The 57,671-nt window shown below is 38.3% G+C and carries 53 protein-coding genes, 1 tRNA gene, 1 riboswitch and 1 other annotated feature (2 of these 56 only partly in view); of the genes, 9 read left to right on the forward strand and 45 right to left on the reverse strand.

The annotated features are described in order from the left end of the window. From smpB to IGJ18_RS10190, 6 genes are all read right to left on the reverse strand, one after another. Positions 1–402 carry the 5' portion of an SsrA-binding protein SmpB gene (gene smpB / locus IGJ18_RS10165; RefSeq protein WP_010718601.1) on the reverse strand. It extends 63 nt beyond the left edge of the window, so 402 of the gene's 465 nt are visible here — the first part of the coding sequence; the start codon lies at positions 400–402; the stop codon falls past the left edge of the window. Between the two features lie 39 nt (positions 403–441). After that, positions 442–2,808 (reverse strand): ribonuclease R, encoded by a 2,367-nt coding sequence (gene rnr / locus IGJ18_RS10170; protein ID WP_178305785.1) that lies wholly within the window; start codon positions 2,806–2,808, stop codon positions 442–444. Positions 2,809–2,810: 2 nt separating this feature from the next. Further along, a complete protein-coding gene (locus tag IGJ18_RS10175) occupies positions 2,811–3,560 on the reverse strand; it encodes an alpha/beta hydrolase (protein ID WP_034867368.1) in 750 nt (249 codons plus the stop codon). Between the two features lie 220 nt (positions 3,561–3,780). Continuing rightward, the gene (gene secG, locus IGJ18_RS10180) at positions 3,781–4,017 is read right to left on the reverse strand and encodes a preprotein translocase subunit SecG (protein WP_010718604.1); all 237 of its coding nucleotides are present in this window, start codon (positions 4,015–4,017) and stop codon (positions 3,781–3,783) included. Between the two features lie 279 nt (positions 4,018–4,296). Beyond that, complete coding sequence (locus IGJ18_RS10185; RefSeq protein ID WP_010718605.1) at positions 4,297–4,572, reverse strand: GNAT family N-acetyltransferase; 276 nt, start codon at positions 4,570–4,572, stop codon at positions 4,297–4,299. A gap of 71 nt (positions 4,573–4,643) precedes the next feature. Further along, a complete protein-coding gene (locus IGJ18_RS10190; protein WP_192924302.1) occupies positions 4,644–5,630 on the reverse strand; it encodes an alpha/beta hydrolase in 987 nt (328 codons plus the stop codon). Positions 5,631–5,852: 222 nt separating this feature from the next. Beyond that, a riboswitch (PreQ1 riboswitch) is annotated at positions 5,853–5,897 on the forward strand. A 23-nt stretch (positions 5,898–5,920) separates the two neighbouring features. Here IGJ18_RS10190 and IGJ18_RS10195 point away from each other — a divergent pair. Then, entirely contained in the window at positions 5,921–6,895 is a 975-nt protein-coding gene (locus IGJ18_RS10195) for a nucleoside hydrolase (RefSeq protein WP_010718607.1), read from the forward strand. Between the two features lie 5 nt (positions 6,896–6,900). Further along, entirely contained in the window at positions 6,901–7,467 is a 567-nt protein-coding gene (locus IGJ18_RS10200; protein WP_010737992.1) for an ECF transporter S component, read from the forward strand. Between the two features lie 167 nt (positions 7,468–7,634). Here the strand turns inward: IGJ18_RS10200 and IGJ18_RS10205 are convergent, their stop codons facing one another. From IGJ18_RS10205 to rpoN, 8 genes are all read right to left on the reverse strand, one after another. Then, positions 7,635–8,771 (reverse strand): ArgE/DapE family deacylase, encoded by a 1,137-nt coding sequence (locus tag IGJ18_RS10205; RefSeq protein WP_096708848.1) that lies wholly within the window; start codon positions 8,769–8,771, stop codon positions 7,635–7,637. Positions 8,772–8,943: 172 nt separating this feature from the next. Next, positions 8,944–9,969 carry an alpha/beta hydrolase gene (locus IGJ18_RS10210; protein ID WP_096708847.1) on the reverse strand — a complete coding sequence of 342 codons (1,026 nt, stop codon included), beginning with the start codon at positions 9,967–9,969 and terminating at the stop codon, positions 8,944–8,946. Between the two features lie 258 nt (positions 9,970–10,227). Continuing rightward, complete coding sequence (gene eno / locus IGJ18_RS10215; protein WP_010718611.1) at positions 10,228–11,526, reverse strand: phosphopyruvate hydratase; 1,299 nt, start codon at positions 11,524–11,526, stop codon at positions 10,228–10,230. Between the two features lie 115 nt (positions 11,527–11,641). After that, positions 11,642–12,397, reverse strand: a complete 756-nt coding sequence (gene tpiA, locus IGJ18_RS10220; RefSeq protein ID WP_010718612.1) for a triose-phosphate isomerase — start codon at positions 12,395–12,397, stop codon at positions 11,642–11,644. A gap of 155 nt (positions 12,398–12,552) precedes the next feature. After that, a complete protein-coding gene (locus IGJ18_RS10225) occupies positions 12,553–13,743 on the reverse strand; it encodes a phosphoglycerate kinase (protein ID WP_010718613.1) in 1,191 nt (396 codons plus the stop codon). A gap of 110 nt (positions 13,744–13,853) precedes the next feature. Beyond that, positions 13,854–14,855 carry a type I glyceraldehyde-3-phosphate dehydrogenase gene (gene gap / locus IGJ18_RS10230; protein WP_010718614.1) on the reverse strand — a complete coding sequence of 334 codons (1,002 nt, stop codon included), beginning with the start codon at positions 14,853–14,855 and terminating at the stop codon, positions 13,854–13,856. A 40-nt stretch (positions 14,856–14,895) separates the two neighbouring features. After that, the gene (locus IGJ18_RS10235) at positions 14,896–15,987 is read right to left on the reverse strand and encodes a sugar-binding transcriptional regulator (protein ID WP_172595671.1); all 1,092 of its coding nucleotides are present in this window, start codon (positions 15,985–15,987) and stop codon (positions 14,896–14,898) included. Between the two features lie 152 nt (positions 15,988–16,139). Continuing rightward, positions 16,140–17,471 (reverse strand): RNA polymerase factor sigma-54, encoded by a 1,332-nt coding sequence (gene rpoN, locus IGJ18_RS10240; RefSeq protein WP_034699130.1) that lies wholly within the window; start codon positions 17,469–17,471, stop codon positions 16,140–16,142. Positions 17,472–17,530: 59 nt separating this feature from the next. On the opposite strand from rpoN, the gene IGJ18_RS10245 reads away from it, so the two are divergent. Continuing rightward, positions 17,531–17,602: transfer RNA gene (locus IGJ18_RS10245), tRNA-Arg, on the forward strand. A 214-nt stretch (positions 17,603–17,816) separates the two neighbouring features. Here the strand turns inward: IGJ18_RS10245 and IGJ18_RS10250 are convergent. From IGJ18_RS10250 to IGJ18_RS10300, 11 genes are all read right to left on the reverse strand, one after another. Next, positions 17,817–18,428 (reverse strand): hypothetical protein, encoded by a 612-nt coding sequence (locus IGJ18_RS10250; RefSeq protein ID WP_368020231.1) that lies wholly within the window; start codon positions 18,426–18,428, stop codon positions 17,817–17,819. A 381-nt stretch (positions 18,429–18,809) separates the two neighbouring features. Further along, on the reverse strand, positions 18,810–19,328 hold the full coding sequence (locus IGJ18_RS10255) for a GrdB-related putative oxidoreductase (RefSeq protein ID WP_438843293.1): 519 nt from the start codon (positions 19,326–19,328) through the stop codon (positions 18,810–18,812). Positions 19,329–19,342: 14 nt separating this feature from the next. Then, complete coding sequence (celB, locus tag IGJ18_RS10260; protein ID WP_010738000.1) at positions 19,343–20,698, reverse strand: PTS cellobiose transporter subunit IIC; 1,356 nt, start codon at positions 20,696–20,698, stop codon at positions 19,343–19,345. A 52-nt stretch (positions 20,699–20,750) separates the two neighbouring features. After that, a complete protein-coding gene (locus IGJ18_RS10265) occupies positions 20,751–21,080 on the reverse strand; it encodes a PTS sugar transporter subunit IIB (RefSeq protein WP_010718620.1) in 330 nt (109 codons plus the stop codon). Positions 21,081–21,141: 61 nt separating this feature from the next. Beyond that, complete coding sequence (locus tag IGJ18_RS10270) at positions 21,142–22,089, reverse strand: N(4)-(beta-N-acetylglucosaminyl)-L-asparaginase (RefSeq protein WP_034699124.1); 948 nt, start codon at positions 22,087–22,089, stop codon at positions 21,142–21,144. Positions 22,090–22,234: 145 nt separating this feature from the next. Next, a complete protein-coding gene (locus IGJ18_RS10275; RefSeq protein WP_438843461.1) occupies positions 22,235–23,518 on the reverse strand; it encodes a Sapep family Mn(2+)-dependent dipeptidase in 1,284 nt (427 codons plus the stop codon). Positions 23,519–23,537: 19 nt separating this feature from the next. After that, entirely contained in the window at positions 23,538–24,263 is a 726-nt protein-coding gene (locus tag IGJ18_RS10280; RefSeq protein WP_010738003.1) for a GntR family transcriptional regulator, LSA1692 subfamily, read from the reverse strand. A 585-nt stretch (positions 24,264–24,848) separates the two neighbouring features. Further along, a complete protein-coding gene (locus tag IGJ18_RS10285) occupies positions 24,849–25,742 on the reverse strand; it encodes an RsiV family protein (protein WP_178305778.1) in 894 nt (297 codons plus the stop codon). Between the two features lie 26 nt (positions 25,743–25,768). Further along, complete coding sequence (locus tag IGJ18_RS10290) at positions 25,769–26,281, reverse strand: RNA polymerase sigma factor (RefSeq protein WP_034699109.1); 513 nt, start codon at positions 26,279–26,281, stop codon at positions 25,769–25,771. 134 nt (positions 26,282–26,415) lie between these two features. Next, complete coding sequence (gene rpoE / locus IGJ18_RS10295) at positions 26,416–27,027, reverse strand: DNA-directed RNA polymerase subunit delta (RefSeq protein WP_010718626.1); 612 nt, start codon at positions 27,025–27,027, stop codon at positions 26,416–26,418. Positions 27,028–27,102: 75 nt separating this feature from the next. Next, positions 27,103–27,540 (reverse strand): DUF1934 domain-containing protein, encoded by a 438-nt coding sequence (locus IGJ18_RS10300; protein ID WP_010718627.1) that lies wholly within the window; start codon positions 27,538–27,540, stop codon positions 27,103–27,105. A gap of 370 nt (positions 27,541–27,910) precedes the next feature. On the opposite strand from IGJ18_RS10300, the gene IGJ18_RS10305 reads away from it, so the two are divergent. From IGJ18_RS10305 to yidA, 3 genes are read left to right on the forward strand one after another with little or no spacing between them, the layout of a single operon-like run. Next, entirely contained in the window at positions 27,911–28,741 is an 831-nt protein-coding gene (locus IGJ18_RS10305) for a lipoate--protein ligase family protein (protein WP_096708843.1), read from the forward strand. Next, positions 28,725–30,095, forward strand: a complete 1,371-nt coding sequence (locus IGJ18_RS10310; RefSeq protein ID WP_438843294.1) for an HD domain-containing protein — start codon at positions 28,725–28,727, stop codon at positions 30,093–30,095. The genes IGJ18_RS10305 and IGJ18_RS10310 overlap by 17 nt, the downstream gene beginning before the upstream one ends. A 24-nt stretch (positions 30,096–30,119) precedes the next feature. Then, positions 30,120–30,932 carry a sugar-phosphatase gene (gene yidA, locus IGJ18_RS10315; protein WP_010718630.1) on the forward strand — a complete coding sequence of 271 codons (813 nt, stop codon included), beginning with the start codon at positions 30,120–30,122 and terminating at the stop codon, positions 30,930–30,932. An 89-nt stretch (positions 30,933–31,021) separates the two neighbouring features. Here the strand turns inward: yidA and IGJ18_RS10320 are convergent, their stop codons facing one another. Further along, a complete protein-coding gene (locus IGJ18_RS10320) occupies positions 31,022–31,459 on the reverse strand; it encodes an NUDIX hydrolase (RefSeq protein ID WP_178305776.1) in 438 nt (145 codons plus the stop codon). A gap of 128 nt (positions 31,460–31,587) precedes the next feature. Here IGJ18_RS10320 and gloA point away from each other — a divergent pair, with 128 nt between their 5' ends. Next, a complete protein-coding gene (gene gloA, locus IGJ18_RS10325; protein ID WP_010718633.1) occupies positions 31,588–31,959 on the forward strand; it encodes a lactoylglutathione lyase in 372 nt (123 codons plus the stop codon). 86 nt (positions 31,960–32,045) lie between these two features. On the opposite strand, the gene IGJ18_RS10330 is transcribed toward gloA, so the two are convergent. The 10 genes from IGJ18_RS10330 to IGJ18_RS10375 form a co-directional block, all read right to left on the reverse strand. Next, positions 32,046–33,392, reverse strand: a complete 1,347-nt coding sequence (locus IGJ18_RS10330) for a TrkH family potassium uptake protein (RefSeq protein WP_053765709.1) — start codon at positions 33,390–33,392, stop codon at positions 32,046–32,048. Between the two features lie 435 nt (positions 33,393–33,827). Then, positions 33,828–34,460 carry a V-type ATP synthase subunit D gene (locus tag IGJ18_RS10335; RefSeq protein WP_080292479.1) on the reverse strand — a complete coding sequence of 211 codons (633 nt, stop codon included), beginning with the start codon at positions 34,458–34,460 and terminating at the stop codon, positions 33,828–33,830. Between the two features lie 7 nt (positions 34,461–34,467). Next, a complete protein-coding gene (locus tag IGJ18_RS10340) occupies positions 34,468–35,844 on the reverse strand; it encodes a V-type ATP synthase subunit B (protein ID WP_010718636.1) in 1,377 nt (458 codons plus the stop codon). Then, positions 35,837–37,618: a V-type ATP synthase subunit A gene (locus IGJ18_RS10345; RefSeq protein ID WP_010718637.1), complete on the reverse strand. Its 1,782-nt coding sequence runs from the start codon at positions 37,616–37,618 to the stop codon at positions 35,837–35,839. The genes IGJ18_RS10340 and IGJ18_RS10345 overlap by 8 nt, the downstream gene beginning before the upstream one ends. A gap of 20 nt (positions 37,619–37,638) precedes the next feature. Continuing rightward, positions 37,639–37,950 (reverse strand): V-type ATP synthase subunit F, encoded by a 312-nt coding sequence (locus IGJ18_RS10350; protein WP_178305775.1) that lies wholly within the window; start codon positions 37,948–37,950, stop codon positions 37,639–37,641. Further along, positions 37,940–38,926, reverse strand: a complete 987-nt coding sequence (locus IGJ18_RS10355; protein ID WP_178305774.1) for a V-type ATPase subunit — start codon at positions 38,924–38,926, stop codon at positions 37,940–37,942. Before IGJ18_RS10355 ends, IGJ18_RS10350 begins: the two co-directional genes overlap by 11 nt. Before the next feature lie 14 nt (positions 38,927–38,940). Further along, positions 38,941–39,525 carry a V-type sodium ATPase subunit E gene (gene ntpE, locus IGJ18_RS10360; RefSeq protein ID WP_063627423.1) on the reverse strand — a complete coding sequence of 195 codons (585 nt, stop codon included), beginning with the start codon at positions 39,523–39,525 and terminating at the stop codon, positions 38,941–38,943. 27 nt (positions 39,526–39,552) lie between these two features. Further along, positions 39,553–40,023, reverse strand: coding sequence for a V-type ATP synthase subunit K (locus IGJ18_RS10365; protein ID WP_010738015.1), 471 nt, complete (start codon positions 40,021–40,023; stop codon positions 39,553–39,555). Between the two features lie 23 nt (positions 40,024–40,046). Beyond that, positions 40,047–42,041, reverse strand: coding sequence for a V-type ATP synthase subunit I (locus tag IGJ18_RS10370; protein WP_034699091.1), 1,995 nt, complete (start codon positions 42,039–42,041; stop codon positions 40,047–40,049). Continuing rightward, a complete protein-coding gene (locus tag IGJ18_RS10375) occupies positions 42,028–42,381 on the reverse strand; it encodes an ATPase V (protein ID WP_192924300.1) in 354 nt (117 codons plus the stop codon). The genes IGJ18_RS10370 and IGJ18_RS10375 overlap by 14 nt, the downstream gene beginning before the upstream one ends. 107 nt (positions 42,382–42,488) lie before the next feature. Continuing rightward, positions 42,489–42,537, reverse strand: a sequence feature (sodium ion sensor (DUF1646 type); this cis-regulatory element may regulate processes involved in with the transportation of sodium ions). A gap of 215 nt (positions 42,538–42,752) precedes the next feature. On the opposite strand from IGJ18_RS10375, the gene IGJ18_RS10380 reads away from it, so the two are divergent. Next, on the forward strand, positions 42,753–43,472 hold the full coding sequence (locus IGJ18_RS10380; protein WP_010718644.1) for a gamma-glutamyl-gamma-aminobutyrate hydrolase family protein: 720 nt from the start codon (positions 42,753–42,755) through the stop codon (positions 43,470–43,472). 147 nt (positions 43,473–43,619) lie between these two features. On the opposite strand, the gene IGJ18_RS10385 is transcribed toward IGJ18_RS10380, so the two are convergent. The 7 genes from IGJ18_RS10385 to zapA all read right to left on the reverse strand — a co-directional run bounded on the left by IGJ18_RS10385 (position 43,620) and on the right by zapA (position 51,982). Then, the gene (locus IGJ18_RS10385) at positions 43,620–44,882 is read right to left on the reverse strand and encodes an ABC transporter permease (RefSeq protein WP_010738019.1); all 1,263 of its coding nucleotides are present in this window, start codon (positions 44,880–44,882) and stop codon (positions 43,620–43,622) included. Further along, positions 44,875–45,774 (reverse strand): ABC transporter ATP-binding protein, encoded by a 900-nt coding sequence (locus tag IGJ18_RS10390; RefSeq protein ID WP_010718646.1) that lies wholly within the window; start codon positions 45,772–45,774, stop codon positions 44,875–44,877. The genes IGJ18_RS10385 and IGJ18_RS10390 overlap by 8 nt, the downstream gene beginning before the upstream one ends. 336 nt (positions 45,775–46,110) lie before the next feature. Continuing rightward, positions 46,111–47,889, reverse strand: coding sequence for an excinuclease ABC subunit UvrC (gene uvrC, locus IGJ18_RS10395; RefSeq protein WP_126343429.1), 1,779 nt, complete (start codon positions 47,887–47,889; stop codon positions 46,111–46,113). A 195-nt stretch (positions 47,890–48,084) separates the two neighbouring features. Beyond that, positions 48,085–48,399, reverse strand: a complete 315-nt coding sequence (gene trxA, locus IGJ18_RS10400) for a thioredoxin (protein WP_010718648.1) — start codon at positions 48,397–48,399, stop codon at positions 48,085–48,087. 85 nt (positions 48,400–48,484) lie between these two features. Beyond that, a complete protein-coding gene (locus tag IGJ18_RS10405) occupies positions 48,485–50,845 on the reverse strand; it encodes an endonuclease MutS2 (RefSeq protein WP_010718649.1) in 2,361 nt (786 codons plus the stop codon). 129 nt (positions 50,846–50,974) lie between these two features. Beyond that, positions 50,975–51,523 carry a CvpA family protein gene (locus IGJ18_RS10410; RefSeq protein ID WP_010718650.1) on the reverse strand — a complete coding sequence of 183 codons (549 nt, stop codon included), beginning with the start codon at positions 51,521–51,523 and terminating at the stop codon, positions 50,975–50,977. Between the two features lie 21 nt (positions 51,524–51,544). Further along, complete coding sequence (gene zapA, locus IGJ18_RS10415; protein WP_010718651.1) at positions 51,545–51,982, reverse strand: cell division protein ZapA; 438 nt, start codon at positions 51,980–51,982, stop codon at positions 51,545–51,547. 221 nt (positions 51,983–52,203) lie between these two features. Between zapA and rnhC the strand changes: the two genes are divergently transcribed. Continuing rightward, positions 52,204–53,118, forward strand: a complete 915-nt coding sequence (gene rnhC, locus IGJ18_RS10420; protein ID WP_178305772.1) for a ribonuclease HIII — start codon at positions 52,204–52,206, stop codon at positions 53,116–53,118. 258 nt (positions 53,119–53,376) lie between these two features. On the opposite strand, the gene IGJ18_RS10425 is transcribed toward rnhC, so the two are convergent. Together IGJ18_RS10425 and IGJ18_RS10430 are read right to left on the reverse strand one after the other, a co-directional pair. Next, positions 53,377–55,689 (reverse strand): glycosyl hydrolase family 18 protein, encoded by a 2,313-nt coding sequence (locus IGJ18_RS10425; protein ID WP_178305771.1) that lies wholly within the window; start codon positions 55,687–55,689, stop codon positions 53,377–53,379. A gap of 455 nt (positions 55,690–56,144) precedes the next feature. Beyond that, positions 56,145–57,671, reverse strand: partial view of a hypothetical protein gene (locus IGJ18_RS10430; protein ID WP_438843295.1) — the 3' portion only. The gene runs 1,119 nt beyond the window's last position; the window shows 1,527 of its 2,646 coding nt (coding positions 1,120–2,646); the start codon falls outside the window, past its right edge; its stop codon occupies positions 56,145–56,147.

The raw sequence follows: 57,671 nt of genomic DNA on the forward strand, positions 1-57,671 counted from the left end.
TTCTCGCTTGTCATAAGATTTCTTCCCTTTCGCAAGACCAATCAAAACTTTGGCATACCCATCACGAATATATACTTTTAAGGGTACGATCGTGACCCCGGTATTTTTTGTTTCAGTCTCTAGCCGTGAAATCTGTTTTTTGTGTAATAGTAACTTTCTTGTTCGTAACGGATCATGGTTAAAAATATTGCCTTGTTCATAGGGACTGATATGAACATTATGCAAAAATGCTTCACCGTTTCGAATACGGACAAATCCATCTTTCAAATTGATTCGGCTGTTTCGGATCGATTTGATTTCTGTTCCTTGCAGCACCATTCCTGCTTCCATCGTATCGATAATCGAATAATCATGGCGAGCCTTTTTATTTTGGGCGATTAACTTTCCGTCGCCTTTTGGCATATGACATTCCTCCAAACTGGTATTCATAGTGGTTATTGGTTATTTTTTCTTTTTCTTCTTAATTCCCTTATAAAAAGGTTTTTTCCCTTTTTTATTAGATGGTCCTTTTCCTTTTTTCCGCTCATTTGAATAGGAATTTTTCTTTCCATTCCGTTCAGTATGAGATTTTGATGAACGTTTTTGATGACGATTAGAAGGACGATTTTTGTTTGACGTTTTTGGACGTTCTAATGGAACGATTTCTTCTGCATCAATCAATTCAAAGTCGATTGCACGTTCTTCCGGGTCTGCTTTGATGACTTTTACCCGCACTTTTTGACCGATTTTAAAAGTTAACCCTGTTCGTTCGCCTACTAATGCTAAATGATTCTCAATAAAGTGGAAATAGTCTTGTTTCAACTCATTGATATGGATCAACCCTTCAATCGTATTGGGTAATTCGATAAACAACCCAAATTTAACAACTGAACTGATGATCCCTTCAAATTCCTCTCCTACTTTATCCATCATGTATTCAGCTTTCTTCATTGCATCTACTTCACGCTCTGCCTCGACCGCACGACGTTCCATCTTCGAACTATGCTCCGCAATTTCGGGTAGCTCATTTTCCCAATAAGTTTGATTTGCTTCACTTGGGTCTTGTCCATACGAGCGAATTAAGCGATGAACGATCAAATCTGGATAACGTCTGATAGGCGAAGTGAAATGCGTATAATATTCCGCAGCTAATCCATAGTGTCCAAAATTATCTTCTGAATAACGTGCTTGTTGCATACTTCTCAACAGCATCGTATTGATAACAGCTGATTCCGGCTTGTCTTCAACGTTTTCAATGACTTTTTGAAGATCTTTAGGTGTGATCGTTCCTTTTGTTCCACGAACGACGATTCCTAGTGCGGAAGCAAAATCAAAGAAACGTTGCATCTTTTCTTCTTTAGGTTGCTCGTGAATCCGATAAATGAATGGAAAGTTGCGTTTATTAAAATGTTCCGCCACCGTTTCATTTGCTGCCAACATGAAAGATTCGATCAACCGTTCGCCTACGCCACGGCTTCGCAATAAGATATCAGTTGGTTGTCCATCTGGTTCTACGAGTATTTTTGCTTCACGGTCTTCAAAAGAAATCGCTCCTCGACGAATCCGCATTTCTTCTAAAATTTGATGTAGCTCTTGCATCTCTTGAAACATCGGCACTAATTGCTGATAACGTTCCATTACCTGCTCATCTTGTTCTTCTAAAATCTGATTGACCGCTGTATAGGTCATTCGTTCCGTCGTTTGGATGACACTTGGGAAAATATCATGAGATACCACCTGACCATTTGGATCAATCTCCATCTCACAACTCATTGTTAGTCTTGGTACGTGAGGATTCAATGAACAAATCCCGTTTGATAATCTTTGTGGGATCATTGGAATGACACGGTCGGTTAAATACACACTCGTTCCTCGTTCGTAAGCTTCACGATCTAACTGGCTTCCTTCGGTCACATAATTGGAAACATCTGCAATGTGTACACCTAAGAAATAATTACCGTTGGCTAATTTTTTCACAGTAACGGCATCATCCAAATCTTTGGCATCTTCTCCGTCAATCGTCACGATCAGTTGTTCACGTAAGTCTCTCCGGCCAACTAGGTCTTTTTCATTGATCGTATCTGGCACTTGATTAGCTTCTGCCAAGACATCATCTGGAAATTTTGTCGGAATCCCGTTTGAGACAACAATCGATAGGATATCCATTCCAGGATCATTTTTATGGCCGATGACTTGTTTGACAATACCTTCTAAACTGGTCGCATAGTTTTTCTCAGGATAATGGGTCAGCTCAACCATTACGATACTCCCATCAACTGGTCGAATCCCTTCAGCTGCTGCATAAACTTTAAACTGATTCAATTTTTTGTCTTTTGGGATAACCACCCCATAAAGATCCGTTTCATTTATCTCGTCGTCTGTGTAAGCCACGAATTCTCCAGCTAACTGCGTAGTTGCTCGTTTGCGGATCTCAACTACTTTACCTTCTGCTCCACGATCCATCGCAGTATCGGCCGTTTTTATGATATCGATCGCTACCGTATCGCCATCCATGGCATACCCAGTTGCTTCTTTAGGAATATAGATATCATCTTCTTCTGGATCAATCGTCACAAAGCCGAATCCTCTTTCATTGGCCCGAAACGTTCCTTCGATCAATACTGGTTTTAATGGTAGCTTCACTTTTCCTTTTTTGGTAAAGACCACACTTTGTTCTCGTTCCATTTGAGCGATTGTCTGAACGAGTAGTTTGAAATCTTCACTTTTTTGCAAGCCCAATCCTTGGGCGATTTCTTCCATTGAAAAGCTTTTTTTGCGCTCGCTCTCAATAAAAAAAATAATTTTTTCTTTCAATGTTTCTTTTGTCATTTTCATTCCTCATTCCAAGGTAAATTCTCTAGAAACTCCAACACATCTTTTTCCAGTAATTTTCTAGACTCTCCAACGGTGATCACATGTTTGCTGTTGGGATACCATTGAAGGGTCACTCTTTTATCGGCTAATTTTTTTGCTGTTTCGTAGACTCCAGCTGGATCAATCATTTCATCTTGACCGGCTTGGGCTAAAAAAACAGGTGCTTGGATGTCACTAAGTTTTCCTTCTGTAATTGCTGCTTGATTTTGTATCTCTGCTAATTGCTGATAAACATTTGGTCGAAGCGCAGCGACAGTTTCTTCGATTTCCTGTTCAGATTCCCCTGCAAGTTTTAGCACATAACGTTCATATCGCTCAAAATTTTCTGGTACATGATTTTCAACTGGTGAAATCGGTGAGCAGAAACATCCGCCGCCAATGATCTCTGACTGTTCTGCTAATGCTCGAACAGCGAAGATTCCTCCCATTGATAATCCAAAAACGGCAACTTGGGAAAAACCTTCTGCTTTTAAAAAGTGGATGGCTTGTTTCGTATCTTCCCACCATGTTTCCGTTTTTTGCGCTAAAATGTCTTGTGGAGCTAGCGTTCCATGTCCAGTAAATAATGGAGCATAGACAGTATATTCTGACTTTTCCAAATATCGAGCCAGCATGCGCACATCATTCGGACTTCCAGAATAGGCATGTAAGAGTAGCACAGCTCTCTTACTATGTTTTGCATAAAGGGGTTTTGGTAGACTTTTCATTAGGTTCACCTCGTTCTTCTCATTTTAACATAGATTGGCGATCCCTTAGGACAAAACCGCTCTTTTGGCAAATAAAAAAGAGCCGCGACGTCAATCACTGCTCTGCATGAAAGGAATTCTTTTTTCGCTCATTCAAATCAACTACTTAAAAAATTAAGCCGAAATTTTTTGAACGAAAAAACGATTCATAATTATTTCGACTAATCGTTAAATCAACTTTTTATTTAGAAGATAAAAAGGCTAGTACAAATAATAAAATCATCCAAATGGCACCCATTACCGCTGTCGAACGTTGCATGACTGCTTCAAAACCACGTGCTTTTTGTTTACCGAATAATTGATCCGCTCCGCCAGTAAATGCACTTGCTGCACTGTTTTGTTTACTTGGTTGCATCATGATTGCAATGACCATTACAATCGATAACACGATCACGATTCCTAAAATTACATTATACATTAAGCAGCCTCCTTTCCGTAAAATATCATCTATTTTACTTTATCATATAAAAAAAACTCTGACAACCTTCTCTTGCGAATGGGGCTCCAATTTTAGATAACATTTAGTATTAGTACTTATTCATGGGCAAAGACTGAAAAGACGAAAAAACCGAAAGAATAACACCGCTGATAGCCGGTTGCTACAATTTCGGTTTCTCTAATTTAAAAAAAGTTCATTTAGCGGATAGATCCACTTTTTGTCATTTCATTCATTGACGATCGTACGAAAACGAGTCGATTATTTACGAAGCACATCTTGATATTCAGGTTTTCTTTCAAATTCTTTCTTCGCATATGGACACAATGGAATAATTTTTTTACCTTCTCTTCGAGCTAGTTCTACGCCATTAAGCACTAATTTTTCTGCTAATTTTTGTCCACGATACTCTGGTTCTACAAATGTATGATCAATGATCATGATGTCTGGTCCTGCATCAGACCAAGTCATTTCCCCGATTTCTTTTGCTTCATCATTCAATAATACGAAACGATTTTTTTCTTCTTTGATTTCCATTTTCGCCACTCCCCGTATTGACCAAATAATTTGTTCTCCTTGATTCTAACAGTCTAGTTCTCAGCAAACAATTATTTATACTCGGAATAACCTGATTCTCTCCAATCGATTCGCTGTTCGATAAATGAGAAAACAACCGTCCAATATTTGGTGGGATCTTTCACGGCTGCTTCTAAATGTTGAGCTTCTGGGATCAGAAAAAGATCATTTTCACCAGCTGTTGCATTTTGGATCGTATAAGCGGCACTGACTGGAACGAACTGATCCTCTTCCCCATGAATGATCAATACTGGCAGATGGTTACTGCCCAACTGACGAGTTGCTGACGCCTGTTTCAAAGAATAACCAGCATATTTCTTTGCATAGCGATTTGCATGGCGCATGATCATTTTTTTAGGAAGAAAGGTTAGTTTGCTCAACATGTAGCGAAACTCCGCATAGACGGAAACAAACCCGCTATCCAGGATAAACCCTCGAACTGCAGGAGGTAGTTTTTCCCCACTAGCCATCATGATAGCAGAGGCACCCATTGAACTCCCATGTAAAATAATGTTAGCATCTGGCTGCATCTGTAAAATATAGTTGATCCAGATAATCAAGTCTAAACGATCCAACCACCCCATTCCGATGATTTCTCCTTCACTCTTGCCGTGAGCACGCAAATCAGGAATCAAGACGTTAAACCCTGCTTCTGCATATTTCTTTCCAATATAAGACATATCTGTTTTCCCATCACTTCGATAGTCATGGACACAAACAACCCATTTTTTGTTGGGAGAGGAACTTTGAAAGATTCGTCCTAACAGTTTTAACCCATCATGACTTTTGACTTCGATTTCTTTGCCTTTATTCCAAAAGCCTTCAGCTTCTGTTTCCGCAAGTTGCCGTTGCTTTTCTACAATCGTAAAAGCCGATGGGTCCATCAACTGATGACCTGTTTTCTCATACCAATCATACCCTCTTTGTAAACCCGATTGAATTAATTTTTGCGCATAGTAAGAAGAAAGTCCACGATAAATGACTGCGCCTAAAATGAGAACTATAAGAATAAGATACATGACAATCACTTATCTTCCCCGCTTTCCATAAATATTTTTTCTATTATCAATCCGTATAGCCTTCTATTCCATTGTACCATTTTCTAAAAAAACTGCTCAAGTTTTCACCCTAGGCTTCATTGAAATTTAAAACCAATCAAATAGGAATAAAAAATAAGATAACATTTACATTTTATTTAAAAGCCAGTATACTGATTCCGTGCATTTTAATCAAGGAGTATCCTTGGACTGGTTCGGAAACTTCCCAGAATAAAAAACTAAGTATCTCTACAGAAAGGAGATTGGAAATAATGCGAAAAGTAATTATTGACTGCGATCCTGGAATCGATGACACTTTAGCATTGATGTTAGCCATCAAGTCCCCCGAAATCGAGGTAGTTGCGATCACGACGGTCTGCGGCAATGTACCTGTGACGATCGGTAGCCAAAATGTTTTCAAATGTTTGAAACGATGCGGACGCTTAGACATCCCCGTCTATCAAGGGCAAACACAACCGTTGAAACAGCCGTTTATTAGCGCACAAGACACTCATGGGATGGACGGATTAGGCGAGACAAACTTTGCTCAAGTACAAGAAAAACAAATAGAAGAAAAATCAGCAGTCGATTTTTTGGCGGAATACTTTTCTAAAGAAACAAACACCTCGATCATTGCACTTGGCCCTTTGACCAATATTGCTCGTGCTTTGATGAAAAATCCACATTTAGGGAAACATTTCGAGCGATTTATTTCAATGGGTGGCACCTACAAAAGCCACGGAAACTGTTCACCAGTTGCTGAGTACAATTATTGGTGCGATCCTGATGCAGCTGCCTTTGTGTTTGAAAATTTAGGGAACACGATTGAAATGGTCGGGTTAGATGTTACGAGAGAAATCGTTTTGACACCTACCTTATTAGAATATTGTTGTCAGCTCAATCCTGAGGAAGGAGAATTTCTAAAAGCGATCACTCGTTTTTATTTTGATTTTCACTGGCAACAAGAAAGAATCCTAGGGTGCGTCATCAATGATCCTCTGGCCGTTGCCTACTTTATCGACGAAAGCATTTGTCAGGGATTTACTAGTTATACCGCTGTTGAAACGCAAGGAATCAGCCGCGGGCAAACACTAGTCGATCGCTTTGATTTTTGGCAAAAAGCACCAAACAGCACCATTATGACAGAAGTTGATACTCATCTATTTTTTCGGAAGTTTTTGACCGTTCTTTTAAATGCACAAGAAGAAACGATTAAAAAAGATCTGGAAAGATTAAAGATGGGATGAAAAACATGCGCAAAAAAAGAATCACCACACAGACGATTACGATCGTCGCTTTATGTATCGGAATCAATTATATCGGCGGAACCATTGCATTATGGCTACGATTACCGATCTATCTTGATTCGATAGGTACCATATTCGCTGGGACTTTGTTAGGTCCGGTATTTGGGTTACTCACTGGCTTGGCCAGCGGGGTATTAAGTGGTGTTACCACCGATATCTTCTCGTTGTATTATTCACCTGTTCAAATGGTAACAGGTTTACTTGCTGGAGTGATTTTCCATCAACGATTCACTCGAAGTAAGAACCGCTGGACCTTAGTTTTCTGGGCACTTGTCTTATCACTGCCTGGAACCATCCTTTCTTCCCTAATCACTGTAAAACTCTTTGGGGGAGTCACTTCTTCTGGTTCAAGCATGATCGTTCAGTTCCTCCATGGAATTGGGTTCAATCAAACAATGAGCGTGATTCTCGTTCAAGCGGGTACCGATTACCTCGACCGCCTGCTCTCAGTAGTCGTCGTCACCCTTGTCGTCTTGGCATTGCCGAAAAGGGTTGTGAACAGAGCGATTTGAGCTGCGTAGTTGTGATGAGCTGGAGTAAATACACGTGCGAATAGAAGTCGGTTACTTCAATTAGTAAATCAAAAAAAACGCAAAACATGAAAATTTGTTTTGCGTTTTTTTGATTTAATTGAAGGATCTACTTTGTACTTTTTTGTACTTTGAACCAAAATAGGCTGTTATGCTAAATAAGACAAGATGATTGCTTGATATGTGTCAATCATATCCAAGTAATTATCGATTTCTACATACTCGTCTATTTGATGAGGCAAGTTTACGACTCCAGGACCGAATACCACAAAATCGAAGGAGTGAGAGGATTTAGTAAATTCAGCTGCATCTGTCGTTGCTGCTGCACCTACTAGGGGCAATGGTTGCTTGAACTGTTTTTGAATATGGTGGATCAACGAAGAATCAGGATTTGCTTTCACAGGAATCTTATTGTAGTCGATCGTCAATTCTAAGTGATAGTTCGTTCCTTCATTCAATTCATCCACGATCTTTTGCAATAAATCAATGATTTGATCGTTTGGAAATTCAGGGATTGAGCGGATATTTCCTTGTAATTGCGCCTGACTTGGAATACTGTTGACTTGATTTCCTCCGTTGATCACTGTAACGTTATGGATCGTTTTTCCTAACGCTGAATTTTGGAAATCATTCGCTAAAGCATCCATTTGCTCGTTTGCACGCGTAATAAATTCATTTAAATGGTTGATCGCATTGTAGCCTTCTTGAGGCATTGAGCTGTGGGCTTCTTTACCATGAGAAACAACGGTGTAGTTTATTGAACCCATGTGAGTATACATCAAATTGTAATTGGTTGGTTCACCAATGATCAATCCGTCTAAATCGTCGACATAACCTGCTTTTGTCAGTTGTTCACTACCTAATTCTCCGACTTCTTCCCCTACTGTCGCTAATAATTTGATTGTCCCGTTAAACGGTTTCCCAGACTCTTTCAATTCAATCATCGCAATCACCATAGCGGCTAGCCCACTTTTCATATCGGTAGTACCACGTCCATACAAGCGATTACCTTTTATTTCTGCTGCAAAAGGCGGGTAGGTCCAATTCGATTCGTCTCCTGCAGACACAACATCCATGTGACCAGACAAACCTAATACTCTTCCTTGACCATTGTGATACGTCGCCACCAAGTTATCACGCCCCTCAGTGTGAGAAATGATTTCTCCTTGGATTCCATGTTGATTCAATAATTGATTTAAGTAGGCGGCTACTTCCCCTTCGTTCCCATTCACTGACTTGATTCGGATCATTTCTTGTAAAATAGCTATTTTTTCTTCATTTCCCATCCTGTCCCACACTCCTGCTGTTTCTTTCTATTTTACTGAAACAGTGTATCATTTTCAATCATTCATCCATTCTCAGTCGATTAGTTAGCAGCAGCCATTGACACTCCTATGTCTAAAGACACCGAAGCACCCCAAAATAGAAGGAGCTATTTCGGGATGCTTCGGCAATTCGTTATTGAGCTGTTGTAGATCGAAAACAGTTTTCAATGAACCGCTCCGTCTGCTCATAACAAGTTTTTGATTCTGGCAATGTATAATTAAATTGATATTCATGACTGATTTCTTTTTTCTGGTCTTTATAAAATAGTTCGTCTACAGGAACGTCTAACTCTTTTAATTTATTTGCGAAAGCAATCCCTTGATCTTGGAAAGAATACGCATTTCCATCTGTGATATACGTAGGCGGGAAGTCTTTTGACACTTGATCAACTAAACTAGCTTGATATAAGCGTTCGTCTGTTTGCCAATCTTTCGTTCCAATCAAAGACCAAGCTACCGTTTTAACGAAGAAATGCATCAATCGATCACTCGATTGCTGTTTTGCTGTTTGTTGCAAGTCAACTGGCCCACAGTAAGAAATGGCTCCTTTGATCGCTGTTGGATCAATCATTTGTTTCATCTTCATTTCTTTTGCATACTGTTGATTTGTTTGGATAGTGACATACTGTAAGGCAATCTGAGCGCCTGCACTATCGCCACCAAAAATCAGCTTTGAAAGATCCAACTTCTGATTGTTCTCTTTTTTTAATTGTTGGACTAATTCATTGACTTGGACTACTTGATTGGGATACTGAGAGCTAGGTGCCGGTTCATAGTTCATAGCAACAACTGCAAGGTGCGTATCTGAAGCTAATCTTGTTGCAAATTCTTTTACACCTGCTTTATCCCCGCTCACATAGCCTCCACCGTGAACCCAGATCAACGTGGGTAAAGGTCCCTCACTGCCTTTAGGATAATAGATATCGTAGTTGTTTTTTTTGAATTGTGATTGATAAGAACGATCAGTGAGCGAACTGGTGGAATCTTTTGCTTGTTCATACGTCTCTTTATCTGTGATCGTTACAGCATCGCTAAACAGATGTCGGATCACATAAGCACCCGGTCTCGGTGAAACTTGAAAAGCAATCACGACCAATAAAATGGTACTGAGAAGCAAAATACCGAACCATTTGAACCCCTTTAAAATTTTTGCTTTCATACACTTTCCCCATTATTCTTTTTTTCCTTTTATCATAATATCTTAGCAATAATTAAATCGTTTGTAAACGTGACAAAAAACGATTATGTAATTCAGTTTTTGTTAGGATAATCTCTAAATTTTTTCTGCAAAAAAAGACCTTTCTCCTATCTTCAAGATAAGAGAAAGGTACTTTTTAATAACTTTAGAATGAAGTAGACCAGCACAGCTATATAATCGACGCTCTGCTATCGTCGTACTTATTTGATCGTCCTAAAATTATTTGTTTTTTAAGTTGTAGAAAGATTTCAAACCTTTGTATTCAGCAACTTCGCCTAATTGGTCTTCGATACGTAGTAATTGGTTGTATTTAGCAATACGGTCAGTACGTGATAGAGAACCAGTTTTGATTTGACCAGCGTTTGTTGCAACAGCAATATCAGAGATTGTTGAATCTTCTGTTTCACCTGAACGGTGAGAAACAACTGCTGTGTAGCCAGCTTCTTTAGCCATTTCGATTGCTTCAAAAGTTTCTGTCAAAGTACCGATTTGGTTAACTTTGATTAGGATTGAGTTAGCGATTCCTTTTTCAATACCTTCAGATAATTTTTGAGTGTTTGTTACGAACAAGTCGTCACCAACTAATTGAACTTTGTCGCCTAATACGTCAGTTAATTTCTTGAATCCGTCCCAGTCGTTTTCGTCTAATCCGTCTTCGATTGAGATGATTGGATATTTAGAAACTAATTCTTCGTAGAATTTGATCATTTCGTCAGTTGTTTTTTCGCCTTCGCCTGAATCAGCTAATACGTAAACACCTTTTTCTTTGTCGTAGAATTCTGAAGAAGCAGCATCCATAGCAAGAACAACGTCTTTACCAGGTACATAGCCAGCTTTTTCGATTGCTTCGATGATTACTTCAAAACCTTCTTCGTTTGAACCAAGGTTAGGAGCGAATCCACCTTCGTCACCAACAGAAGTAGCTAATCCACGAGATTTCAAGATTGCTGCTAATGCGTGGAATACTTCAGCACCCATACGTAGAGCTTCTTTGAATGTTGGAGCGCCAACAGGCATGATCATGAATTCTTGGAAGTCGATTGAGTTATCCGCATGTGATCCACCGTTGATGATGTTCATCATTGGAGTTGGTAAAACTTTTGTATTGAATCCGCCTAGGTAGTGGTATAAAGGTACTTCTAGGTAGTCAGCAGCTGCACGAGCAACAGCGATAGATACACCTAAAATTGCGTTCGCACCTAATTTACCTTTGTTAGGAGTTCCGTCTAAAGCGATCATAGCTTTATCGATTGCCATTTGGTCACGTACATCGTAGCCAATGATTGCTTCAGCAATGATGTTGTTTACGTTGTCAACAGCTTTAGTTACACCTTTACCGCCATAACGAGCTTTGTCTCCATCACGTAATTCAACGGCTTCGTATTCACCAGTTGAAGCACCTGAAGGAACCATTCCACGGCCAAAAGCTCCGCTTTCTGTGTATACTTCTACTTCGATTGTTGGGTTACCGCGTGAGTCTAAGATCTCGCGAGCGTAAACATCAGTAATAATTGACATGTTTTGTCTCTCCTTTGAGTTTGTTTTTTCCTAAGGGATTTCCCTCATATACGATTTTAGTTAATTTTAGGCGTTAGTGCAAACATTTCTTGCATTTTTCGCAAATTTTCACTAATTATTTTACAGCGTCTAATAATGCTAAGAATGAATCAGCTTGTAAGCTTGCGCCACCAACTAATGCTCCGTCAACATTTTCTTTCGCCATATATTCAGCAATGTTTTCTGGTTTTACAGAACCACCGTATTGGATACGTACTGCATCAGATACTTCTTTGCCGTATAATTTTTCAACTGTTTGACGTACAACGCCACAGATTTCGTCAGCAATTTGTGCATCAGCTGATTTACCAGTACCGATTGCCCAGATTGGTTCATAAGCAATAACCATGTTGCTTACTTGGCCATCTGTTAATCCTTCAAGACCAGCAGTGATTTGTCCTTCGATCCATTCAGCTGTTTTTCCAGCTTCGTAAGTTTCTAAAGATTCACCACAGCAAAGAATTGGGATCATGCCGTTTGCAAAGATAGCTTTCGCTTTTTTGTTGATGTCTTCATCTGTTTCATGGAAGTATTCACGACGTTCTGAATGTCCGATGATCACATAGTCCACACCTAAGTCTGCTAAAGCAGCTGGTGAAGTTTCACCTGTGAATGCACCTGAGTTTTCCCAGTAGCAGTTTTGTGCTGAGATTTTTAATTCTGTTCCTTCAGCTGAAGCCATTAGTTCTTGTAAGAACAAAGCAGGTGATCCGATAACAGAATCAACTTTTTCATTTGAAGGGATGTTGTTTTTTACTGCTTCAGCAAATTCTTTTGCTTCAGATGCAGTTTTGTTCATTTTCCAGTTACCAGCGATAATTGGTTTACGCATGACAGTATGCACTCCTTTAAAATTATGAGTCGTGGAACTCTCCTCCACGTATAAAAAGAAAAAGCTGCTTTTTGGTTAAATTTATTTGAGTTTGAATCAATTCACCGTTGCAAAAAGCAGCTGTCTTCATCTAAATCAGATACAACGAACGATGCTTATTTATCGTTGATTGCAGCTAAACCAGGTAGTTCTTTACCTTCTAGTAATTCTAAGCTTGCGCCGCCACCTGTTGAGATATGTGTGAATTTGTCAGCAAAACCTAATTGTTCTGCAGCTGCTGCTGAGTCACCACCACCGATGATTGTTGTTGCATCTTCAAGGTTAGCGATTGCTTCACAAACACCGATTGTACCTTTAGCAAAGTTACTCATTTCGAACACACCCATTGGTCCGTTCCAAACAACTGTTTTTGCACCTTGTAATGTATCAGCAAATAATTTCACTGATGCAGGGCCGATGTCTAAAGCCATCAATCCTTCAGGGATATCGCCTTCGATTACTTGTGTTTCAACATCGTTTGAGAACTCTGGAGCACAAACGTTATCGATTGGCAAGACTAATTTGTCGCCAGCTTTTTCGATCAATTCTTTTGCTAATTCAACTTTATCAGCTTCTACTAAAGAGTTACCGATTTTGATTCCTTTAGCTTCGTAGAATGTGTAAGTCATTCCGCCACCGATCAAGATTTTGTCTGCTTTAGGAATCAAGTTTTCGATTACACCGATTTTATCAGAAACTTTTGCGCCACCTAAGATTGCGATCATAGGGCGTTTTGGTTCTTCAACGGCTTCACCGATAAATTTGATTTCTTTTTCCATCAAGAATCCAGCAACTGTTGGGATACCAGTTGAAGCAATTCCGACGTTTGAAGCATGCGCACGGTGAGCTGTACCGAAAGCATCATTGACAAATACATCACCTAATGAAGCCCAGTATTTACCTAGGTCTGCATCATTTTTGCTTTCTTTTTTGCCATCAATGTCTTCAAAACGAGTGTTTTCAAAAACAACCACGTCGCCATCTTTCATGCCATTGATTGCTGCTTCTAATTCTGCACCACGAGTTTCAGGAACGAAAGTTACTTCTTTTCCTAATAGTTCGCCTAAACGTTTTGCAACGGGAGCTAAAGATTTACCTTCTTTATCTTCTTCCGTTTTTACACGTCCTAAGTGAGAGAAAAGAATTGCTTTTCCACCTTGTTCTAATACGTAGTTGATTGTTGGTAATGCTGCTTTGATACGTGTGTCATCTGTGATCACGCCATCTTTCAAAGGAACATTAAAGTCAACACGGACAAGAACTTTTTTATCTTTTAAATCAATATCTTTCACTGTTTTCTTAGCCATTTTATTTCCTCCTAAATAAACTTACTATCAAAAAAAGCGGAAGAAGCGCGATTGCTTCCCCGCTTTTAAGTGTACATGCTTATAAATTACACTTGTACGTTTGGTCTATCTTATAAGTTAGCGAAGTATTCTAAAGTACGTACTAATTGTGCAGTGTAAGACATTTCGTTGTCATACCAAGCAACAGTTTTAACTAATTGTTTGTCGCCAACAGTCATTACTTTAGTTTGTGTAGCGTCAAATAATGAACCGAAAGTCATACCAACGATATCAGAAGAAACGATTTCGTCTGTGTTGTATCCGTAAGATTCGTTTGAAGCTTCTTTCATTGCTGCGTTGATTTCGTCAACAGTTACTTCTTTTTCAAGAACTGTAACTAATTCAGTTAATGAACCTGTTGGTACAGGAACACGTTGAGCAGCTCCGTCTAATTTACCGTTCAATTCAGGGATTACTAAACCGATAGCTTTAGCAGCACCTGTTGAGTTAGGAACGATGTTTGCAGCAGCAGCGCGTGCACGGCGGAAGTCACCTTTAGGATGAGGTCCGTCTAGAGTCATTTGGTCACCTGTGTAAGCGTGGATAGTTGTCATTAATCCTTCAACAACACCAAATTTGTCGTTTAATGTTTTAGCCATAGGAGCTAAACAGTTAGTAGTACATGAAGCACCTGAGATAACTGTTTCTTTACCAGTTAATGTTTCGTGGTTTGTGTTATAAACGATTGTTGGAACGTCATTTCCACCAGGAGCTGAGATAACAACACGTTTAGCACCAGCTGTTAAATGTTTTTCAGCAGCTGCTTTTGAAGTGAAGAAACCAGTACATTCTAGAACGATGTCAACACCTAGTTCGCCCCAAGGTAATTCTTCAGGGTTACGGTTAGCTAATACTTTAACTTCTTTTCCGTTAACGTTGAATGAACCTTCGTGAACTTCAACTGTTCCGTTGAAACGTCCTTGAGTTGTGTCATATTTTAACAAGTGTGCTAACATTTTAGCATCTGTTAAGTCGTTGATTGCTACTACTTCGATTCCATCTACATCTTGGATACGACGGAATGCTAGACGTCCGATACGTCCAAAACCATTAATACCTACTTTAACTGTCATTTAAGATTTCCTCCTTATGAAAATCAAAAAAATATTTATTTTAAAGGGATACCCCTTTTAAAATCTCTTTTGCTGCAGCTTCATCAGTGATGAGCCACGTTTGTTTTGGTGCATTTTTCATATAGGCGCGAATCGCTTTTGCTTTTGACTTTCCCCCAGCAATCGCAAGAATGATGGGTACATTTGCCAAATCTTTCAATTCGATTCCGATGCGAGGAACTTTATATACGACTTCGCCATTTTCATTGAAAAAATAGCCGAAAGATTCCGCCACCGCATTCGCCTGTTTCAGCATGACTAATTCCTTTTCAGTCATTTTTCGACGTGCTGCCATATGGAGTGCGCGTCCAATACTATGAATAACACAATTTGCCTGACTAATCAAGTTTAACACTTCTTGAATAGAGGGTTCATTGAGCAAGGAATTGTACGTTGCTAAACTTAATTGTTCTGGAACATACAATGCACGATGATTTCCACTTGCTTTTGTAGCCATTCTAGCACTTACGGAATTTGCTTGTACAGTCACAGCCTCTCCGATACCACCACGAGCTGGCACAAATAGATTATGTCGCTGATTGTTTTCCAAATTTGTCAGTTGTTCAGCTACTACAGCCATCGTTGTTCCGCCCATTACAGCAATGATATTATTGCCCTCCGGTAGTAACAAATCTAAAGCTTCATTTAATGCTTCACCAAAAGCATCCGCCACTTTAGGCTGTTCTTCACTGTTTCCTGATACCACGATACAACGTTGATTCCCAAAATACTCAGCCAGTTTTTTTTCTGTCTGATGCATTCCTAAAAGTTGATCCATGAAGTTCTCAAGGCTTTGATAAACTTCTTCTCCTTTTTTGGTCAAAGTCATACCGCTTTTAGAGGTGTTGATCAAATCTAACTGTTTTAGTAGATCTGTTTCTGTTCGTAATACGCGTTCTGTGATGCCCATACTCTCTGATAAACTACGACGACCTATTGGCTGCATCCAATAAATATTACGTAAAATTTTATATCTTTCCTGTAAAACCTCGATAATATCCGGTGCAACAGATTCAATCATTTTCAATTCATCAAGCATAGCGATCTCCTTAGTTGGACGATATTTGTCCAATGTAGACTCAAAACGACCCATGTACGATAAAAAAAGAAAAGCGACTTTCCTACTACTAAGTATTTAAAAGGAAAATCTCAACCTCACGAATGTAAGTCTAACAGTTTTACCCGTTTTTTTCAATAAAAAAAGACTAGAAAAAACTTTTCATTTTTTTCTAGTCGAGATTCACATTATCTATCATAACGTTTTCTTTTCGATGAACTTGGGATTCCCAGCAGGTCACGATATTTTGCAACCGTCCTTCTTGAAATCAATATTTCATCTTTTTTTAATAATTCTACGATCTTTTGATCAGAAAGTGGTTTGATTTTGTCTTCTTGATCTACAAGTTCTTGGATTTTCTTTTGTGCAGTATCAGCTGAGAGATCGGTCTCAGTATCTGTCCCACTTTGCTGTAGTCTAGTTGTAAAGAATTTCTTAAGCTCGAAAACCCCAAATTCAGTTTCCAGGTATTTTCCATTGACGGCACGGCTGACAGTGGATTCATGTACTTCCAACTCTTTTGCCACTTCTTTTAATGTCAGCGGTTTAATTGGTCGTTCTTTATTTGTGAAAAAGGCTTGTTGATGGGAAACAATGATTTGAGCCACCCGTAAAATCGTATCCCCACGTTGTAGAATCGTTTTTTTCAACCAGTCAAACTCTTGTTTCCGTTCTTTCAAATACGCTTGCGTTTCTTTGTCTGCTTTTTTAAGCATCTGATTAAAATAATGTTCTTGGAAACGAACATCTGGTTGATTTCCTCGTCTAGAAAGGACAGACACTTTTTGGTCCTTATCAACCATCACTTTGACATCAGGAATGATATATAATTCACTGCTTCGATCAAAAATCCGTCCAGGGCTTGGGCTAAGTGTTTGGATGTAATCAAAGATTCGTTGTACTTCACTAAGTTCGATTGAAAAGCGTTGAGCGATCTCTTTCCATTTGCGATCAACCAGCAACTCAAAACACTCTTCCAAAACGATATACGCTAACTCTGGTGCAAAGTCATCTCTTTCCGTTTGTAACATCAAACACTCTTGTAAACTTCGTGCCCCCACACCTGCTGGTTCAAGTTGTTGGACCAGCGTCAGTGCATCAAGGATCTCAATCGAAGTTGCATTTGTTTGTTCTTGTGCCTCTTTTAAATCAATCGTCAAAAATCCATTTAAATCAATGTACTCGACTAAATAAAGAACTAACTGACGTAAGAAGGTCTGCCGATAGTTCAAATGGATCTGTTCGATCAATGATTCAAATAAGGAAACACTGGTATCGGGAATTTGATTTAAGTAGTTGGTTTCTTCATTATCATTGGCTGATCTGATCTTCTGATAGTCAGATTGCCATTCTGGTTCCACTACTTCTATCAATGGATTTTCTAATGCTTGATTTTCAACAAATGCCAAGAGCTCTTCACTGTTATATTGCAATACCTGGATGGACTGTTGCAGATGTTGTGTCATGGCTAATTTTTGTGTTTGCTGTTGTTTTTGTGAAAAGTTTTGTTGAAATTTCATTTTTTTGTCCATTCCCCTTGTAATTTTTTTTTAGTTTCGTTACAATTGTGTCTGTACTTGCGTCCTTAGTGTAGTGGATATCACGTAAGATTCCGGTTCTTGAGACGGGGGTTCGATTCCCTCAGGACGCGTCTATTGCTATCTTAGCATATTTGGGAATGTTTTGCTTTCTAAATTTAAAAGATAAAAAGCTGATCCGCATGTATGGATCAGCTTTTTTCGTTATTTTTTGTGTAAACTAAGTTTTACGAGCCATCCATATCTCTCCCAACACTTTTCTTTAACCATTCACTATTATTCAGCAATGGTTAGCGATCGCTGTCCACTTCCTTACCCGCCTGCAAATCAAAAAGTGATTCGGTGTTCACTATAACTGTATTGGTAATGGCTCCCGGCATCCTTTGTAGTAAACCTTAGATCTAGCGCACTGTCTACACCACTCGTTGATCCGATTTGCCATGAAGTCGTACCTTGATTAAAGAAGTCACCATTCACGATATAATAGATACGATTGGCTTCTTCTAAGTTGACATAGACAGTTCCGGAAAAGGCTTTTGCCACTTCCTGGTCTTCTCTAACCAAATTTATTGCTATTATTCGTTTAATCGCTCTAAAATGACCACTTTCACTCGTTTCACAATAAAACCGCATCGTTGGCTTGTATGTCTTATTCACCGTCACAGTATGCGACAGTACTCGAAAGGTTGCTCTATTTCGAGTAACTGTGTGAACAATTTTGTCCGAAGATTCGAGTTTTTGCCTTGCTTTTGTTGATGAAAGCTGAAGATCGTTTGTGAGTTGCTCAATCATTTGATCATAAGTCATTACTTTGGAAAATGTTGCATGTGTTTCTACATTAGACTTGCTTGTAGTTGCCGCTATTTCTTGGGGATGAGAAATCAAAAATAGGAGTATAGAGCTAACAAACAAGGTCATGAGTATCTTTACTTTGTTCATACATCACCACTTTTCTTCAATCAAGAATAAATCGCTTACAATAAATAGTTTATTGGACGATCCATTGAGATTCAAGTCTATTTTTCACTCTACTTTTTAATAAAGAGAAGGAATAAATCAATAAAGAGAAGGAGCAAGTTGGCAAACGATGAAATTCAGTTAGCTAATTGATCGAATCTTTCTACCCAAACATTGACATTGATCAAAGCCTTACGTGTTCCTCATCTCCCCTGATCCTGCTTGTGGCAAACTATTCTTTGCAACCTTCTTCACACAAAAAGCCAATCAAAACATACGTAATGATTGGCTTTTTTCCGTCATCTATCGAAACAGCTTTTCAACTTAAGAAAAGACATTATGCTCCGTTTATTCACTTTTGATTCAAAAGATCATTTCTTGTTCTGAGGAAGTTCGTTCTTCCCCTTTCGCTAACTGTGTCACGATTGTTGCCATATTTTTATAGGATTGATTTAGTCCGATCCCACCTTTTTTTGGCATTTTAACGATGGGGATCACTTGCTGATATTTTGCTACAGCAGGATTTTCAACAGACATTGCAGCGGCAGCAGGAATGCCTTCTTTGTTAAAAGCTTCGACTAACCCGCCTGCCATCTCTCCAAAATTAGGATAATGCATAGCTGGTCCACATAATATCGCATCTGCTTCAAACTTTTTGGCGAATCCGATAAATTTTTGTTTGACTTCTTCTGGATGACTTGAATAATAACGATCACCGCAGTATAAAGTAGCAATAATCTCTGCCTTTTTTTCTTTAAACAATGGCGCTAATGTTTCTCCCGGTCCTAGAGCAGTTTTTTTTCCACTTGGAGGTAATTGTGCTTGTTCGTCACTTCCCATACCTGCGGTCACATGGTTGAGGATCAAAATGATTTTTTTCATGCTCCTACTCCTTTTTATAAGGTATCAAAATCAAAGTCATCAAAATTGATTTCTTCTGCTGTTGATTCTTCTGCCTCAAGCTCTTCTTTCAGATATTGATTGTCTAACACTTTGATGAATGGATAATAAACTGCCATTCCTAATAAAATAAGTAATCCCTGAAGGACAGAAGCTTGCCAACCACTGACTAAAAAGCCTGAAATGATCGGTGGCGTTGTCCATGGAAGTTGAATCCCATTGGTGTAAGCAACTAGCCCTAGGTCCATACAAAAATAAGCAATAATGATATTGATTGTCGGTACTAAAGCAAATGGGATCAAAATGATTGGATTTAATACGATCGGTAAACCAAAGATGATCGGTTCATTGATCCCGAAAATTCCTGGTACAAGCGATAATTGTGAAAGTTTTTTCACTCGCTGACTTTTACATACAAGAATCATAATCAAAATCAATGATAAGGTAGAACCGCCCCCACCAAATGTTGCAAACATATCTTGAAATTGACCTGTAATGATATTAGGAATTTCATGTCCGTCTTTGAACGCATTTAGATTTTCAATCGATAAAGCACGAAGAACTGGATTGAAGACTGCACCTACGACACTTGAACCGTTGATTCCGAAAAACCAGAAAAAATGTAAAAATAAGTACGCAATGATCATAGCACCTAAAGTATTCCCTAAACTTAACAATGGTGTTTGTAAGAATTTAAACAGGATTTCTTGTAAATTCCCATATGTGGTTAAACTCGCTACCCAATTCGCCACCATAAAGAACGTTAAGATGACGAAGCTTGGAATCAACGCTTCAAACGATTTAACAACAGTAGGCGGCACGCCATCTGGCATTTTGATTGTCCACCCTGTGCGAATCAAAGCAACGAACATACGAGTCGCTACTAAAGCAACTACCATCCCTAAAAATAAACCACTTGATCCCATCCAACGTAAAGGAAGACTTCCGACTTCAAATACTTCAGTCGAACCTTCTGGCGTAAATAATGTGGTAAAAGGCGTTACGATAAAGAATGAAACTAAAGAAATAATTGCTGCTTGCATCGCATCCACTTTAAATTGCTTTGCTAAACTATAACCGATGCCCCCAACTGCTAAAATCGTCATGATATCAAAACTGGCGGTAGCAGGCTTATTCAACATGACTGCCCAATTTTCCCCTAAAAATCCAGCCATCCATTCATTCCAATTTGGTATTGGAAAGTTGGTCAATACTAGAAACAATGACCCCACGATCAATAACGGTGTAGAAAGTAAAAAGCCATCTCGTATAGCAATCAAATATTTATTTTCTCCAACCGTTTTTGCCATTGGTGTCAAAACTTTTTCTAACCAATTCAAAAATTTTTGCATCTTTTTTCCCCCGATCTTTTTGTTGACTCCAACTGTTTCCGTTTACAAAAACTCATTTTCTACTTTCTTTGATCATTTTCAGGACATCTTTCATCGCACGTTCGCCATCCATCATGCCATATGCTTCTGTGGCAATTGTGCCTACAGGAATGCCTAACGGCTCAAACGTTTTTTTCATTTTGTCACTTAAATGACGAACTTGTGGTCCTAATAAGATAGCTACCGGTTTCTCTTGTTCAACTTTTTCCTCTGCATGGATTGCTGGGAACGCATGGATTTCTAGTGGCATCTGATGTTTTGTGACTACTTCCATCATTTTATTGACCATAATACTCGTTGACATCCCTGCTTCACAGAATAAATAGATTTTTTTTGTTGCCATTTTTTTCTCCTCCTTATATATACATATGCTGATTATCAGCTAAATGACTTCGATACTGGGATCAAACTGGGGCTTTGATGCGTTTTTCATAAGCATCCAGCCATTCTTTGGTGATTGGTTCAATGATCGTTGTCTGATCAACTCCTGGATTAGCTAAGTAGATAGCTGGTTGCTCCTTTTCAGTTGCAACAGTAAACGTAAATTCTACATTAGTCGCAACTCCCCATTCACCTGCTTTATTCATAGCAACTAATGAAAAAGCACCTGCTTTGCCATACCGTTCTTTTAATAAATCAGTAAAAGAATACACAGCTTGATCACAGGCTTTTTGTGGAGTGACTCCTTCTCCCATCAAGCGAACAATTTCATAAGCTAGACAGCCTTTCATTAGATCTTCTCCTAGACCAGTTGCTGTCGCACCACCGATTTGACTGTCGACGTAAAAACCAGAACCTGATAAAGGGGAATCTCCCACACGACCTTGCTTTTTCATAAATAATCCAGAACTAGACGTTCCTGCAGCCATGCCAGTGTGTTGATCCAAAGAAACCACGCCCACCGTATCATGTCCGTCATAGGGGCTTAGATTCGTTTTCGCCACTTCTGCCACTCGTTTTTGCCAAATTTTTTTAGCTCTTGGCGTTAGCATGTTTTTCCGTTCGAATCCTGCTAGCATTGCATATTCAGTGGCTCCTTGTCCTACGCGAAAACTATTGAATTTTTCATTACTTAATTTTCTGGCAACTGATATTGGATTCGCAATATCTACGATCCCAGCCACTGCCCCAATTTTGAACGTATCCCCATCCATAAAAGCCGCATCCATTTCTACAATGCCTCGTTCGTTTGGCAAGCCACCATAGCCAACTGATTTATAAAATGGATAGTCTTCTACACATTTGATTGACGTTTCCACAGCATCTCCGCATGTTCCTTCCTGTTCTAATAATTCTTTAGCAGCTAACACACCATCATGTGCCATACGCCACGTTGCGATAATTCCCCACATGTTTACTCCTCCTATATATAGCGCTTACATCTATTTTATTTAGTATATACTATTATGTCTATACTAAAAAGAGACTTTTCTTAAAATCTAATTGATTTATAAGAGAAGTCTCTGATAATCTTTTTTTTAAAAAATATATAACTGTTTATTCGATCAATGCTTGAATGCTTCGCAGGTATATCTCTAAATTCATGCGCAGATCTGTTACTTCCATATACTCATTTTTGTTATGTGCAATCCCTTTCTGTCCAGGAAAAGAGGGACCAAACGCTAATACATTAGGAATCTTTCTGGCATAAGTAGCACCCGTTGTCGTCACTGGTGTAGGGTCGTTCCCAGTAATCTCGCCATAAATTTGAGATAGTTTTTTGATTTCGGGCGAATCTTTTTTCTGACAGATCCCTGGAATACTGCGATTGATTGTAAAAGTCGCTTTCTTGGGCAACTGTTTAGCCAACCCACTCACGACTTCCTCTTCTGTGACTGAAACAGGGTAACGAAAAGCAACTTCTAAATCTAACCCGTTAGTGTTTTTTTGCAAATTCACAGGTGTAAGAATCAACCTGCCTGAATCTTCATCAGACAAAGCAAGCTCGATTCCTTCTCCATAATGTTTATTGTGGAAAGCTTGCCAGATCCAATCAAAATAAGCTCGTATTTGTTCTGGAACAGCTGAATCTGCTTTGATTTTTTCGGCAAGCAGCGTAATCGCATTCTCTCCTAATTCTGGGGCATTACTTGGAGAACGTTTTCCTTCCACATCAAATTTTTTCTCATTAATCGAAACACTCAGCTGGTCTGGCACATGATCTCGATATTGATCCCCTGCAAAATCACTGATTTGAATAACTTCTTCTTTAACTAATGGGAAATGAATCGTTAGGTTGACTACTCCTCTTTCTCCGTAAACAACTGGATATTTACAATCTGGCGTAAAACCAAATGATGGCGGAACTTCAGCCTGTAAATAATGAGCCACATCAGACATCCCACTTTCTTCGTCAGTCCCAAAAATAATGCGGATCGTTTTTTTAGGAACCGCTCCCATTTTTTTCAACAGGATCAGAGCATAAAAACAACTAATGATCGGCCCTTTATTATCTAAAATCCCTCGTCCATAAAAGCGTCCATCTTTTTCGCTTAAATCAAAGGGTGGAAAATCCCATCCCGATCCTGCTGGAACCACATCTAAATGACCAATGATCCCAATATAGTCCTCATCATCTTCTCCCCATTGGACGTACCCGATCGCATCATCAATCACTTTGGTCTTAAACCCTACTTCTTTTCCTTTTTTAAGTACAAGGTCCAACACTTCTCGAGGTGCTTTCCCAAACGGAGCATGATCTTCCGGCTCCCCTTTCACACTTGGTACTTTCATAACTGTTTGAAGAAATTCAAGAAATTCCTCCCAATGTTCATCGATCATCGACTTGCTTTTTTTCAATTTATTCACTCCTTTTTTGACGAATCAACGTATTTTTAAATGTATATTTATCTGCACGATAATACGAGCAGTCATATAAGATTGGTTTGGCTGCTGGCGAATATGTCATTGAATGGACAAACAACATCGGTTCATCCACAGCTACTTGCAAGAGTTTTGCCACGTCAGCCGTCGCTTTCACTGCTTCGATTTCTTGGTGAGAATAAGCGATCTCCACGTTTTTTTCGATCACTTGATAGAGTGACCCACTTAATTCTTCTTGAGAGACTTCTCCCAGATAACGTTTTAAAATATAAAGATTTTCAACCGTCATTGGTTCGTCATCAAAATAACGTAATCGTCTCAAATGAACGATTGGCTCAGAAATCGATTCACCAAAAGCTTGTTTAACATTCGTTGGTAGTTGTTCAGTAACTTCGCATTCTAAGACTTGCGTTTTTGTCTTTTTCCCTTGGATTCGAGCAGTTTCGGTAAAGCTTTGCAATCCTCCAGAGCCACTTTGGATCTTAGGTTGTTTCATGACATACGTGCCTTTACTTTTTTCTTTGATCAACTTATTTTGGCTGATCAATAATTCGATTGCTTTACGAACAGTTAAACGACTACATTGAAACTCGTCTGCTAAATCATATTCTGAAGGTAATTTTTGACTAGAAACGTAAATTCCTTCCATGATTCGCTTCTCAATTTCATTCGCAATTTCTTGAAATTTTGGTTGTTTTTTCACGAGATTCCTCCTAAAATATTCTCCAAACTTTCTGCTAGCTTTATTTATTAGCAGAACCAACAATAATGAGAAAATATTTTTATCCAACAATAAGTATATACTAAAAAGTATATACTTTCACATCATTTACGATATTTGCACAAAAAATTCTAGGACGAAATTTGGATAGTTCTCTAAAATAAAAGGGACTGAAACAAAACTTGCTTCAGTCTCTTCTAGTATCTCTAAAAACGAATAAATGATGTTCAAAGAGCTGACCTCTTGTTCACGGTGAGAAAAAAGTAGCATCTTCAAAAAATTTGTCGAAATTGACCAAAAATTTGTGAAGCACCAAGTAGGTAACAATCAACAGCAAAAACCAGTGTTTGCGTTTCTTGTCAATTTTCGGAAATTCCTTCTTATTTCTTGATGCGAAATACTTTTGTCTCAATCTCTCTTAAACAGCTATTTATCCAACAATGGCTGTCCTAGACATTTTGTATATATTATAACCATGTATAATTGAACTATTTGAAGTATTTTTCCAAAATCAAATCAACTCTTATGATAGCGCAAAGGATCAGTTATTTATTTTTTAGGTTGAGCTTACTCATTTAAGTAATCTGGAGAAGCTAAAAGTGAACGTGTCACTTCTTTAGGTATCACAAAGGTTGGTGTGCCCATATAGCCAGGTGCGATCGAAAATTGATCGTAAACTAAGACTAATTCGTGGTTCCTATTAATATAAAACTTGGTATCTTTAGTAACTAATGGCGTTTTTTTGATTAGTCCATCTTTAAAATCATCATCTGTCCAATAATACTGATCAGGGTTTTCTTTGCTATTTTTTTGCATTTGCTCTTTGACTTCATTTGTCAAAACGGAAAGATACTGATCATCTTTGAATAAAAGTGGTAAAGATAAGACTACTCCGCTTTTTTTATCAATCGTATCATAACGCTTTTCCGTATAGCTGTCTGCGGCAGTTTGTGTCATCTTTCGTTCAATCACTAAAAAACGCGGATCATCCAACAGTTTCTGATAATCTCCCGTAACTTGAAAATGATTTGTTTTAAAGTCTTGGTACTGTACTTTTGCTTTTTCAAAGTTTTCTTGTCCTTCACGAAAGTACTTTTTGTTCAGTCCAGCAATCGTCTGACTATTTTCTTTATCTTTTGTACTGATTTGCGGCACTCGGATCTCGATTGCTTCATCAGACAGTGTTTTCCCTAAAATTAATTTCACGACTGGGCCAATCAAGGGTAAATCTTCAGCAAAACTACGAATTTGATTGTTAAAAAAAACACTGCTGAACATCATCGCAATAATAGCAAAAGATAGAATAAGTCCTTTCACTTGTTTTTTTCGTTTCACTCGCTGGTTAAACCTTTGTTCTTCCAGTGAGTAGCGCTTGATCATCTCATTTTTGATACCATGAGGGATTTCTTGTTGTTGATAGACTTGTTTCAGTTGTTCTAGTTCTTTCTGAGCTGAATACATCGTCTTTCTCTCCTTTATTGTGATTTTTACTGTAAGATTTTTCTTAGCTGATTTAACGTACGATACATTTTGGTTTTGACGGTGTTTTCATTCAAATCAAGAATCTCTGCAATTTCTTTTAAACGAAAGCCTTCAAAAAAATGTAAAATCAAAATTTCCTTTTCAGGGCTATCAATTCCTTCAATGATTCCATGTAAATCAGTCAATGAATCGTCCATTGTATGAGCGAGTTGAATCGTTTCTTCTTCCAATGTTTCCGATTGATTTCGTTTTTGCTTACGCCAAGCATCGATAGCTGTTCGTATCAAAATACGATAAAACCAAGCTGAAAATCGTTCAATCTCTTTCCCTTGTTCAATAGCAGCTAACGCTTTATGAAAACTGTCTTGCATCACGTCTAATGCTTCTTCTTTGTTATGAACATAATTCATTGTGATCCGAAACATTTTCTCATATTCCTCTTGGATCAATTCACTTAATAAATTCTTTGATTTTTCGATTTGCTTCTTTTTCTTGTAACGATTAAAAATCGGACCCATCTCCTTTCCCTCTCACTTACTATGACGATCAAACAAACCAAAAAGTTTCAATTATTTTTTAATTTATGTAAAAAATCAATACAAAAAAACTGCAGATCCCTTATTGGGGGATCTGCAGCTATGAAGCCGAAAGTCTATTCTTCGGTAAACTCTTCGTCCTCGTAGTCTTCGTCTTCATCGTCATCTTCAATGATGCTTAGATCTTCTTCGATGTTGCCTGGTAATTCTTCTTCATCGTCACTTGTGTCGTCTGCACCGATTTCTTGCAAGTCAGAGTTATAAGCAGCGATTTCTTCATCATCGTCATCATCATCTTCAAAAAGATCATCGTCATCTTCGTCAGACAAGTCAGTATCTTCTGGGTCATCATCATTATAATCGATCGCATCTTCATCATCGTTGATAAAGGCATTGACTTTTTTACGTTTGCGTCGACGAGGTGTATCTTCATCTTCTTCGTCAATTCCATGGTTTACTTCTTCATCGATCGAATCGATCGCATACCATGAACGTAAGCCCCAACGATTGTCACCTAATGAAATAAAGCTACCATCAATATTTAAGTCAGTATAAAATTGTGCCAGTGAATCACGAATCTCACTGTCTGATTTTCCAAGATAGGTTTGGATTTGGTTGGCTAAATCAGAAAAATCCATCACATCGCCACGTTGTTCTAAGATCGCATGTGCTACTTCGATCATTGATAATTCGTTTTTGTTTGCACCTTCAAATACACTAATTTCCAATCAGGACACGTCCTTTCACAGTCTACTCCTTATCATACAAAATCATACGTAAAAAATCAAACGTTTCTTTGCGATTTAAGCAGTAAAATCTAAAGTTAAATAATATTCCCCTAATTTTTCTGGTCCCATTAGCAAGTCGTATTCAATCATTACTTTCCCAGCGGTTGGTCGGTCTTTCAGACTAACATGTAATTCTTTGGTGTACGTTTCAATTTGAAGCATGCCATAAGGTGTCCGATACGTTGTTTCCAAACGTTCACGATACCCGAATTTTAGTCGCATCCGTGTTTCTCCCGCACGAATCAGTTGAACCTGTCCATCGGGCATCAATTTGATCGTTACAGGGATTTCTTCTGCTGTATTTTCCTGAATTTCCTGGTATCGTATGTATAACGTATCCCCAATTTTGACCATTTGACCTTTCAGATCAAAGAAAAAGTCTTGATGCTCCCCGTTTTGCATGACTTTCGTCCGTAATTTGATTGAAATGGGTGTTCCTTGCGATTGTGCCATTTTACCTTCTCCTTTACTTCATATAGGTACATTGTTCCTAGTTTTCGTCTATTTGTCAAACAACTCGTCATCGAAGAGGTTGTGAAAGCATCGGGGAGCTCCGATGACAATAAGAAAGAATTTTTTAAAATAGCTTCTCATATTTTGAAAAATTCAGGCTTATTTCAAGGAGCTGATGCTTGAACACCGTTTATTCGTTTTTAGAGCTACCAGAAGAGACTGAGCCAAGTTTTGTCCCAGACTCAATAAATTCTTTTTTTAGAGTATGTTAGAGTATAGTATAATAATGAGAGAAACTCCCATGAAACGATGACAAACGTGAATCATTGGAATATCAATCGATGATTAATTATATAAAGGAGCGAATGTAATGAATCCAACAATTATTTTGGATCAAAAAATTTATCAAAAAAATGATTTTACCCCTTTTGCTCTGACGGATATCTTAACCGAGTATTCAAAAAAAAACAACCAAAACTTTCTCCATTTTTGGCAATATGAACAAACGGTGATCTTAGGAATGAAAGATACTCGAACGCCCTACTTCCATGAAGGCATTCAGGAGCTAAGAAAAGCAGGCTATCAGCCAATCGTTCGTAACGCTGGTGGATTAGGGATCATTTCTGATCAAGGGGTTTTAAATCTCTCATTGATTTTCCCTCAAAACGAACAGGAGAAGATATCGATTGATGCTGCCTATGAAAAAATGCTCACATTGACTCGTCTGGCTTTTCCAACCGTATCAATCGAAGCTTTTGAAGTGACCCATTCTTATTGTCCTGGTACGTATGACCTGAGTATCAACGGTAAAAAGTTTGCGGGGATCGCCCAACGTCGCATAAAAAATGGGATTTCTGTGATGATGTATGTTAGTGTCAATGGCGCACAACAAACCAGAGGTCAAGCGATGAAACGATTCTATCAAGAAGCGCTGAAAGAGGATTTCGGCACGAATGGTTACCCGGCGGTCGTTCCTGAAAGTATGGCAACCTTAGCTGATTTACTTGAAACGCCTTTAACTATTGAGGATGTAAAACAACAATTCCAATTGGCACTCACACAACTCTATGGAGAGAGTCGTTCCGTTGATGCGCTATGTTGGAAAGAGGCACATGTCACTTCTGAACAGTGGACGGATCAAATCAATCGAATGGAAGAACGAAATAAATTAAAGGAGCTTGCTGATGACTATTCCTTATAAATATCAATTATTACCGATCGAAAAGGTCTTTCGTGACCCGGTCCATAACTATATCCATGTCCAACACCAAGTCATTTTAGACCTGATCAATTCAAAAGAAGTCCAACGATTGCGCCGTATCAAACAGTTAGGCACTTCTTCCTTTACTTTTCACGGCGCTGAACATAGTCGGTTCACTCATTCATTAGGGGTCTATGAAATCTCAAGACGGATCTGTGATATCTTTTCCCGCAATTTCCCTCAAGAAAAAATTGGCGCTGACGGTTGGGATGATCGAGAACGTTTGGTTACGTTGTGCGCAGCATTGCTTCACGATGTTGGTCATGGTCCTTATTCCCATACATTTGAGCATATTTTCCATACGAATCATGAAGCGATCACTGTAGAGATCATTACTTCTCCCGAAACGGAAGTTTATCAAATTTTGAATCGTGTGGAAGAAGGATTTCCAGAAAAAGTCGCCAGTGTGATCCAAAAAACATATCCTAATCCCCAAGTCGTCCAAATGATTTCGAGTCAGATCGATGCTGATCGAATGGATTACTTGTTGCGAGATGCCTATTACACTGGGACAGAATACGGTACGTTTGATTTAACCCGAATTTTACGTGTCATTCGTCCCTATAAAGGCGGGATCGCCTTTTCGATGAATGGGATGCACGCAGTCGAAGATTATATTGTGAGCCGCTATCAAATGTACGTTCAAGTTTATTTCCACCCTGTGTCTCGTGGCATGGAAGTAATTTTAGAACACTTGTTACATCGGGCGCATGAGTTGTATCGAGAAGATCCCAATGTGTTTGAATCCCATTCTCAACTACTCTTACCGTTTCTTGACGAAAACTTTACACTGGATGAGTATTTAAAATTAGACGATGGCGTTTTAGGAACTTATTTTACCCAATGGACGGAATTTTCTGATCCAATCTTAAGTGATTTAGCTAAACGTTTCTTATACCGTAAACCGTTAAAATCGGCGACTTTTTCTGGGGATCGCTCTTCTTCCTTGATCAAGGAAATGACTGCTCTTGTGGAAAAAATTGGCTACAATCCTGTCTACTATACTGCCATCAATTCCAGTTATGATTTGCCTTATGATTTTTATCGCCCCGAAGAAGGACGCCATCGAACACAAATCGAAATCTTGCGAAATGATGGAACTTTGGTAGAATTATCAGAGGTGAGCCAACTTGTGGCTGCTCTTGCTGGACAAGAACAAGGAGATGAACGATTTTTCTTTCCAAAAGAAATGGTTGATCCGTCTTTAAGAAATCACTATGATCTATTTGACGAAACCTATCAAGAATTTGCCAGCCATATCCGCAATGGTTCACTGATTACCCAAACAAACTAAAACACACGATCACTGGAGGAAATTATGTCTATCAAGTTAGTCGCCATCGACATCGATGGAACCTTATTAAATGAGAAAAGAGAAATTACAGCAGACGTCAAAGAAGCGATTGCTCAGGCTGTCGCTAAAGGAGTAGCCATCGTCTTGTGTACCGGCAGACCGTTGCCTGGTGTCCAGGAACAGTTGAATGAACTCGATTTATTCCAAGAAAATGACTACGTGATCACCTACAATGGCGCACTTGTCCAACAAACAAAATCAGGAAAAATCATCGCACGTCATGGTTTGACACATGAAGATTATTTAGAAATCGAAGTGATGGCTCGTCGAGTTGGCAGTCATCTACACTCCATTGATGATCAGGCGATTTACACCTCTAATCGTGATATCAGTGCGTATACGATCCATGAAGCCAGCTTAGTTCATATGCCGTTGAAATATCGCACACCTGAAGAAATGACACCAGATATCAATTTGGTTAAAATGATGATGATCGACGAACCTGATATCTTAGATGCTGCGATTGCTCGTTTACCACAAACATTCCGTGAAAAATACACGACAGTGAAAAGTGCGCCTTATTACTTTGAAGTATTAAACAAAGAAGCAAGTAAAGGCGCAGCCGTTGCGAACTTAGCGCAACATCTTGGAATCGATCAGGATGAGATCATGGCGATTGGTGACAACGAAAATGACTTATCGATGATTGAATATGCTGGCTTAGGCGTTGCGATGGGAAATGCAGTTCCGCTAGTTAAAGAAGCTGCCAACGTGGTCACTAAAACAAATGAAGAACATGGCGTGGCAGAAGCGATCAAAACGTATGTTTTATCATAATAAAAATAACACTTGCTACTAAATAAAAATCCAAAACCAGTTCGTCACTGACTGTACGCTGGTTTTGGATTTTTCTTGATTTAATTGTTTTAATTGTTCAATAACCATTTTTCAACCGCCCACTTGTGGCTACCTCGTTTTAATTTTTCAATGGCTTCTTGTGGTGTGACCCACCAAATGGTATTCGTCTTTTCAGTTGGTTCTGCCACTTGTTGCCAGCCGTTTGCCACATAAAAGTAGCCTGGGTTATAGTAATAGGTCTGACGGTAATTGGAATAAAAATACTCATCCGCTTCCCCTAGATAAGTCGCAATTTCTGCGACGATCCCCATTTCCTCAAGGAGTTCTCTCTTAAGAGCTGCTTCTTTTGTTTCCATCGCTTCGATCTCTCCACCAGGTAAAAAATAAGCACCATTTGGAGCTTCAATCATAGCTAGTTTGTTCTTTTCTTCCACGATGATATAGGCAGCATATCGTGGGGAATACTGGACCCCTGCTTCTTTTTCACCAAATACTGGTTTATCCATCATTTTGTCCACCTTAAGCTTATTTACTTTTTATTTTACATGAGAGTTTTCTCATAAACAAGCGCAAATCTTCTATTGCTCTTTCTTTTTTTGTTATGATGAAAAAAAAGGAAAGGAAGTAGTTATTTATGAAAATGGCTCATACTTGCGTTCGAGTGAAAGATCTTGACGCTTCATTAGAATTTTACCAAAAAGCGTTTGGCTTTGAAGAAAGTCGTCGCCGTGATTTTCCAGAAAACAAATTCACCCTTGTTTATTTAACTTTACCAGGAGATGACTACGAACTAGAATTAACTTATAACTATGATCATGAAGGCTATGATCTAGGGAATGGCTATGGACACATTGCTATTGCTGCGGATGATTTAGAAGCACTTCACGAAAAACACCAAGCAGAAGGATTCAATGTGACAGACCTAAAAGGACTTCCAGGAACAGCTCCTTCTTATTATTTCGTTGTTGACCCTGACGGATATAAAATCGAAGTTATTCGGGGATAAGGTTGTGAAAAAAACGCTCAAAACAGCTTCTCTTGTTTTGAGCGTTTCTTTTTTATTATCATCAGAACTCCCCGATACCTTCACAACTACCCAAGCATGATGCTTTCTTCTGGGTATTTGTAATTGGCTTCTGCCCTGTTCGCTTTTACTAGTAGTGAAAAAACGACTGTCATGATTCCTACTCGACCGATATACATCAAAGAAATAATGACTAGTTTTCCGATCAATGTCAAATCCGGGGTCAACCCCATCGTCAATCCAACTGTCCCAAAAGCGGAAAAGACTTCAAACGCAATATATTCGATTCCTGACGTTTTAGGAATCGTCTCCGTCACCGATAGGACCATGATCGCAACAACACATAAAGAGAGAGTTACAAAGAAAAGAGTCAATGCACGTAGCACGGCTGCTTGGCGAATGGTTCGACCGAAGGCTTCTGCTCGTGTCTTTCCTTTGAACATAGCATGCATTTGGATCAATAAAATTCCTAATGTCGTAGTTTTCAGTCCTCCAGCTGTCGAACCAGAAGTTCCTCCGATGTACATCAAAAACATCGTTAAAATCAATCCTGCATGACTCATCTGTAAATAATCAATAGAGTAATAGCCTGCTGTTCTTGGTGTCACACTCATAAAAAATGTATTCGCTAATCTTTCTGTAAACGTACCTTTAACTAAAGTCAGTCCATTTCTTTCAGTGATGAGAAATAAAATAAATCCACCAATTAATAAGAGTGCAGTTACAGATAAGGCGACTTTTGAATGTAGTGTGATTTTTTTGACCCGATGATAACTTAGAATATCACGCCAGACAATAAAACCTAATCCACCTGCAATGATCAACGCTGAAACGACCATGATCAGGTAAACATTTGTTTGATCCGCGAGTAAACTGTCTCCTAATAAATCAAATCCTGCATTACAAAAACTAGAAACGGCATGAAAGATACTAAACCAGATTCCTTTAGCCCAACCCAATTCAGGAATAAAAACTACACTCAAAGCAACCGCCCCGATTACTTGGATCACCACCGCAAATTTTAAGATATAGATCATTAACTTAATTACACCCGACATCTCTTCAAGGTTTAAGGCTTCCTTTAGCACAATCCGCATACTAAAACTGATTTTTTTCTTCGCAATAGCAAAAAAGAGGATCGGGATCATCATAAAGCCTAACCCACCGATTTCAATCAAGGTCATGATCAAAAACTGTCCTGCACTATTCCAATGCTCCGCAGTATTCAGTGTCGTCAAACCAGTCACACAAACAGCTGAGGTTGCAGTGAATAAGGCATCAATAAAATGGGTGCTTTCTCCGCTGCGGCTAAAAAATGGTAACGTCAGTAAGCTACCTCCAAACAGGATCAAGATAAAAAAACCAGCAGCAATTAGCTGGACAGGTGATAATCGTTTTCTTACTCTTTTTTTCATGATAGTCATTCCTTATGCTTAATTTTTATCAAAGATCTCAGAACGACATTTTGTTCTGCGATCATAAATAGGTACAAAATGAATCATTGGCGTGAAGCAATTACTCGGCAATAAGCCTGAATTTTTCAAAACATGAGAAGCTGTTTCAAAAAATTATTTCTTATTGTCATCGGAGCTCCCGATGTTTTCACGACCTTACTCACGGTGTTCAAAGCATTACTTCTGCGGAATTAAGCTCAAAAAATCAAAAATATGAAAAGCTATTTTCAATTTTTAGTTCTTAATTCTTGAAGCAGACCATGCTTTTCACGACCTCTTTCCATTATAAGCAAACGAGCGCAAGAAGAAAAATAAATTACTACTTTTTCTTCTTACGCTAAATTCGATTTGTTCTGATCATGAAAAAAGCCATTAGAATGCTGAATTGCATCAGCCTTACTCTTCTGTTCCCATATTTTTCACTTTGATCAGGCGAGTTACTTCTGCTCGTTCGTTTTCTTCCAGCTTCATTTTAATATAATAAATCGTTTCTTCCAATTGAGGAATCGTCATATATTCCAACGCATTGACCCTTCTTCTGGTTTTCTCGATCTCTTCAGCCATGAGTTGACATGTTTTTTCAACTTCTGCCAGCTTCAAAAGCTTTGGTAAGAGCTGCGTAAAACCATCGATCGAACGATCCAACTCTGCATTAGAATGAAGATAGCCATACTCTAATGGTGTCTCATTCAATGTTTCATCGTATTGAAAATTCATGAGGGGAACTTTGACACTCATAATATTTTTCTCAACTACAGAAAGTGAGACGTTTTCCGCTGGTAATGCTAAAAGTTCGTCAATGAAGGCTTCTTCGACTGTTGACTTTGCTAAGACAAAATCTTTCATTGCTGTTTGGGTTTCTTTTTCTATTGCTTGGCGTAACTCATTATTTTTACGGATCAGTAAAATAAATTGACGCATCAATTCATCTTGTTTATCCTTTAAAAGTTTGTGTCCCCTTGTCGCTGTCGTTAATTGTTTCTTTAAACGAGTTAGCTCCATTCTCGTAGGATTGACGTTTAATCGCATAAGGAACTCACTTCCCTTCTGGCAAATACTTATCCAGTAAATCATCCTTGATTCGTTTTAACTCGGTTCTTGGAAGCATCGCCAACAGTTCCCAACCTAAGTCAAGCGTTTCTGTGATCGTCCGATTGGTGTAAAATCCTTGGTTGACATATTCGTTTTCAAATCGTTCCGCAAATTTTGCATAGATTTTATCAATATCTGACAAGGCAGATTCACCTAAAACGACAGCTAATTCCTTCGCTTGTTTTCCTTGCGCATAGGCGGCAAACAATTGGTTCATCGTTGCTGCGTGGTCTTCTCTCGTTTTACCGGCACCTGTTCCTTTGTCCTTCAACCGTGAAAGAGAAGGCAAGACATCGATCGGTGGTTGAATCCCACTCTTATAAAGCTCTCTCGTTAAAATGATCTGACCTTCTGTAATATAACCCGTCAAATCGGGAATCGGATGAGTCTTATCATCTTCTGGCATCGTCAAAATCGGAATTTGAGTTACAGAACCTTTCAATCCTCTAATCCGTCCAGCCCGTTCAAATAAGGTGGCTAAGTTTGTGTAAAGATAGCCTGGATAACCACGACGACCAGGAACTTCTCGACGTGCGGCCGAAATTTCTCTGAGCGCTTCTGCATAGTTGGTCATATCGGTCATGATGACTAAGACGTGCATGCCTTTTTCATAAGCTAAATATTCAGCGGCCGTCAATGCCATTCTTGGTGTGGCGATTCGTTCGATTGCTGGATCATTAGCTAAATTCATAAACATAACGGAGCGGTCAATCGCACCTGTTTGTCTAAAATCTTCCATAAAAAACTCGGCTTCTTCAAAAGTAATACCGATAGCAGCAAAAACCACAGCAAAATCATCGGAAGAATCCAAAACAGTTGCTTGGCGAGCAATTTGGGCAGCCAACTCTTTGTGTGGTAAACCTGAGCCAGAAAAAACCGGCAATTTTTGCCCACGGACTAATGTATTCAAATGATCGATTGCTGAAATCCCTGTTTGGATAAATTCATCGGGATAATCTCTGGCAATTGGATTGATTACTTCGCCATTGATATCTAAATATTTTTCTGGCAAGATTTCAGGTCCATTGTCTTTTGGTCGACCAAGACCATCAAAAACCCGACCGATCATGTCTTCTGATACCCCTAATTGTAAAGGGTGTCCTAAAAAACGTACGGAAGAATTTTTTAGATTGATTCCACTGGTTCCTTCAAAGATCTGAACCATCGCTTTGTCTTCTTGGACTTCTAGTACTTGTCCACGACGAATCTCGCCGTTTTGCATCCGAACTTCAATCAATTCTTCATATTTGACTCCCGAAACTTTTTCGACTGCCATCAAAGGGCCGACCACTTCTTTGATTGTACGATATTCTTTAATCATCGGTCATCCCTCCTTCTGAAACAATCAATTGGATCGTTTCTTTGATTTCTTCATTTATACTACTAATTTTGGCTAACTCTTCTTCTGGAATATACTTGCTCCGACTAATGCGTTCTCTGACCGCTACCGTACCTTCCATGATTTCATTGAAGTACGCTCCCAGCGATAAGGCTTTTCGTGCCTCTTTCCCAAAAGTCAAAATAACTTTCAACATGTTGAATTGTTTTTCTCTTGAAGTAAACGTATCTACATCATCAAAAGCATTTTGTTGTAAATAGTCTTCTCGAATCGATTTTGCTACTTCAAGGGTCAAGCGATCGTTATCAGAAAGCGAATCGATCCCTACCAAGCGCACGATTTCATTTAATTGTTCTTCTTCTTGCAAGATCCGCATGCCTTCAGTTACCATATCAGACCAATCCTGTTGTAAGATTTGATCCATATATCTGCCAACTTCTGTTGAATATAATGAGTAACTTTGGATCCAGTTAATCGATGGAAAATGTCTTTTTTGAGCAAGACTAGAATCTAATCCCCAGAAAACCTTCACCACTCGTAAGGTATTTTGAGTCACTGGTTCAGAGATATCTCCACCAGAAGGAGAAACCGCACTGATGGCAGTGATACTGCCCTCACGTTGGTCAGAGCCTAGAGCAATGACACGTCCTGAACGTTCATAGTATTCAGCTAGACGAGAGCCCAGATAAGCGGGATAACCTTCATCACCAGGCATTTCTTCTAAACGTCCGCTCATTTCACGCAGTGCTTCTGCCCAACGAGAAGTGGAATCTGCCATGATTGCTACATCATACCCCATGTCACGGAAGTACTCGGCAATCGTGATTCCCGTATAAATAGAAGCTTCTCGAGCAGCTACTGGCATGTTCGATGTATTAGCGATCAACACAGTTCGTTCCATCAAAGACTCGCCCGTATTTGGATCGATCAGTTCAGGAAATTCATTGACGACATCCGTCATTTCATTTCCTCGTTCCCCACAACCAACGTAAACCACTAGATCTACGTCCGACCACTTAGCAATCTGGTGTTGCACAACTGTCTTCCCTGCACCAAACGGACCTGGAACGGCTGCCGCTCCTCCTTTAGTTACTGGGAAAAACGTGTCAATGACCCTTTGACCGGTGATCATCGGTACATCTGGATTTAATTTTTGTTTGATTGGTCGACCACGACGTACTGGCCATTTTTGCATCATCGTCAGCTCTTTTAAGCCTTGTTCCGTTTCGATCACACAAATCGGATCATCGATCGTAAATGATCCAGATTCAATTTTTTGTACAGTTCCTTTGATACCATTAGGGACCATGATTTTGTGCTGAATGATCTTCGTTTCATCCACGTACCCAATGATGTCTCCAGCACTTACTTCTGTTCCTTCTTCGATTGTCGCTTCAAACCACCATTGTTTCTCATGATCTAAAGCTGGTAATTGGACCCCACGTCCTAAGAAGTTACTTTGAGTCACTTCCATAAATGTATCCAGTGGTCTTTGAATCCCGTCAAACATTTGTGAAATGATTCCTGGTCCTAGCTCAACAGATAGTGCTTCCCCAGTTGAACGAACAGGTTCTCCGGGACCAATTCCTGAAGTTTCTTCATATACTTGAATAGACGCCACATCTTGACGCATCTCAATGATTTCGCCGATGACTCCTAAATCTCCCACTAAACACATGTCTTGAATACTTGCTTCTGACATATTTTCTGCCATAACGAGAGGACCGGAGACTTTTATGATTTTTCCAATTTGCAAATGACTATCTCCTTTTCCTATTATAAAATATTTTGTCCAACAGCTTTTTCCACACTATTTTGGATCTCTTCTAAACCGATACCAAGGGTTCCTTGATGACTAGGAATCAAAATGATCGCAGGTGTCAATTGTCCTTTATAGCGCTCAATCGTTTCAGGGACCAGATTTGCACATTGTTCGGTGATATAGATCACACCATATTCATTCTTAGCCATCTCATCGATTGTTTCTCTTATTTCAGTCTTTGTCGTACCATGCTGTACATCAAAGCCAAATAATCGAAAAGGCGAGACAGAATCCTTGTCACCTACTACTCCGATTTTATAAGTCATAGACCTGTCTCATCCTTTCTTTTAGTTGTTCCAGTGAAAAGTAATTTCGTTTGCCAATGATCAAAAGGCGCAGATTTTTACTTTCGACTTCTTTTGCGTTCAAAAAAGCTAGTAGTGGTAACGGGCCAAACGCTTGTGTCTGTGCTACTTGATAAAAAGAACTTAAATAATCATCTTTCAATTGTTCCAAACTGACTAAATCAATCTGTTCTTCATGGATGACTTGCTTTAATAGCTCACTGTAATCTGTTGTCAGTAAAAACTGAGTAAAAGATGCCATTTCCCCACGAACAAAGGAAAGCAATGTGTCTTTCGGAATACTTCCTGAACTTGAAATAACTGTTGTCATAAAACCTGCAGAACGATGCTGCAAGATCCCTCTTGCTGTCGTGGTGATATTCGTTAAATCGATAAAAGCAATGATCTCTTCTAATAGTTCAGGGTAACCAAGCTGTTCCCCTAAGCGACGTTGCTCGGTTAGAAAACAACGGTCATAAATCACATCGATCCCTTGTAAAATAGTCGATTCTTCGCAGTATTCATGAACTTCTCGAATATAATCCATGAGACTGTCTGGCAATTCCACCGACACTTGCGTGTGAATCGCATCTTTCAACACTTCCAGCGAATAAAATCCATCATGGATGTAAAGGTGATCAAGGTTTTGCCCTGTGATCTCAGCCTTTGTCAATACTTTCAAATTATGGAAAGTGTAACGCATCGTATAGATCCAAACGATTTCCGGTTCTGGTGCAGATTCTTTCAACCACTGGAATAATTTGCTGCGTTCCAGAGAGAGATTGGCTTCAAAATCCTTGTCAAAGCCGTCATAGATATACGGCTGATAGATCGTGGATTGTAAGATTTCTCCAAGTGAATCGATCGAATCGGTTTGGATCATTTGCTCAAACGTGTCTTTTGAAATCAACTCTAATTCTCTACCACGTATCAAGGGATTTAATTCATGATACTCCATTTAACAATCCCTCCTTAGTCAAATAATTCTTTGGCAATTTCAGCACTCATCGTCTCTTGAATTTCCTTGATCAAGTGACTAAACAAAAAGTTATATTGGATACCAGCATCATCAATGATCAACCCTGCTTGTGCTTTTTCAGTAAAGTCTTCCCGGATTAATTCAAAAGGAAGTTCTTCATTCCATTCAGCGATGACCGCAGGTGTTAAGATATCCGCTGATTTTTCTCCTGGGATCAAGCGAGCTGTGCCATTGATCGGTAATGTTTGGATCATTTGCTTCATCAATGCAAGTTGTTCTTCTTTTGGTTCATTTTCTAACTGAAGCGTTGCTTCCGTGAATAAACGCTGTAAAACTTCTTGTTTCACATTTAAGATTTCTTGTTTCACTTGCATTTTTTGCTTGTTTCTCAACTGGCGATAACTTCGTTCAATTTCTTCCAGTTTACTTGCTTTTTCTTTCTGAAAATCTGCTTCGATCTGCCACTTTTTCACTTCAAATTTTTGATCGATTTCTTTGCGCTTCATTTCTTCGAATGATGCACGTTCGAGTTGTGCTGTTTCATTTATTTGAGTGATGATTTTATCAATCGCATCCATCGTCATTCCTCCTTATAAGCTAGGCTATTACGCATTTAAGACCAGTAAGAAAGAAATAACGAAACCTAAGATGGCATATGTTTCAACCATCGCAGCAAAAATGATCCCTTTCGTTGCATGCTCAGGTTTTTTCGCTAGAATTTGAATACCAGCTGCTGCAACCTTCCCTTGAGCGATCCCTGAGAATAAACCAGTAAAGGCAATCGGTAAGGAAGCCCCTAAGAAGTTCAATCCTTGAACGACAGACATATCACTGCCTAAGTTGATAAAAATCAAGAAGGCGATAACGAAACCGTATAAGCCTTGGGTACCTGGAAGTAATTGTAAAATTAACGCTTGTCCGAATTTTTCTGGTTGACTGGTCGTCAATGCTGCTGCCGCTTCCCCAGTCATTCCAACGCCTTTAGCAGACCCGATTCCTGAAAAAATCGTTGCTGTTGCCATCGCTAATACTGCAAATACCATTCCACCATTTTGAGTAATCAAATAATCCATCATTGTATCAAATTCCTCCAATATTTCTATTTTTTCTTATGATTGATGTTGACGTATTTCTCCACCGTTTTTAGTGGTTTGAAGGAACGCCCTCCTCCAGTGTAAAACTTTCCAAAAAATTCTACATATTGTAATCTTGCGCCATGTACATAGGCACTCAAAAGTGTTAAGAACATATTCAAAGCCTGTAGGACAATGATCAATAAAATTCCGACACTAAAACGAGCAGCTGGAGGCATAAAAGCAACTAACATGTTGAAAGCTGCGGCAATACTTCCTCCAGAGATTCCCAGTGCCATTAGTCGTGTATAGCTGACTAAGTCTCCGATATAGCCAGTTAGACCATATAAATTATACGCACCTTTGGCGATCCCCTTGGCTTTTGATGAAGATTGGAAAACAGGAATGATCAAAATACATACGGCTGAAAGAACAGCTAATGCACCGCCTAAATAAACAAAGGCGTTGTTTTTAAGGATCATCGTTCCCAATAAAATCAGAATGATACCAAGCAAGATCCCTTGCCAAGCAAACCCATCATTCACGGCATCGACATATGCTTTTCGTTTGATATGTTCCTTAGCAGCAATAAATAGTCCGACTAATATTTGGATCAACCCAAAAATTACGGATAAAATCAAGATCGTGTTGACATCATCTGTAGTAGACAAAATCGGAAATGGTAAATGAATACCAAAAATTTCTTTAGGCAATGCCGCCCCAAAAAATGAGCTGTAGATAAATCCCCAGATGATCGAAGGGATCGCTAGAATCTCAAAGAATTTTGCAAAACGTTGCATTCCCCGTGGCAATACCACTAATTTTTGGAGTAAAAATGCCCCTAAAAACATCAGTAACCCATACCCGATATCCGCCACCATCATGCCAAAAAAGACGAGGTAAAACGGCATCATCCACGGCGTTGGATCAACTTCTTCATACTTTGGTAAACTATACATCTCCGTTAACATCTCAAAAGGAGCGACGATCGGGTGATTTTTTAGTTTGGTCGGTACTTCTTCAGCAATTTCATTGTCCGTTGGCTCGTCAAAGGTCAAATAGACTTCTTCACTTGCTAAGACATTTTGTAGCATGTGGATCAATTCTTGTTTTTCTTCATGATCCACCCAGCCTTGAATCAGAATCAGATAAGGAGTATGAATGATCCGGTCCTTGATTGCTTCTCGTTCAGAGCGAGCCAAGAAGATTTCTTCCGTCCATTCGAAATCTTTGATATACCCACTACAAGCTCCAATGGCTGAAGAGAGTTTCTTTTGTTGGTCCTTGATTTCCTGTAAACTTTGTTTTGCAGCAACTAACTGTTGCTGTGGTGTCCCCTCATACAGATAGTCTTCTTTAACAAATCCATAACGACTGGCGATTTCTTCCATGCGTGACTCGTCAGCTCGTAAAACAATGTAGGCAAAGTAAGTCGTTGTTGGTGAAGAGTTGATTTCTTCTAAATAGGCTTCGTTTATCTCAGCAACTTCAGCTTTAAAAGATTCAGCATTTTTAGCATTGACCGTCCCAATGACTAGCTTGGTCATTTGACTATCAAATGCTTTAGGCGCCAAATCCAGATTTTGCCAATTGAGCAACCAATTCTCTTGGTCTTCCAATTGTTGGCGTTCGTCTACCAGTTGCTCCCATTCTTCTTTCAAAAGTAAGACTTCTTCCAGCTTTTTCGAAAAAGCTTCTTCTGAATAATTTTTTTCCAAGGTGTCTAACGAAAGTTCACGCCTTTTTAAGTGTTGTTTTTTCTGACTTTTTTCGCCATGATGTTCGATAAATTGGATAGCTGTACGAATATCCGTTAATTTATAGGATAATTTCGCAAGTTCCTTGTCCTTATCGATCATCTCTGGTTCAGGAAAAAACGTCTCTACCCATTGATTGTTTTCAGATTCTTGGAACAGATCACGGATTTCTACTGCATGGAGTCCTTGAACTGCTTGCAACAAGATTTCACGATTTTTCTTATCTGAAATGAGAGTCACTTTTTCCATTTTAGTGACAGCCATTTTTTTGTTTCATCCTTTCAATGATCTCATTCGTTAAGTTCTTTTTCTTCGCTATTTCCTCTTCTTCTTTTTCTAAATATGTTTTTTCTATTTCAAGAACTTTTTGACGAAATTGTTCTAAAATCAATTCCAGTTTGTGCTGTTCGTCTTCAGTTACTTCCTCTTCATTTTTTCTTTTTTCTTTCATTAGCTTGGTTAATCGTTCTTGGAATTCTTTATTCAAATCGATTAATTCGTTATTTTTTAATTGTTCATATTGAGCAAGTTCAGCTTTGACCTGCTCTTCTTTTTTCTGATTATTCTCTTCTGCTTCTTTGATTCTTGTCAAAATTCGTGCCATTTCTGTCACAATCACTTCCCCCTTTCGATTAAAAAAGGACACATGCTCTCGTTACATTGAAAGTATGTGCCCTTTAGTTGACTAATGATGCTGAGCCCTTCAATATGTTCTTCTCACCCCTTGAAGAACGCGATCCTTGAAGCATTATGCCCAACCATTTTATTCGTGATTTAATTCTATTGTACCAAAATGACGAAAAAATTCAATAAGAACACCATATTTTTCCTCGGTAACTCTGTTTTTTTATAAGAAATTCTCATGAAAAAAATTTTTTCTTCATATGTATTCCCAAACTAGATCTATTTCAAATAGTTTTAAATTTTTTTTATTCTTGATAGAATAGAACGAATAGACGATTTGGAGGAATGTTTATGTTACCCATTATTGGAATTGCTGGAAATCAGTTGATCCGAGCGACAGATACTTTTCAAGGAAATCAAGTAACCTATACTCCCCAAGGCTTTGTCAATGCTGTGCAGCAGGCGAATGGTTTACCGATCGTTTTACCGATCTCATCCCCTAAGACTGCTTCTGCTTATATTGACCAAATCGATAAACTGATCTTAGCCGGTGGACAGGATATTTCCCCACAACTGTATCATGAACCTCCCCATCCAAAACTTTTAGAAACCAACCTTCAAAGAGATCTCTTTGAAGCAGCACTTATCAGCGAGGCACTCAAACAAAACAAACCAATTTTTGCTGTTTGTCGTGGAATGCAACTCTTAAATGTCGTGCTTGGGGGCAGTTTGTATCAAGATTTAACCACTTATCCTAAGTGGTCAGTCAAACATGAACAGCATCCAACCGCCCCACAATTTGCTACTCATGAAGTAGAGATTTTACCCGACACTCTATTACATCAGCTACTACCTGATACTTATTTGGTAAACTCTTATCATCATCAGGCGTTGAAAGAGCTGGCACCTTCATTAAAAGCCACAGCCTTTTCACCTGATGGTCTAGTGGAAGGGATTGAAAGTCTCGATAAGGATGTTCGATTGTTTGGTGTACAATGGCATCCAGAGCTGACACATTCAAGCAATCCCACTGACCAAGGATTATTTGATTTTTTTGTTCAAGAATTTTAGTCCTGAAGTGATTGGGCAACGATTTTTTTCCTTTAGAATATCCTAAAAAATGCTGGCGTTATTTCGTAGATCAACCGAAATAACGCCAGCATTTAGTTTTTCATTTACCATTTTGTTGTGCCGATACTGCTTTTAATAGTCAGTCGGTTAGGATTTCTTACGTTCATTTCTCATAATTGAAAGTGACTGTTTCAATGAACTCCATAAGCCACCTTCACTATAAACAAGAACATTTGATTTATACATATTCGCTGAGAAGAACATTAGCAGGAATGTGACAATGATTAACACTACAAGTGAAATCAATACACTAGTCATTCCAACTGTCTCATTCGCCAATCGAATCGGCATAATATAAGAAGAAAGGAACGGAATATAGGACGTGATCCGAATCACGATATTGTTTGGATCAGATGCGCCTAAGATCAACCCAAGCATATAGCCACCTAAAGAAAGATAAGTAACTGGTAAAATCGCTTTTGCTGTATCTTCTGCTTTGTTGACTAATGATCCACATAAAGCCGCTAAAACGGAGAAGATCAAGATACCAAAGAACATAAACAACAATGCGTACCATAAAAATGGTCCGATGATCTTATCTAGTGAAATATTCTCTATGATACTTTTTACAAAATCCATATGTTTAAATTGTTGGAATCCCACAGTCAAGATCACACCGTATAGAGCCATCTGCGTTAAAGCAACTAACAAGACACCAGTCAATTTACCATAAAAATGTTTTTGAGCTGTCGTACTTGATAAAATGACTTCCATGATTCGAGTTCCCTTTTCAGAAGCAATTTCTTGCGCGATGATTTGTGAATAAGTCAGGATAATGATAAATAAGATAATGGTTGCTGCATAACTAATCGCATATTGTACGCCAGAATTATCTTCTCCAACTTTCATTTTGTTATTACTATCAAAACTTACTTTTTGTCTAGTCAAACTTGCTGGTTGACTAAGACTAGCTACTTCTTCAGGAGAAAGTCCCAGTTGGCTAGCTCGCAATAGTGATTGCAACCCAGTTAATTGCTGTTGGATCAACAATTGTGTACTTTGTCCTAACGAATTTTCACTGTAAAGTTGACCTTTTAGCTGATCGTTTTCGACCGTGACGACTAAATAGGCATCAATTTTTTCATCGGCTAATTCTTTTTGAGCTTGTGTTTGCGAATCAACCGCTTGAAAGCTGAACTCATCGGTTTTTACTTGTTCAAGCTGTTGCGTTACTTGTTGATTTTCGGACAATACACCAATTTTATTGATCTCACTGTTTTGCTGAGCAAAATTGCCTGCTAAATAAACGATTCCTATCATAATGAATGGCACTAAGATCATAATCAAGAAAGAGATGGATTTGACATTTTTTAAATAGACATCTTTTGTAATGATCCAAAATTTACGCATCAATCTCACCTGCTTTCATTTTGAATATCTCTTCTAAGGTAGGCGGTTGTTGATTGAACATTGGAATATAGCCAAATTGTGTTGCTCGGGTAAAGATTTCTTTTCCTACATCAGGATCGTTTAAAGTGATTTCAAGCGTTTGATCTTCATGAGTGACGACTTTTTCGACCCCTTCGATCATTGCAACTTCCTGCTGGGACAAGCCAGATTCTAAGAATAACTTTGTACGTCCAAAAGAATTTCTGATTTCATGGACTTTCCCGCTTAACACCATTTTTCCATTACGTAACATAATTAAATGATCACAGATTTTTTCAACATTATCCATATTGTGACTGGAGAAAATAACACATGAGCCATGTTCTTTTAACTCAATGATCCCGTCTTTCAGCAATTCTGCATTGACTGGGTCAAGCCCACTAAACGGCTCATCCAATATGATCAATTTAGGTTCATGGATCAACGTAGCAATCAATTGAACTTTTTGTTGATTTCCTTTAGACAATGATTTTACTTTATCGGTTTTCTTTCCTTTTACTTGGAACTTTTCCATCCAAAAATCGATTTTTGGTTCGATCTCTTTTCTTTTTTTGCCTCTCAATTCAGCAAAATACAACAATTGCTCTTGAATCGTTACTTTCGGATACAACCCACGTTCTTCAGGAAGATAGCCAATAATGTCATAGTCTTTTTCTCCCAAAGGTTGTCCATTCCATAAAACTTCCCCTTGATCCTGTGTCAAAAAATCTAAGATCAATCGAAAAGTTGTGGTTTTTCCTGCCCCGTTTTGTCCGATCAGCCCCATAATCTTTCCATCAGGTATTTGAAAAGACACATGATCAACAGCGGTATAGTCTCCAAACGTCTTAACCAAATCTTTCACTTCTAACATCGTCTCACTCCTTCGTCTCCATTTCTTCTACCATATTCAGATAGTTCAGACAACTTAAATCGCATACAAATGCAAAAAATGAAATAGTCCAGAGATTCTTTATCAATTAAAGGTCCAAAGTCTATTGAAAAATGAATAGTTTAAAAAGAAAACCATTCTTTCCCACTTTTTCATTGAAACAACGACCATTTTGACATTTATTCAGTCTAGGTTGGCTATAATCATTTCCAATAGTCATCATAGCGCTTCCCGCCTCGTCGAACTAAAACGAATTCTACATCATTTGTTATACAAAAAATCATAGGACACTTTACGTGGTTTGTAAAGTGTCCTATGCTAGTTCTCATGCAATTTATCAAAAACATTTTGAGCAACATTTTTTGGTAGCCCAATTTGTTGGAGTTCTTCCATCGTCGCTGCCGTAACATTTTTCAACGATTTAAATTCTTTTAGAAGTAATTTTTTTCTTTTCGGTCCTAATCCTTCAATTTCATCCAGCTTAGAAGCAAAACTATTTTTACTTCGTAGTTGTCTATGGAATGTGATCGCAAACCGATGGACCTCATCTTGGACCCGTTGAAGTAAAAAGAACTCAGGCGAATTTCTTTCCAATGGAACCACCGAAAGTTCATTTCCAAAAAGGAGTTCATTCGTTTTATGCTTATCATTTTTAGCCATACCAGCCACTGGTATGTCGATCCCAAGTTGATTTTCTAAAACATCTTTGGCGACATCCACTTGCCCTTTCCCACCATCGATCAAAATCAAATCAGGCAAAGGGAGACCTTCTCGAATGACACGAGAATATCTTCGATAGATCACTTCTCGCATCGAAGCATAATCATCTGGTCCTGTGACCGTTTTGATTTTATATTTGCGGTATTCTTTTTTTGCTGGCTTTCCATCGATGAATACCACCATTGCCGCTACTGGATTGGTTCCCATGATATTCGAATTATCGAAGGATTCAATCCGAACAGGTGTAGGAATATTCATGGCATTCCCTAAACGTTCCACTGCCCCAATCGTTCGTTCTTGCTTTCTAGCAATCAAATCAAATCGTTCATTCAATGCAACCGTAGCATTTTTATTCGCAAGTTCTACTAATTTTTTCTTTTCACCACGTTTGGGTTGTAAAACTTTTGTGGACAACAATGCCTCCACACTCGGTTGATCGATCGTGTTAGGAATCAAGACTTCTTTAGGAATAAAATGTTCATTTTCTTGATAAAACTGCCCGATATAAGTCAGAAAATCCTCTTCTGCTTCATTATAAAAAGGAAACATCGAAACATCCCGTTCAATCAATTTCCCCTGTCTGACAAAGAATACTTGGACACACATCCAGCCTTTGTCAATGGCATAACCAAAAACATCTCGATCCACCAGATCTGTATTGGTCATTTTTTGACGAGTCATAATCGTTTCAATGGCTCGTATCTGATCGCGGTATTCTGCCGCTTTTTCAAATTCCATCTTTTCAGCAGCTTGGACCATTTTTTTGTGGATTTCTGATTCAACTTTTTCATAGCCACCATTTAAAAAGCTTTTAACTTCATCAACGATTTTCGTGTAAACTTGTGGATCAACATCAAAATAATAAGGACAAAGGCATTGTCCTAAGTGATAATACAAACACGGTTCTTTCGTTTGGCTAGGTTTACACTTGCGTAACGGAAACAACCGATCAAGGATTTTTTTGGTCTCGTTGGCTGCGCCAACATCTGGATATGGTCCAAAATAAACTGCTTTGTCTTTTAACACTTTACGTGTAATGACTAAGCGTGGGTACTTTTCGTTTGTGATTTTCAAAAAAGGATACGTTTTATCATCTTTCAACATGATATTGTATTTAGGATCATTTTTCTTGATCAAATTGATTTCTAAAAGTAAAGCTTCGATATTGGATTCTGTAACGATATATTCAAAGTCTTCGATCTCACTAACTAATCGTTCGGTTTTGGTATTATGACTACCTGTAAAGTAGGAACGGACTCTATTTTTGAGAATCTTTGCTTTCCCAACATAGATGATGGTGCCATTTTTATCTTTCATCAAGTAGCAGCCAGGTTGATCAGGAAGTAAGGCTAATTTATTTTTGATACGTTCGTTCATGAAATACTTCCTTTCAAATTTCATTGAATTAATTATAACATGTCTGTCAAAAAGAATCGTAATCGGCTCATTTGTTTCCTAGAATTGTTTGAGGGTTTAGATAAACTAGAGAAAGGTTTTACTGAAATTTGTGCTAAGGACAAAAAAACCGAGATATCAATCCATTGATTGATATCTCAGTAACATTCCAGATGTTTATAAATATTGATCGATCATTTGACGTAATTGCTCTTTCGAATGTACACCAACCGCTTTTTCAACGACTTGCCCATCTTTTTTCAACAATAATGTTGGAATACTCATAATCCCAAATTGTTGAGGCGTTTGTGGGTTTTCATCTACATCCATTTTTACGATTCGGAATTCATCTTCATCGTATTCTTCTGACAGCTGATCTAAAATTGGTGCTTGCATGCGACAAGGTCCACACCAAGTTGCCCAAAAGTCGATTAATACTAAGCCTTTATCTGTTTCTTCGTTAAATGTCGTATCTGTAACTACTTGTGACATATCAAAGACCTCCATTTTTTAGTCTAGAGTCATTATAGCACCTTTCTTGATTCGAGACGAGCCTTCTGCTTACATTTAGTAAGTTTTATTTAAATTTAACGATCGTCGCCCCATTACCGCCTTGGTTAGCAGGAGCAAATTCAAAACTTTTGACACTTCGATGATTTTTCAAGTAGTCGGTGATTCCTTGACGCAAAGCTCCGGTCCCTTTTCCATGTACGATCGTTACTTGGGGATAGCCAGCAAGGATCGCTGAATCAAGGTATTGGTCAACCTCACTCAACGCTTCTTCATAGCGTTTGCCACGAAGATCTAGTTGGTTCGACACGTGACTAGCTGATTCAGAACGTACAGCATGAATGACCCGCTGTTTTGGTTCCTTTTGTGGTGCAACGGGCGTTAATTCACTTTCAGAAACATTCATTTTTAAAATCCCGATTTCCACTTGCCATTGCTCCCCGTTTTTACGTAACAAGGTTCCTCTTTGACCATAAGTTGTCACTAAAACTTCGTCGCCTGGTTTCAATGTTTTTTGTTCTTTGGCTTTTTTCAACACTTTATTTTTTTTCAGTTGTTCTTCTTGATGTAAGTTTGCCAATTTGGTTTTCGCATCAATCAATTGGTGCTCTTTTACATTTCCTTGTCCTACTTGTTGTTGCATTTTACGAATATCTGCAATGATTTTTTCCGCATTTTCTTGTGCTTCAGAAACTAATTCATTGGCTTTTTTCTTGGCTTTTTCGATTTCTTTTTCTCGTTCTTCAAAGAAATAGCGATACGCCTCTTTTAAGTTTTCATATAACTCTTGTGCTTCATCAACGTAGTGGCGCATTTCTAAATACTCCGTTTCAGCCATTTTTCGTCGATTTTCTAAATCAGCGATCATTTCATTTAAATCTTGGCTTTCGTCATTCATTAATTGTTTGGCTTCATTGATGACTGATTGATCTAATCCTAAGCGGCTAGAGATTTCAAATGCGTTACTTCGCCCTGGTACACCAATCAACAGACGATACGTTGGACTAAGTGTATCAACGTCAAATTCCATACTTGCATTGATTGTATTCGCCCGATTGTATCCATAAACTTTTAGTTCTGGGTAGTGCGTCGTAGCCATCACATAAGCCGATTTTTTCCCAAGATCGTCTAAAATAGCAATCGCTAAAGCTGCCCCTTCTTGGGGATCTGTTCCTGCACCTAATTCATCAAACAAGACTAAACTTTTTTCATTCACATGTGCTAAGATATCAACGGTGTTTGTCATATGGGAAGAAAATGTTGAGAGACTTTGCTCGATGGATTGTTCATCACCAATGTCAGCAAATACTTCCTCAAAAATACCGATTTGACTTTCTTCATCTACAGGGATCGGTAAACCCGATTGCCCCATCAATTGTAACAATCCTAAAGTTTTTAAAGTGATCGTCTTTCCTCCAGTATTTGGACCAGTAATCACGATCGCTTGGTACTCTTTCCCAATACTGATATCATTAGCCACCACTTTTTCTTGATCAATCAACGGATGTCTTGCTTGTTTTAAAATGACATGATTTTCTACACTGATTGCAGGAACGATGGCTTTCAGTTCTTTCCCAAAACGTGCTTTGGCGTTCATCAAATCTAGTTTACCGATCACGTATGCGTTATGAATGATTTCATGTCGATGAGGAACCAGTTCAGCAGAAAGTTCACTTAAAATACGTTGGATCTCATTACGCTCTGCAATTTGATACTGTCTCAAGCGATTATTTAATTCAACGATCTGTTTTGGTTCAACGAATAATGTTTGCCCAGAAGCACTTTGATCATGGACTACCCCACCAAAGACACCCCGGTATTCTTGCTTGACAGGAATCACATAGCGATCATTTCGCATGGTAATGATCGTATCACTTAAGTATTTGGCGTTTTTCCCCCGAACAATGCCATCTAGTTGTTCTCTTACCGTTTGTTCACTTCGACGAATATTTTGACGAATGATTTTTAATTCAGGGGAAGCATCATCTGTTACTCGCCCATCTTCATCGATCGACTCTTTTAAACGTCGATTCAATTCGGGGATCGTCACCAATTGTTCTGCCCAGAAATAAAGACGTAAAAATTCAATTTCGCTATCTGCTAAATCAGCAAAGAATCGTTTTAATTCACTTGTAGTCGATAAAACACGCGCAACTTGCGCTAATTCGAGTCCATTTAAATCAGCACCGATCTCAATTCGTTTCATATGAGGTCGAATGTTTTCTAACTTAGGAATAGGGATTCCCCCACGTAACCTTTGAACTTTTAAGCCATCTTCTGTTTCTGCTAACCAATCTGTTAATTTCTCTTGTTGGTTGATCGGCACTAACTTTGCGAGTTCTTCTGTTCCTTGCGCAGTTACCACAAACTGACGAACAAGCTGTTTCACTTTTTCAAATTCTAATGTTTCTAGGATTCGATTATTCACGTTATCACCCTAACTTTCACTAAAAGAAGTTGTCACATTTCGCATTGACTCATTGGTCTTTGCTGTCCTGTCACAACTTCGTTTTTTTCTTTCACTACTTACTGTTACACTTTTACAAAAAATTTTTGATTAGTTTATCACATTCGTTATCCATAAATCATGGATTTTATTGGTTAGAAATGGTGTCTGCTCTACGATAAAGCGGGCAAGACTATTTCCACTAAATTGTTTTTGAACGATATCTACTGGCACAAAAGTCAATAAACTCAAGAGCAAAAATATCGTGACATAGGCAACGATTAAAGATAAGATGCCTCCCGCAAGCCAATCGACTTGTTTTAGGATCGGAATATAGGTCAAGCTATGAACAAAAATCCCGATAAAACGAGTAAGCAATCCTCCGATAAATAAAATCAGCAAAAAGGCGACTCCTGCATAAAAAGCTTCATCTAATCTGAAAGAAAATGTCTGATCAAAAAAGACCATTTGGGAATTAGATGTTACCGCAGGATAAGGAATATATAATTCCAGACGACTTGCTAGATCCTTATAAAAGTGCTGTGCTGCCATAAAAGACAAGATATAACCGATCGTATAAACGACCTGCATAGAGAATCCTCGTCGCGCACCTGAAAAAAATGCAAGCAGCAAGATAAATAAAATCAAAAGACTTAACATGTCTTGTTCCTTTCTCTTTCATCAATTTGAAGATTTTTGTTTGATTTGACCTTTTCTTTTTTCATTTAAAATTTGTTGGGCTTCCACATGATTCTTGATTTCTCGATCTGCTTGTCCGTTTTCTTTCAACACTTCTCGTGCTTCGTTTTCAATCGCTTCAATTCTTTTGATTCGATTTTCCATTTCCACAAATTTGATCATTTTTTTCTTTAAATCTGCTACTTCTTTTTCAAGTTCGAGATTTCTTTCTTGCTTCTTCAATTGATCCGAGAGCGCATTGACAGCCATTAAGATCGCTGCTTGTTCATTATCGATTTGCGGAGACAAATCCTTCAATTCTTTTAGTTGTTCATTGATCAAATTTGTCACGATATCCATATGGTGCTTTGTTTCACGTCCAATAATCGTGTAAGTTTGGTCGGCAATCACTGCTTTATAGCGTGTTTTTTCGTGCGCCATCCGAATCATTTCCCCCTATTGATAAAATTATTATCTAGTGTACCATGAAATTAATGATTTAACAGTTGTACACAAATTTTCTTATATTTACCTTATCATTATATGATAAACTTTGAAAAAATGCTATGTCTCGTCCCCAACTGAACGACAAGGAACTATTGAGGGATCTTTCATCTAACAAGCATCTAAATTTATTAATTTAACTAAAATGGAGGTACATAATGAGTAATATTATCATCAAAGTAACGACTGCCCAAATGGAAAAAATGAAACAAGCTTATCTTTCTTATCTTTTACCTAAAAAAATTCCTTATACCGTATTTGCTGCTAAAAAAAATGGCACGACCATCACTGCATACACCTCAGGAAAAGTCATGTTCCAAGGTGCAAATGCCGAAAAAGAAGCAAGTCAATGGGGAAAGGCAGCTTCAGCAAAACCCAAAGCTGGAAAAACAGCTGCATCTTTGCCTAAGAACATCGAATCTTTATCTGTATTAGGAAGTGATGAAGTGGGAAATGGGAGTTACTTCGGTCCATTGACAGTTTGTGCTGCTTACGTGGCCAAGGAGCAACTAACACAACTAAAAAAACTAGGCGTTCGTGATTCAAAAGAATTAAAAGATCCTCAAATCATTCAATTGGCTAGTATCTTGAAGAAGACGATCCCTTATCAACTTTTAGTACTCGATCCTAAAAAATATAACGAGATCCAACCGAAATACAATGCTGTGCGTATGAAAGTTGCTTTGCATAATCAAGCGATCCATTTACTGCTGAAAAAAATTGCTCCTGTCAAACCAGAGGCAATCTTGATCGATCAGTTTACACCAGAAAGCAATTATAAAAAGTATGTCCGTTTGGAAAAAAATCAAGTGCAAGAAAAACTCTATTTTGTGACCAAAGGAGAACAATACCACTTAGCGGTAGCTGCGGCATCGATCATCAGCCGAGCAAGTTTTCTAGAAGAATTAGCTAAAGAATCAGCAGAGATCGGTCTAGAGTTACCTTCTGGCGCTGGAACAAAGTCGGATCGAATAGCTGCAAAAATCATTGAACAAGGTGGCGTTGATTTGTTAGCAAATTATGCAAAATTACATTTTGCGAATACTGAAAAAGCAAAAAAAATGAGTTTATGATATCCCTTTAACGCTTTATTCTAAAGATAATAAATGTTGTTTCAGAAGTCATTCTATAGGAATGAAGTGTTGAAGCAGTGAATAAAATCCCTCTTAAAACAGGCGTTACCACTCGTTTACCCTTAAGAGCATAGCCTGATCTTTTAGATAGCATAAAAACTCCCATCACAGTAGAATAGAACTTTTTTCCACTGCGATGGGAGCCAATAGTCCCAAACGTTAAAACTTAGTATGTTTTACCCATTAATAACCAGCAATTTAATCAATCAACTCCCAAGGTCCCCATTGTTCAGTACCTGGTTCTTCCCCGCTTGTCCACCATTTCGCTTGATAGTTTTGCCCTTTATGAGACACCTTATCACCAGCTTTGTAAATATTTGTAGCACTCCATGCTTCATATTTTGATGAAGATGTGCTATCTAGTGTTGTTACACTCAAAGGTTGACTGTGTTCTGAAACATTACCAGAATGATCAAACGCTTTTACAGTATAAGTGTACGTTGACCCAGCAATTAAATTTTTGTCAATATAATTGGTAGTAGCTGTTTGACCAACTTGTTGTCCGTCACGATAAACATAATAACCTGCTACTCCTTTATTATCCGTCGAAGCGGTCCAGTTCAACGTCACGCTTGTCTCTGTTACATTTGAAGCTGTCAGATCAGTCGGAATAGATGGTGATTCTTTATCTTCTGGATCTGGTGTTGGCGTTGGTGTTGGATTAGTTGAATCCTCTCCATAAATCGTTTGTTGCGAGATATCTATACCGGCTTTTGTAATTCTTTGTGCTAGATTTATAGAAGCAATGTGATCAACGGATACATCAGTTGCATTTGATTTTAATCTAAACGTATATATCTCCCCTGGTTTAAGCTCTTTTCCTTCATAAACCCCACTCAAATCGATCGTCACCGTTCCATTTGAGGTTGAAACCTCGCCTGCTTTGTAATCACCACTACTAAGAATCTCATTTGAATTCAACGCTAAAGTGTATCGTGGTAATTTAATTGTCTTGTGAGAAGATTCAATAGCTGATAAAACGTCCGAATTTTCATTTAGCGTTTCTTTATTTTTGATGACTAATTCATACCCTTTTGAACTATTTTCAGAATAAGTAGAAATCCCTACCTCGACATTTAGATCACTTGATACAATTTTATGCTCTGGAAGTTTTTCTGTACCAAACAACCCATTTTTGATTGCTTTGGTCAGTTCATCTCTTTTCGTACTCGTTGTTGGCTTATCTTGCGATTGCATCCAAGAGATTACACCACCTAATTCATGCTCTTTCACATATTGCGTTTTGTAATTAATTGATTTTACATTGTCATAGGTAAAGAACTCTTTTGAAACTTCGCTGTATAAAAATGGTGCTTTGGCTGTATCATCCCAATATTCTTTTAGAGTCGGGATTTTAGTTTTTAATTCATCAATGTTTCGGTAGGACCAAACTCCACCTGCTCGGCCACCATCCCCAAGTGCCAGAGAATGTTCATTGTCCGCACCATATGTCGGCGTTTGGTCTGCATCTTTATTGCTTTTTTCAGCAGGTTGGAATAATCCAGGAGTATTTGGGTCTGTCCCTTTAGCTACTTCATTCCACCCACGAGTATAGAAAGCTGCGCCGATAACGATTTTTTCTGAAGGAGCCCCATGTTCTTTCAAAAAGCGAACGGTCTGATCAACGGACAACCCATTTGCATAGTTCGGGTCGTTAGGATTACCATAAAGTGCAGTATGATGACCACTTGTTGCACTCCAAGCACCATTCATGTCATAAGTCATCATATTCGCAAAGTCAACTACTTCAAATAGTTGTTTGATGTCAATTCCCTTGTCCAACATTCCTTGGGACGCAGGTAATGCTACAGAAAGTTCATAAGTCTTACCTAATTCCACTCCTTGTTTATCGATCGCCGCTCGAATATCTTTTAATAGTAAAATATAATTTTCTTTATCCTCTGGTTTTGCGTTAGGTGTTCCTTCATCATTTTTGTTGTCGACACGATCAGGCTCACGAACATCTGCTGGATATTCCCAATCAATATCAACGAAATCCATGTTGGTATATTTTAAGAATTTAGTAATGTTTTCCACTAATTTTTTTCGTTTCGCAGGACTAGCTGCAACTTCAGAAAAATCACCCGATTTTGACCAACCACCTAATGACACGCCAATTTTTAAGTTTTTATTTTGTCCACGCAAATTTTGAAGCGCATTCAACAAACCAGAAGCAGCATTTCCCCATCCGACTTCTGCTTCACCTGCTGGTACACCTACAGCGGCTTCTTTATCTGTAAATTTCAACTCACCATTACTATCAAAATCTAAAAAGGCATAATTTAAATGCGTCAATTGGTCTGCGGCAATATCTTTAGGATAAAATTCTTGTTCTCCTCCCCAAATCGACCAATCACCATAATACATCACATTACGATAAGACGCTTTTTTTGTAATTTCCTGTGCTTCTTCAGCATGCACATGTTCTTTGTGGCTGAATAATGGCGTTGTCAGAGAAATAACAGAAGAAAATAACATTGCTGCCAAACTAATTTTTTTAAACTTTTTCATTTTTAACCCTTCCCCTCTTTTCCTATACGAACTCCCCTAATAAAACTTATTATCCATAAAATAAATCAGTTATTTTTAATAAACCAACCTCCTAAAAAACAAAAAATGATAACCCTTACAAAACAAGGTTAACATTATCTTATCAAAGCATCAAATGATTTGATATTTTTGTATTGCATATTAACATTTATATATTTATAGTTATCTAAAATAACTAATAAATATCCCTATTCTCTTATCTCTTTTCCATCTTTTTTTACTGCTTTATTTAAAATAACTTTTATTTTTTATTTTTATATTTATAAAAGAACAAAAAAAGCATTCCACCAAAATAAATTGGACAAAATGCTGCGAATCTTTTTATGTATGATTTGTTCATTTTTGAATGTATCCTCTTAGAGTTGGATCTTCCTGATTCTTTTCGTTTCATCATTAACATTTAACTGAAAACTTTTTCAACGAAATTGACGATCATATTTAAACTGCGATTCCTGCTCTCTAAAACAATTTAATGTACGTAAGTATCGTTTAGCCGATTTTAAATGTTCAGCTAGTGGTTTTTTTTCTCCAAGATAAGTATAATAATTAGCTAACACGACTCTTTTTACCTCGTCTTTAGTAATGGTCTCTAACTTTAGCTTTTTGATGGTTTCTTTTGCAATTTTGACTGTCATTTTTTGTAAGAAAAAGTAATTGACCAGCGCATGTATATGTCCCCCCTTGGATCGGTTCTCTTTGATTAACTCATCACAACGTTTCCTTATGTCCCTTTTCCCTTTGTTGATCTCATCTGCTGAGAGTTTACCATCAAAAATCGGTGGAAATAATGGAATCTCATAACGATCACTTAATCGATTACTGATTCTTCTACTTGCACCTATGGAAATCAATGTATTTTCTATTTCTTTCCTTTGCCAGAGCCAATCATCCTTTTTTTGTACGATATGATCACAATACTTCTCAATGATGCTCACCTTTAATGCATCTGAAGAAACGGGCAAAGGAAAATCAAACGCATCAATCACATGGAGTGTTTCCTTTAGTGGTCTCTCTGTAAATAATAGAAAATGAACAATAGCCTTCATTCCTTTTCCATTACCTAAATCCTTTAAAAAAGATTGACAACGATTCAACTGTCCAGATAAACGTCCAGCTTTGGGGAATAACTCTTCATTTACATGGTTATTGATCAACGTGACTAATTCTTGATTCGCTCCCCTTAAGGCAAGGGCATTTTCACTTGATTTTTTCCACTCAATGAGCCCTAATTTATTAAAAGATGCTTGGCACTCCTTAACAAGTCTTACTTCTTCTTTGATAGTCAAATAACTATTATCAAGAACAACATTTACTTTTGAAGGGATTTTTGTAAAAATTTCCTCAAGAACATCTGGAGGCAGCTCTTGAAGCACGAGATAATTCCGTGTTGCCAATGGCTCAAAATGTTCACAACGTTGGACTACTTCGTCAATGAGTTTTTGAGACGACTTCATCTTCAAAGAAGGAAGCAAGGTGACATTTAGTATCTTACTCAATTGATCGATCTGCGTTCGATTCATTCCTCGTAAAACAAGATATTCCTCACATTTTTTCTTTCCAACAGTTCCCTCAGATCCTATCAACATCGATTGGCACTTGTACACTTCCTCGAATTGTTTCTGTAAATAAAATTTATTGATAGTTTTAGGAAACCTTAGATCTCTAAAAATTTTATCAACATACTTGGGCGCTGTATTTTGTAACAATAAGTATTTTTGAATCGCTACAAAGCCTTTTTTTGGCCCTAAGTCTTCTAAAAAAGAATTGCACCGATCAACTAATGTGCTAATTGCCCCTCTTTTAGTCATATCTATCATTGGGAATATTGATTGATCGATGTATTCATTCATTTGATGAAGCTGTTGTAAACTAGGATAAGTTAAAATAAAATAATTCTCGAATTTTTTTCTGCCCATTTCTGATCCTAATTCTCGAACAAATTG

The sequence above is a fragment of the Enterococcus sp. AZ078 genome (assembly GCF_051714985.1).
Lineage (GTDB): Bacteria > Bacillota > Bacilli > Lactobacillales > Enterococcaceae > Enterococcus_B > Enterococcus_B hirae.

What these genes read in the sequence shown, in the direction of transcription:
- rnr (WP_178305785.1), bottom strand. Translation starts at nt 2,808, where the DNA reads ATGACAAAAGAAACATTGAAAGAAAAAATTATTTTTTTTATTGAGAGC.
- IGJ18_RS10335 (WP_080292479.1), bottom strand. Translation starts at nt 34,460, where the DNA reads ATGCGATTAAACGTCAATCCTACGAGAATGGAGCTAACTCGTTTAAAG.
- IGJ18_RS10285 (WP_178305778.1), bottom strand. Translation starts at nt 25,742, where the DNA reads ATGTATTCAGCTCAGAAAGAACTAGAACAACTGAAACAAGTCTATCAA.
- IGJ18_RS10380 (WP_010718644.1), top strand. Translation starts at nt 42,753, where the DNA reads ATGTTACCCATTATTGGAATTGCTGGAAATCAGTTGATCCGAGCGACA.
- IGJ18_RS10200 (WP_010737992.1), top strand. Translation starts at nt 6,901, where the DNA reads ATGCGCAAAAAAAGAATCACCACACAGACGATTACGATCGTCGCTTTA.
- rnhC (WP_178305772.1), top strand. Translation starts at nt 52,204, where the DNA reads ATGAGTAATATTATCATCAAAGTAACGACTGCCCAAATGGAAAAAATG.
- uvrC (WP_126343429.1), bottom strand. Translation starts at nt 47,889, where the DNA reads ATGAACGAACGTATCAAAAATAAATTAGCCTTACTTCCTGATCAACCT.
- IGJ18_RS10350 (WP_178305775.1), bottom strand. Translation starts at nt 37,950, where the DNA reads ATGACTTATAAAATCGGAGTAGTAGGTGACAAGGATTCTGTCTCGCCT.
- IGJ18_RS10410 (WP_010718650.1), bottom strand. Translation starts at nt 51,523, where the DNA reads ATGTTAAGTCTTTTGATTTTATTTATCTTGCTGCTTGCATTTTTTTCA.
- IGJ18_RS10340 (WP_010718636.1), bottom strand. Translation starts at nt 35,844, where the DNA reads ATGATTAAAGAATATCGTACAATCAAAGAAGTGGTCGGCCCTTTGATG.
- IGJ18_RS10290 (WP_034699109.1), bottom strand. Translation starts at nt 26,281, where the DNA reads ATGGGTCCGATTTTTAATCGTTACAAGAAAAAGAAGCAAATCGAAAAA.
- tpiA (WP_010718612.1), bottom strand. Translation starts at nt 12,397, where the DNA reads ATGCGTAAACCAATTATCGCTGGTAACTGGAAAATGAACAAAACTGCA.
- IGJ18_RS10195 (WP_010718607.1), top strand. Translation starts at nt 5,921, where the DNA reads ATGCGAAAAGTAATTATTGACTGCGATCCTGGAATCGATGACACTTTA.
- celB (WP_010738000.1), bottom strand. Translation starts at nt 20,698, where the DNA reads ATGCAAAAATTTTTGAATTGGTTAGAAAAAGTTTTGACACCAATGGCA.
- IGJ18_RS10185 (WP_010718605.1), bottom strand. Translation starts at nt 4,572, where the DNA reads ATGGAAATCAAAGAAGAAAAAAATCGTTTCGTATTATTGAATGATGAA.
- trxA (WP_010718648.1), bottom strand. Translation starts at nt 48,399, where the DNA reads ATGTCACAAGTAGTTACAGATACGACATTTAACGAAGAAACAGATAAA.
- IGJ18_RS10270 (WP_034699124.1), bottom strand. Translation starts at nt 22,089, where the DNA reads ATGTGGGGAATTATCGCAACGTGGCGTATGGCACATGATGGTGTGTTA.
- IGJ18_RS10310 (WP_438843294.1), top strand. Translation starts at nt 28,725, where the DNA reads ATGACTATTCCTTATAAATATCAATTATTACCGATCGAAAAGGTCTTT.
- IGJ18_RS10425 (WP_178305771.1), bottom strand. Translation starts at nt 55,689, where the DNA reads ATGAAAAAGTTTAAAAAAATTAGTTTGGCAGCAATGTTATTTTCTTCT.
- gloA (WP_010718633.1), top strand. Translation starts at nt 31,588, where the DNA reads ATGAAAATGGCTCATACTTGCGTTCGAGTGAAAGATCTTGACGCTTCA.
- IGJ18_RS10355 (WP_178305774.1), bottom strand. Translation starts at nt 38,926, where the DNA reads ATGGAGTATCATGAATTAAATCCCTTGATACGTGGTAGAGAATTAGAG.
- IGJ18_RS10300 (WP_010718627.1), bottom strand. Translation starts at nt 27,540, where the DNA reads ATGGCACAATCGCAAGGAACACCCATTTCAATCAAATTACGGACGAAA.
- IGJ18_RS10265 (WP_010718620.1), bottom strand. Translation starts at nt 21,080, where the DNA reads ATGGCAACAAAAAAAATCTATTTATTCTGTGAAGCAGGGATGTCAACG.
- IGJ18_RS10375 (WP_192924300.1), bottom strand. Translation starts at nt 42,381, where the DNA reads ATGGCACGAATTTTGACAAGAATCAAAGAAGCAGAAGAGAATAATCAG.
- IGJ18_RS10385 (WP_010738019.1), bottom strand. Translation starts at nt 44,882, where the DNA reads ATGCGTAAATTTTGGATCATTACAAAAGATGTCTATTTAAAAAATGTC.
- IGJ18_RS10190 (WP_192924302.1), bottom strand. Translation starts at nt 5,630, where the DNA reads ATGTATCTTATTCTTATAGTTCTCATTTTAGGCGCAGTCATTTATCGT.
- IGJ18_RS10250 (WP_368020231.1), bottom strand. Translation starts at nt 18,428, where the DNA reads ATGAACAAAGTAAAGATACTCATGACCTTGTTTGTTAGCTCTATACTC.
- IGJ18_RS10205 (WP_096708848.1), bottom strand. Translation starts at nt 8,771, where the DNA reads ATGGGAAATGAAGAAAAAATAGCTATTTTACAAGAAATGATCCGAATC.
- IGJ18_RS10275 (WP_438843461.1), bottom strand. Translation starts at nt 23,518, where the DNA reads ATGATCGATGAACATTGGGAGGAATTTCTTGAATTTCTTCAAACAGTT.
- yidA (WP_010718630.1), top strand. Translation starts at nt 30,120, where the DNA reads ATGTCTATCAAGTTAGTCGCCATCGACATCGATGGAACCTTATTAAAT.
- IGJ18_RS10320 (WP_178305776.1), bottom strand. Translation starts at nt 31,459, where the DNA reads ATGGATAAACCAGTATTTGGTGAAAAAGAAGCAGGGGTCCAGTATTCC.
- IGJ18_RS10330 (WP_053765709.1), bottom strand. Translation starts at nt 33,392, where the DNA reads ATGAAAAAAAGAGTAAGAAAACGATTATCACCTGTCCAGCTAATTGCT.
- gap (WP_010718614.1), bottom strand. Translation starts at nt 14,855, where the DNA reads ATGACAGTTAAAGTAGGTATTAATGGTTTTGGACGTATCGGACGTCTA.
- IGJ18_RS10305 (WP_096708843.1), top strand. Translation starts at nt 27,911, where the DNA reads ATGAATCCAACAATTATTTTGGATCAAAAAATTTATCAAAAAAATGAT.
- rpoN (WP_034699130.1), bottom strand. Translation starts at nt 17,471, where the DNA reads ATGAAATTTCAACAAAACTTTTCACAAAAACAACAGCAAACACAAAAA.
- IGJ18_RS10175 (WP_034867368.1), bottom strand. Translation starts at nt 3,560, where the DNA reads ATGAAAAGTCTACCAAAACCCCTTTATGCAAAACATAGTAAGAGAGCT.
- secG (WP_010718604.1), bottom strand. Translation starts at nt 4,017, where the DNA reads ATGTATAATGTAATTTTAGGAATCGTGATCGTGTTATCGATTGTAATG.
- ntpE (WP_063627423.1), bottom strand. Translation starts at nt 39,525, where the DNA reads ATGGATGCGATTGATAAAATCATCACTCAAATAAATGAAACAGCACAA.
- zapA (WP_010718651.1), bottom strand. Translation starts at nt 51,982, where the DNA reads ATGGCGCACGAAAAAACACGCTATAAAGCAGTGATTGCCGACCAAACT.
- IGJ18_RS10365 (WP_010738015.1), bottom strand. Translation starts at nt 40,023, where the DNA reads ATGATGGATTATTTGATTACTCAAAATGGTGGAATGGTATTTGCAGTA.
- eno (WP_010718611.1), bottom strand. Translation starts at nt 11,526, where the DNA reads ATGTCAATTATTACTGATGTTTACGCTCGCGAGATCTTAGACTCACGC.
- IGJ18_RS10390 (WP_010718646.1), bottom strand. Translation starts at nt 45,774, where the DNA reads ATGTTAGAAGTGAAAGATTTGGTTAAGACGTTTGGAGACTATACCGCT.
- IGJ18_RS10210 (WP_096708847.1), bottom strand. Translation starts at nt 9,969, where the DNA reads ATGAAAGCAAAAATTTTAAAGGGGTTCAAATGGTTCGGTATTTTGCTT.
- IGJ18_RS10370 (WP_034699091.1), bottom strand. Translation starts at nt 42,041, where the DNA reads ATGGCTGTCACTAAAATGGAAAAAGTGACTCTCATTTCAGATAAGAAA.
- IGJ18_RS10255 (WP_438843293.1), bottom strand. Translation starts at nt 19,328, where the DNA reads ATGAAAAAAATCATTTTGATCCTCAACCATGTGACCGCAGGTATGGGA.
- IGJ18_RS10225 (WP_010718613.1), bottom strand. Translation starts at nt 13,743, where the DNA reads ATGGCTAAGAAAACAGTGAAAGATATTGATTTAAAAGATAAAAAAGTT.
- IGJ18_RS10235 (WP_172595671.1), bottom strand. Translation starts at nt 15,987, where the DNA reads ATGGGTCGTTTTGAGTCTACATTGGACAAATATCGTCCAACTAAGGAG.